Origin of the sequence: Helicobacter sp. 13S00401-1 (genome assembly GCF_002272925.1) — a bacterium.
Classification (GTDB): Bacteria; Campylobacterota; Campylobacteria; order Campylobacterales; family Helicobacteraceae; genus Helicobacter_I.
Genome location: NZ_MLAR01000001.1, coordinates 1 through 57,671, shown reverse-complemented (window position 1 = coordinate 57,671; position 57,671 = coordinate 1). Strand labels below are relative to the sequence as shown.

Annotated in this window: 53 protein-coding genes and 1 tRNA gene (1 of these 54 running past the window's edge); 42 read left to right on the top strand and 12 right to left on the bottom strand. The window is 35.6% G+C overall.

Annotated elements, in window-relative coordinates:
- The 18 genes from BKH43_RS00270 to BKH43_RS00185 all read left to right on the top strand — a co-directional run.
- Positions 1–68, top strand: the 3' end of a protein-coding gene (locus BKH43_RS00270) for a prepilin peptidase (RefSeq protein WP_095227315.1). The gene continues 337 nt to the left of window position 1, outside the view; only the last 68 of its 405 coding nucleotides appear in the window; its start codon lies beyond the left edge, outside the window; its stop codon occupies positions 66–68.
- A gap of 18 nt (positions 69–86) precedes the next feature.
- Positions 87–923, top strand: a complete 837-nt coding sequence (locus BKH43_RS00265; RefSeq protein ID WP_095227313.1) for a hypothetical protein — start codon at positions 87–89, stop codon at positions 921–923.
- On the top strand, positions 923–2,311 hold the full coding sequence (locus BKH43_RS00260; protein ID WP_172402272.1) for a pilus assembly protein N-terminal domain-containing protein: 1,389 nt from the start codon (positions 923–925) through the stop codon (positions 2,309–2,311). Before BKH43_RS00265 ends, BKH43_RS00260 begins: the two co-directional genes overlap by 1 nt.
- A gap of 11 nt (positions 2,312–2,322) precedes the next feature.
- Positions 2,323–3,405, top strand: a complete 1,083-nt coding sequence (locus tag BKH43_RS00255) for a hypothetical protein (RefSeq protein ID WP_095227309.1) — start codon at positions 2,323–2,325, stop codon at positions 3,403–3,405.
- Positions 3,402–4,706 carry a CpaF family protein gene (locus tag BKH43_RS00250; protein WP_095227307.1) on the top strand — a complete coding sequence of 435 codons (1,305 nt, stop codon included), beginning with the start codon at positions 3,402–3,404 and terminating at the stop codon, positions 4,704–4,706. Before BKH43_RS00255 ends, BKH43_RS00250 begins: the two co-directional genes overlap by 4 nt.
- Positions 4,706–5,596 (top strand): type II secretion system F family protein, encoded by an 891-nt coding sequence (locus BKH43_RS00245; RefSeq protein ID WP_095227305.1) that lies wholly within the window; start codon positions 4,706–4,708, stop codon positions 5,594–5,596. The genes BKH43_RS00250 and BKH43_RS00245 overlap by 1 nt, the downstream gene beginning before the upstream one ends.
- Before the next feature lies 1 nt (position 5,597).
- Positions 5,598–6,428 (top strand): type II secretion system F family protein, encoded by an 831-nt coding sequence (locus BKH43_RS00240; protein WP_095227303.1) that lies wholly within the window; start codon positions 5,598–5,600, stop codon positions 6,426–6,428.
- 62 nt (positions 6,429–6,490) lie between these two features.
- Positions 6,491–7,303: a hypothetical protein gene (locus tag BKH43_RS00235; protein ID WP_095227301.1), complete on the top strand. Its 813-nt coding sequence runs from the start codon at positions 6,491–6,493 to the stop codon at positions 7,301–7,303.
- Positions 7,300–7,875, top strand: coding sequence for a TadE/TadG family type IV pilus assembly protein (locus tag BKH43_RS00230; protein WP_095227299.1), 576 nt, complete (start codon positions 7,300–7,302; stop codon positions 7,873–7,875). Before BKH43_RS00235 ends, BKH43_RS00230 begins: the two co-directional genes overlap by 4 nt.
- A gap of 25 nt (positions 7,876–7,900) precedes the next feature.
- Entirely contained in the window at positions 7,901–8,452 is a 552-nt protein-coding gene (tadF, locus tag BKH43_RS00225) for a tight adherence pilus pseudopilin TadF (RefSeq protein ID WP_172402271.1), read from the top strand.
- Positions 8,453–8,491: 39 nt separating this feature from the next.
- Positions 8,492–10,612: a TadE/TadG family type IV pilus assembly protein gene (locus tag BKH43_RS00220; RefSeq protein ID WP_095227295.1), complete on the top strand. Its 2,121-nt coding sequence runs from the start codon at positions 8,492–8,494 to the stop codon at positions 10,610–10,612.
- A gap of 105 nt (positions 10,613–10,717) precedes the next feature.
- Positions 10,718–11,206, top strand: a complete 489-nt coding sequence (locus tag BKH43_RS00215; protein WP_095227293.1) for a hypothetical protein — start codon at positions 10,718–10,720, stop codon at positions 11,204–11,206.
- Positions 11,207–11,264: 58 nt separating this feature from the next.
- On the top strand, positions 11,265–11,510 hold the full coding sequence (locus BKH43_RS00210; RefSeq protein ID WP_095227291.1) for a NifU family protein: 246 nt from the start codon (positions 11,265–11,267) through the stop codon (positions 11,508–11,510).
- Complete coding sequence (locus BKH43_RS00205) at positions 11,511–12,143, top strand: hypothetical protein (RefSeq protein ID WP_095227289.1); 633 nt, start codon at positions 11,511–11,513, stop codon at positions 12,141–12,143. It abuts the gene before it with no gap.
- Positions 12,144–12,170: 27 nt separating this feature from the next.
- A complete protein-coding gene (locus tag BKH43_RS00200; protein ID WP_095227287.1) occupies positions 12,171–13,508 on the top strand; it encodes a UDP-N-acetylmuramoyl-L-alanyl-D-glutamate--2,6-diaminopimelate ligase in 1,338 nt (445 codons plus the stop codon).
- A gap of 62 nt (positions 13,509–13,570) precedes the next feature.
- A complete protein-coding gene (locus BKH43_RS00195; RefSeq protein ID WP_095227285.1) occupies positions 13,571–14,296 on the top strand; it encodes an amino acid ABC transporter permease in 726 nt (241 codons plus the stop codon).
- A 4-nt stretch (positions 14,297–14,300) separates the two neighbouring features.
- Entirely contained in the window at positions 14,301–15,032 is a 732-nt protein-coding gene (locus tag BKH43_RS00190) for an amino acid ABC transporter ATP-binding protein (protein WP_095227726.1), read from the top strand.
- Between the two features lie 13 nt (positions 15,033–15,045).
- On the top strand, positions 15,046–15,807 hold the full coding sequence (locus tag BKH43_RS00185) for a transporter substrate-binding domain-containing protein (RefSeq protein ID WP_095227283.1): 762 nt from the start codon (positions 15,046–15,048) through the stop codon (positions 15,805–15,807).
- A 1,015-nt stretch (positions 15,808–16,822) separates the two neighbouring features.
- On the opposite strand, the gene BKH43_RS00180 is transcribed toward BKH43_RS00185, so the two are convergent.
- The 5 genes from BKH43_RS00180 to BKH43_RS00160 form a co-directional block, all read right to left on the bottom strand.
- Positions 16,823–17,512 (bottom strand): flagellar hook-length control protein FliK, encoded by a 690-nt coding sequence (locus BKH43_RS00180; RefSeq protein ID WP_095227281.1) that lies wholly within the window; start codon positions 17,510–17,512, stop codon positions 16,823–16,825.
- Positions 17,502–18,527 (bottom strand): hypothetical protein, encoded by a 1,026-nt coding sequence (locus tag BKH43_RS00175; RefSeq protein ID WP_095227279.1) that lies wholly within the window; start codon positions 18,525–18,527, stop codon positions 17,502–17,504. The genes BKH43_RS00180 and BKH43_RS00175 overlap by 11 nt, the downstream gene beginning before the upstream one ends.
- 79 nt (positions 18,528–18,606) lie before the next feature.
- Entirely contained in the window at positions 18,607–20,349 is a 1,743-nt protein-coding gene (locus BKH43_RS00170) for a DUF4105 domain-containing protein (protein ID WP_095227277.1), read from the bottom strand.
- Between the two features lie 5 nt (positions 20,350–20,354).
- Positions 20,355–20,822 carry a hypothetical protein gene (locus BKH43_RS00165; RefSeq protein ID WP_095227275.1) on the bottom strand — a complete coding sequence of 156 codons (468 nt, stop codon included), beginning with the start codon at positions 20,820–20,822 and terminating at the stop codon, positions 20,355–20,357.
- Between the two features lie 251 nt (positions 20,823–21,073).
- Positions 21,074–21,158 (bottom strand) — tRNA-Leu (locus BKH43_RS00160).
- 203 nt (positions 21,159–21,361) lie between these two features.
- Between BKH43_RS00160 and BKH43_RS00155 the strand changes: the two genes are divergently transcribed.
- The 4 genes from BKH43_RS00155 to BKH43_RS00140 are packed head-to-tail and all read left to right on the top strand — an operon-like array spanning position 21,362 to position 25,290.
- A complete protein-coding gene (locus tag BKH43_RS00155; protein WP_172402270.1) occupies positions 21,362–21,724 on the top strand; it encodes a chaperone NapD in 363 nt (120 codons plus the stop codon).
- 12 nt (positions 21,725–21,736) lie between these two features.
- Positions 21,737–24,442, top strand: a complete 2,706-nt coding sequence (polA, locus tag BKH43_RS00150; protein ID WP_095227271.1) for a DNA polymerase I — start codon at positions 21,737–21,739, stop codon at positions 24,440–24,442.
- A gap of 13 nt (positions 24,443–24,455) precedes the next feature.
- Positions 24,456–24,854 carry a GtrA family protein gene (locus BKH43_RS00145; protein ID WP_095227269.1) on the top strand — a complete coding sequence of 133 codons (399 nt, stop codon included), beginning with the start codon at positions 24,456–24,458 and terminating at the stop codon, positions 24,852–24,854.
- A gap of 25 nt (positions 24,855–24,879) precedes the next feature.
- Positions 24,880–25,290 (top strand): hypothetical protein, encoded by a 411-nt coding sequence (locus tag BKH43_RS00140; RefSeq protein WP_095227267.1) that lies wholly within the window; start codon positions 24,880–24,882, stop codon positions 25,288–25,290.
- On the opposite strand, the gene BKH43_RS00135 is transcribed toward BKH43_RS00140, so the two are convergent.
- From BKH43_RS00135 to BKH43_RS00115, 5 genes are all read right to left on the bottom strand, one after another.
- Positions 25,287–25,697, bottom strand: a complete 411-nt coding sequence (locus BKH43_RS00135; RefSeq protein ID WP_095227265.1) for a hypothetical protein — start codon at positions 25,695–25,697, stop codon at positions 25,287–25,289. The genes BKH43_RS00140 and BKH43_RS00135 overlap by 4 nt on opposite strands.
- Positions 25,698–26,299: 602 nt before the next feature.
- Positions 26,300–26,677, bottom strand: a complete 378-nt coding sequence (locus BKH43_RS00130; protein WP_095227263.1) for a chemotaxis response regulator CheY — start codon at positions 26,675–26,677, stop codon at positions 26,300–26,302.
- A gap of 51 nt (positions 26,678–26,728) precedes the next feature.
- Positions 26,729–27,445, bottom strand: a complete 717-nt coding sequence (gene hisA, locus BKH43_RS00125) for a 1-(5-phosphoribosyl)-5-[(5-phosphoribosylamino)methylideneamino]imidazole-4-carboxamide isomerase (RefSeq protein ID WP_095227261.1) — start codon at positions 27,443–27,445, stop codon at positions 26,729–26,731.
- Between the two features lie 37 nt (positions 27,446–27,482).
- Positions 27,483–28,532 (bottom strand): alanine racemase, encoded by a 1,050-nt coding sequence (locus tag BKH43_RS00120; RefSeq protein WP_095227259.1) that lies wholly within the window; start codon positions 28,530–28,532, stop codon positions 27,483–27,485.
- A 47-nt stretch (positions 28,533–28,579) separates the two neighbouring features.
- Entirely contained in the window at positions 28,580–28,897 is a 318-nt protein-coding gene (locus BKH43_RS00115) for a c-type cytochrome (protein ID WP_095227257.1), read from the bottom strand.
- A gap of 245 nt (positions 28,898–29,142) precedes the next feature.
- On the opposite strand from BKH43_RS00115, the gene lysA reads away from it, so the two are divergent.
- Genes lysA through BKH43_RS00100 form a run of 3 tightly spaced genes read left to right on the top strand, consistent with a single transcriptional unit; the run spans position 29,143 to position 32,856 of the window.
- Positions 29,143–30,396 (top strand): diaminopimelate decarboxylase, encoded by a 1,254-nt coding sequence (gene lysA, locus BKH43_RS00110; RefSeq protein WP_095227255.1) that lies wholly within the window; start codon positions 29,143–29,145, stop codon positions 30,394–30,396.
- Positions 30,389–31,495: a bifunctional chorismate mutase/prephenate dehydratase gene (locus tag BKH43_RS00105; RefSeq protein WP_095227253.1), complete on the top strand. Its 1,107-nt coding sequence runs from the start codon at positions 30,389–30,391 to the stop codon at positions 31,493–31,495. Before lysA ends, BKH43_RS00105 begins: the two co-directional genes overlap by 8 nt.
- A 17-nt stretch (positions 31,496–31,512) precedes the next feature.
- Positions 31,513–32,856 (top strand): 3-deoxy-7-phosphoheptulonate synthase class II, encoded by a 1,344-nt coding sequence (locus tag BKH43_RS00100; protein WP_095227251.1) that lies wholly within the window; start codon positions 31,513–31,515, stop codon positions 32,854–32,856.
- A gap of 58 nt (positions 32,857–32,914) precedes the next feature.
- On the opposite strand, the gene BKH43_RS00095 is transcribed toward BKH43_RS00100, so the two are convergent.
- Both BKH43_RS00095 and tkt read right to left on the bottom strand, forming a co-directional pair.
- Positions 32,915–34,531 (bottom strand): hypothetical protein, encoded by a 1,617-nt coding sequence (locus tag BKH43_RS00095; protein WP_095227249.1) that lies wholly within the window; start codon positions 34,529–34,531, stop codon positions 32,915–32,917.
- 264 nt (positions 34,532–34,795) lie between these two features.
- On the bottom strand, positions 34,796–36,703 hold the full coding sequence (gene tkt / locus BKH43_RS00090; protein WP_095227247.1) for a transketolase: 1,908 nt from the start codon (positions 36,701–36,703) through the stop codon (positions 34,796–34,798).
- Positions 36,704–37,027: 324 nt separating this feature from the next.
- On the opposite strand from tkt, the gene acs reads away from it, so the two are divergent.
- The 17 genes from acs to BKH43_RS00005 all read left to right on the top strand — a co-directional run.
- On the top strand, positions 37,028–39,019 hold the full coding sequence (acs, locus tag BKH43_RS00085; protein WP_095227245.1) for an acetate--CoA ligase: 1,992 nt from the start codon (positions 37,028–37,030) through the stop codon (positions 39,017–39,019).
- Between the two features lie 339 nt (positions 39,020–39,358).
- Entirely contained in the window at positions 39,359–40,648 is a 1,290-nt protein-coding gene (purD, locus tag BKH43_RS00080; protein WP_095227243.1) for a phosphoribosylamine--glycine ligase, read from the top strand.
- Positions 40,649–40,666: 18 nt separating this feature from the next.
- Complete coding sequence (locus tag BKH43_RS00075; RefSeq protein WP_095227241.1) at positions 40,667–41,251, top strand: RDD family protein; 585 nt, start codon at positions 40,667–40,669, stop codon at positions 41,249–41,251.
- Positions 41,214–43,823, top strand: a complete 2,610-nt coding sequence (gene lptD / locus BKH43_RS00070; protein WP_253248012.1) for an LPS assembly protein LptD — start codon at positions 41,214–41,216, stop codon at positions 43,821–43,823. Before BKH43_RS00075 ends, lptD begins: the two co-directional genes overlap by 38 nt.
- A gap of 59 nt (positions 43,824–43,882) precedes the next feature.
- Entirely contained in the window at positions 43,883–46,504 is a 2,622-nt protein-coding gene (secA, locus tag BKH43_RS00065; protein WP_095227239.1) for a preprotein translocase subunit SecA, read from the top strand.
- A gap of 24 nt (positions 46,505–46,528) precedes the next feature.
- Positions 46,529–47,539, top strand: coding sequence for a nitronate monooxygenase (locus tag BKH43_RS00060; protein WP_095227237.1), 1,011 nt, complete (start codon positions 46,529–46,531; stop codon positions 47,537–47,539).
- 85 nt (positions 47,540–47,624) lie between these two features.
- The gene (gene rplU, locus BKH43_RS00055; protein WP_095227235.1) at positions 47,625–47,936 is read left to right on the top strand and encodes a 50S ribosomal protein L21; all 312 of its coding nucleotides are present in this window, start codon (positions 47,625–47,627) and stop codon (positions 47,934–47,936) included.
- A gap of 9 nt (positions 47,937–47,945) precedes the next feature.
- A complete protein-coding gene (gene rpmA, locus BKH43_RS00050; protein ID WP_095227233.1) occupies positions 47,946–48,212 on the top strand; it encodes a 50S ribosomal protein L27 in 267 nt (88 codons plus the stop codon).
- A gap of 198 nt (positions 48,213–48,410) precedes the next feature.
- On the top strand, positions 48,411–48,776 hold the full coding sequence (locus BKH43_RS00045; protein ID WP_095227722.1) for a winged helix-turn-helix transcriptional regulator: 366 nt from the start codon (positions 48,411–48,413) through the stop codon (positions 48,774–48,776).
- A 215-nt stretch (positions 48,777–48,991) separates the two neighbouring features.
- The gene (locus BKH43_RS00040) at positions 48,992–50,377 is read left to right on the top strand and encodes a phosphomannomutase/phosphoglucomutase (RefSeq protein ID WP_095227231.1); all 1,386 of its coding nucleotides are present in this window, start codon (positions 48,992–48,994) and stop codon (positions 50,375–50,377) included.
- A 9-nt stretch (positions 50,378–50,386) separates the two neighbouring features.
- Positions 50,387–52,210 (top strand): menaquinone biosynthesis decarboxylase, encoded by a 1,824-nt coding sequence (locus BKH43_RS00035; RefSeq protein ID WP_095227229.1) that lies wholly within the window; start codon positions 50,387–50,389, stop codon positions 52,208–52,210.
- Positions 52,207–53,532, top strand: a complete 1,326-nt coding sequence (gene aroA, locus BKH43_RS00030; protein WP_095227227.1) for a 3-phosphoshikimate 1-carboxyvinyltransferase — start codon at positions 52,207–52,209, stop codon at positions 53,530–53,532. Before BKH43_RS00035 ends, aroA begins: the two co-directional genes overlap by 4 nt.
- Before the next feature lie 2 nt (positions 53,533–53,534).
- A complete protein-coding gene (locus BKH43_RS00025) occupies positions 53,535–54,377 on the top strand; it encodes a 4-hydroxy-3-methylbut-2-enyl diphosphate reductase (RefSeq protein ID WP_095227225.1) in 843 nt (280 codons plus the stop codon).
- A 12-nt stretch (positions 54,378–54,389) separates the two neighbouring features.
- A complete protein-coding gene (gene yihA, locus BKH43_RS00020; protein ID WP_095227223.1) occupies positions 54,390–55,034 on the top strand; it encodes a ribosome biogenesis GTP-binding protein YihA/YsxC in 645 nt (214 codons plus the stop codon).
- 9 nt (positions 55,035–55,043) lie between these two features.
- A complete protein-coding gene (locus BKH43_RS00015) occupies positions 55,044–55,517 on the top strand; it encodes a hypothetical protein (RefSeq protein WP_095227221.1) in 474 nt (157 codons plus the stop codon).
- Positions 55,514–57,319, top strand: coding sequence for a penicillin-binding protein 2 (mrdA, locus tag BKH43_RS00010; RefSeq protein WP_095227219.1), 1,806 nt, complete (start codon positions 55,514–55,516; stop codon positions 57,317–57,319). Before BKH43_RS00015 ends, mrdA begins: the two co-directional genes overlap by 4 nt.
- A 172-nt stretch (positions 57,320–57,491) precedes the next feature.
- Positions 57,492–57,671, top strand: a 180-nt coding sequence (locus BKH43_RS00005; protein WP_143429012.1) for a glycosyltransferase, incomplete at its 3' end; no start/stop codon positions are given.

Here is a 57,671-nt window from a genome sequence, read left to right as displayed (position 1 = left end):
AAAAAGATGGAGTACCTTATGGTGTTGCCATAGCGATTAGTTTTTTTACAGTTTTGATATATACATAAAAGATAGAAAGGTTTTAAGTGGGTAATAGGGTATTAATAGGGCTATCTTTCATAATACTTTTAGTTTCCTTGTCTGGATTGCTAGTAAGCACCAACACTCAAGCTAGGTCAGAAAGTGAAGCTTTGGCAAAAGATAAAGTACGCATGGTAAGTGTTTTAGCTCTCACTAGAGATATGAAAGAAGGTGAGCTTATAGAAAGTTCTGATTTGCAAACTAAAAGTATAGAGTATGACTTTTCTACTTTAAAGGATGCGATCTTAGATAGACCAGCAAGCTATGCTGCAAACTCCATCCTTAAAGGCAACTTTGCAAAAGACTATATCTTGCACTACGATGATATCTACAAGCCTAAAGTTGCTAGTACTAACTTGCCAAGTGGAAAGCTTGCTTTTTTGTTCCCTTTGTATGAGAGGGAGTATAGGATGTTAGGGAATATAGATAGTGGCGATAAAGTAGATGTGTACTTTAGGTATGAGACTAAGGCACCAAGAAAAGAAACTGGCATAGTGTCTAAAAAAGAAGAGGGTGTTAACTTTCAAAGTAAAGAAGAGGCTAATAACACTAATCTTGCCTTAATGTTTGCTAACAAAAGTGTGCAGTATATAAAACATAGTGCTACTACTGAACAACTAGCAGTTAGTGGCCAACATATAGTTTTACCAAAAGGTTATATCTCTATAGCCTTAGATCCAAAAGAGATACAAAAAGTTTATGCTGTGGAATCTTTAGGCAACTTTTACTTCTTCCCTGCTTCAAGTAGTAATCCAGGTAAGACTATAAGTGCAAGTGAGAAGTACTACTCAACACAGCAAGTACTCTCAAAAGACTTTATAAAAGAAATTAGGGGCGAATGATGAGGATACTTAGTATATTAGCATTACTAACAGCAGTTTTATTTGCAGAAAGCATAGTGATGAAAAGTGGAGAGTCTAGAATCTATGAAGCTTCAGGTAATGTCACTTCAGTCTCTGCTTCAAATAGCAAGGTTTTAAACTACGCCATCATCTCTAATAATAAAGTAATGATCTATGCCAAAGAACCTGGTTTTGGTGATGTTGAGATCTTTGGTAATGGCGGGAGGATGCTTCAAACTTATAGCGTAACAGTAGATAGTCAAAAAGCACAGACTAAAGAACTTGAAGCTCTTATACAGTCTAAGATTGAAGGAAGCAATATTAAGCTAGAAAAGATGGCCATCCCTGGAAAAGAAGGCTATATCATAAGTGGTAGTGTACCTGATGAAGGAAGTAGGGATCTAGCTTTTAATATGGCAGCAGTTGGTCTTGGACTTACTAAAAGGATAGAGCCAGTAAGACGTCAAACTGGAGATGCAACTTCTACTCAAGGAGCAGGTGGAGGTGGGGCTGCTGCAGGAGCTGGCGGGGTTATAAACCTAGACTTTTTAGCACGCCTTAAAGTTGATGACTTAGTAGATAGGCTAATAATCCCCCCTTCAAGACAGGTTAATATAAAAGTCATAGTCGCAGATGTAGAAAAGATAATTGCAGATAGACTAGGTGTTGATATTAACGGTGGTCAGCTTACTATACCTATACTAGGGCAGCAACAAGGGCAGATAAATATCCAAGCAGTAGTAGATATGCTAAAAGATGAGCAAATAGCTAGAATCCTAGCTCGTCCTAATCTTTCAGTTATAAGTGGAGAAAGTGCTAACTTTCAAGTAACTTCTCAGTTTACTCCTATTACTAACACAGTTACGGTTACAGGTCAGCCAGTAGCAAGCCCGGGCACTCCAGTAGATTATGGTGTTTCTTTAACTATACAGCCTAAGGTTTATAGTAAAGATAGGATAGTAGTTTCTATAGCTCAAGAAGTTAGTAACATCCAAAGTTTGGTTGAAAAAAATGGTGCAAGTGCTGCAAACATTAAAAAGAGAAAGGCCCAAAGTGTTATAGAGCTTCATGATGGAGCTAGTTTTATATTAGGTGGGCTTTTAGATGAGAGGGATGTAGAAAATGTAAAGTCTGTCCCTTTTTTAGGTGACATACCAGTTTTAGGGTCTATCTTTAGAAAGCCTAACCTTCAAAGAACTAAGAATGAACTAATAATAATAGTCACAGTAAGTCTTGTAAATCCTATAACTGATGATTATATCTACATACCTCAAGCTGCGGTTAGGGGGCTTGGAAGTTCGTTTTTAAATATACCTGATTACAACGAAGGAAGCTTAGCTAGAAAAGATATAGATGCTTTTGTTTCTAATGTTGGCTTTATAAAGTAAGGAGGCAAGTTATGGATTTTTCATTTTTTAATAAAGAAAAAGATTCCAAAGAAAGCAAGGTCTTAGTTATAGGAAAAGACACACAAAGACTTGCTTTGATAGTTGAACACCTAAGTTTAAAAGGATCTAGTGCTACAAGTTTAAAAGGCGATATATTTAGTTTGCCTCCAGATTCTATACCTAAAAATATCCAAGCAGTTGTAGTTGACTGCCTTACCATAGATAGGGATGTTGAAGACTATATAGATATGATATGCAAGCTTTTGCCTACTAGTCTTCCTTGTGTGATACTAGGTAATAATGATTCTATAACCATATATCAAGAGTTTTTAAAAAAGAATATTTTTTATCTTCACTTTGATTCCCAGCTTAATCTAGTCTATGATCAGATAGCAAACTATCAAAGTTTAAATGCCTATGCAGGTTTTATAAAAATAAGTGTGCTAGGAACTAAAGGTGGCGCTGGGGCTTCAAGTATATCTTATGGCTTAGCTAATAATATTTATAAGCGCTATAAAAACAAAGTCCTTTGCGTGCAAGGTATAAACTCTAGTTTTAACCTAGATCTTTTATCAGGGCGTAACTTTGAAGTAAGTGATATTAAAGAAGAAGGACTTTCACTTTATAGAGAGCTTAAAGATGAAGCTTATAACTTTGAAGCAGAGCTTTTTAGAAAGTTTAACTTTGTAGTTTTTGATCACTCAGTACAAAGTCTAAATAAAGATGAGATAGAGCATATATTAAATAACTCCCACTCTTGTGTTTTAGTTTTAGATTCCACTCTTAGTTCTATTAGAAAAGCTAAAGAAGTTTTAAGGGCTAATAACTTTTTATCTAGCGTGAATCAAGGTGTAAAAAAGCTACTTATCTGTTTTAATAAAGCCGGGATGCCAAGTGGAGATTCCTTAGATGCTTTAAAGATAGAAGAGCTTTTAGAATCTAAACTTGACTTAAGTCTTCCTTATCAAAGCAAGCTTAATGAGTTTAAGTTTTCTCCTAGTCTAAAAGTACAAACTGCGCTTAATGAGATAACTAACAAGCTAGTAGGTGATATTAAGCCTAAGGGCTTAAAGCTTTTTAGGAGGGTTAAATGAGAAAAGATTCCAAACAACTTTTAGGCGAGATAAGAGTACAAACTTTAGGTGAGATAGACTTAGATAAGATAGAAGCCATCATAGATAATAGAGAGCTTTTAATAAGAGAGATAACTAAAGTTATACAAAAAGTAGCTGCTAATAAAAAGATTTACCTCTCAGTGCAAGACTTAAGCCTCTTTGCAGAAGCCATTAGCGATGAGGTTATGGGACTAGGGCCACTACGGGCTTTGATGGAAGATCCAAATATAAGTGATATCTTAGTTAATGGCCCAGAAAACATCTACATAGAAACAAGAGGAAAACTTACTAAGGCTAAAGAAACTTTTATAGATAACGACCAGCTAACTGATATAGCTAAGCGTCTTGTAGCAAAGATGGGAAGGCGTATAGATGATGGCCAACCCTTAGTTGATGCAAGGATGCCAGATGGCTCAAGGCTTAATGTGGTTATAAAGCCTATAGCAATTGATGGTACATCTATCTCTATAAGGAAGTTTAATAATAGCTCAAAAAGCTTAGAAGAGCTTTCAGAGTTTGGCTCTATGTCGCGTGAGATAGTTCAAACCTTAATGATAGCAGCCTACTCAAGATGCAACATAGTAGTAAGTGGGGGAACAGGAAGTGGAAAAACTACACTTTTAAACGCCCTCTCTCAGCATATAAGTAATGATGAGCGTATAGTTACTCTAGAAGATGCTGCTGAACTTAAGATTAAGCAGCCTCATTTAGTGAGGCTTGAAACACGTATGGCGGGGGTTGAAAAAAGTGGGCAAGTAAGTATGCGTGATTTAGTAATAAATGCCTTGCGTATGCGTCCAGATAGAATCATAGTTGGTGAGTGTAGGGGAGGAGAGGCCTTTGAGATGCTTCAAGCTATGAATACTGGGCATGATGGCTCTATGACTACAGTGCATGCTAACTCACCACGCGATGCTATATCAAGACTAGAAAACCTAGTTATGATGGCAGGCTTTGAGTTGCCACTTAATGCTATACGATATAACATTGCTTCAGCTGTTAATTTAATAGTGCAAATTGCTAGGCTAAATGATGGAAGCCGTAAGGTTATAAAAGTAACTGAAATCATAGGCATGGAAGATAGTGGAGCTATCATCTTAAAAGATATTTTTGAGTTTGTCCCAGATGCAGTAAGAGGCAAAGATAATAAGATAATGGGAAATTATGTATGCCATGGCTTGCCAGAAGATTCTATCTTAGAGAAAAATGCCATTATGTTTGGTGTAAAAGAGCTTTTAGATAAGACTTTAGAATCTGCTAGTGACAAAAAGGCTAGCTAATGAGCTCTCTTTTTTTACTAACTGGGCTTTTTGGTGTGTTTTTGCTAGGTAGTGCTATAGTTAATGCAAGAAATCTTGCCTCTATGAAAAAGTTTGTAAATTTAAACGCAAGCAAGCCTATGGATACTAAAAAGCTAAGGCTTGCTTTGGAGGATTTTTTAAGTGCTTTTTTTAAAGGGGTTTATGAAAGAGGGGTTGGATTTAGAAGTAAGGGAATAATAATATTAGTTATTAGCATCATAGTATTTTTTGTAGCTAATGGAATCTTTTTAAACTTTAATAAAGCCTTAGTCTTGCTAGCAGGAGTAATCTTTGGTGCTTACCTAGCACGCACTTTTTATCTAAAGTCAGTTATAAAAGACTTTGAATCTAACTTTCCAGAAGCCCTAGTTTTAATAAATGGCGCTATTAGCTCAGGGAATAATATAAATCAAGCTTTAAAAGATGCAGAAAACCAGTTACATGGTGTTTTAAAACAGGAGTTTTCCATCATAACTAGGGCTTTAAACGTAGGAGATGATCCAGCGCGCATCTTTGAAGCTAGCTATAAACGCTTGCCTTTTAAAACTTACTACTTTTTTTTAACTGCCCTTTTAGTTTCCCTTCAAAGCGGGGCTAGATTAAAAGAAGTCCTAGGGCGCTTAAGCATGGCTAATCAGAGGGCAAAAGCCATAGAAAAAAAGAAAAATGCCATGACTAGTGAAGCTAGGATGAGCTCTAAGATAACAGCAGCTATTCCATTTATCTTTTTGTTTTTGATGAAGTTTATAAGCCCAGAAAACTTTGACTTTGTTATGCACAATGAAGAAGGCAGATACATACTTTACTACTTTTTAGGGAGTGAGTTTGTAGGTGTTTTAATCATACTGTTTTTAATGAGGAAGATTTAAGATGAGCCCTTTATTGTACGTAGTATTTATCATAGTTTTTGGAAGCCTTTTTTACATCTTGCTAAAAAGACAGTTTTTGCTAAAAAGTCAAAAAGCCTTCATAGACTACGCTTATAAAAAAGATACTAAAGCTAAGATTAATAACGCTCAAGAGATCTTAGAAAAAAGCGATCCTGTGCTTTCTTATCTAAGTAAGATGGATAAAAATGTAGTCTCTAAGATCTTATATGGAATCTTAGTTTTTATCTTTTTTTATGTGATTGATATTCTTTTTAATTTAAAGATTAGTCAAAGCACACTTGGGATAATAGGCATCTTAGCCATTATATTTTTTGTGTTAGCACCTAGTTATATAGCTAAGTACATAGTTCAAAGCAGAGTTACTAAGATAGGTAAAGATATACCCATGTTTGTAGACTTACTAGCAATTTGTGTTCAAAGTGGTATGAGTATAGAACAAGCCATAGTTTTCTTACAAGGCTCAATAGAACAAGTTAATAAGGCCTTTTTACCTTTTTTAAACAAACTTATAGCCAAAACTGAAGTAAGTGGTCTTGAAGTAGCCCTTGATGAACTCCAAAAAGAACTCCCTAGTCAAGAGATATCTATGCTTTGTGCGACCTTAAAACAAAGCTTGAAGTATGGAAGTGGGATATATGATTCTTTAATGAATCTTAGTGCTGAGATAAGAGAGAGTGAGCTTTTAAAAGTAGAAGAAATTATAGGAAAGCTAGCTGCAAAGATGAGTGTGCCTTTGATACTTTTTTTCATGTTCCCAGTCATCATAGTTATAGCAGCCCCAGGAGTTATGCGCGTTATGAATAACTTTTAACATAGCTTTTATTAGTAAGAAATATGCATTTATAAGAAAAATATAAATTTAAGGACATTAGGATGAAGTTTTATAATAAGGTATTTTTAGTATTTGTTGGGATTTTCATGTATGGTTGTAGTAACTTTGCTTCAACTACTGATATCTATAAAGATGAGTTTAGAAAAGAAAAGATTTTGCTTTCAACTAAAAGCTATAGTGAGCTTATAGAGATAAATAAGGCCAAGCTTAGAAAGCAAGATACTAAAGAAGTACGTCTTAAACTTTCACAAAACTACTATGATGCTAAAGATTATGATTCTAGTCTTTATTACTTAAAGCCCTTAGTTCAAGATAATAAAGACTTAGATGCTTTAATACTTAATGCAAAAGCACTTGATGCTTTAAGTAGGTATAAAGAAGCTTTAGATTCTATAAATATAGTCTTAGAAAAAAAGCCTTTGCTTGCAAGGGCTTATAATATAAGAGGTGTTATATATGCCAAGCAGCGTGAGTTTGACTTAGCTGAAAAAGACTTTTTAAGGGCTAAAGAGCTATTACTTGATGATGAGGTTGTTAATACTAATCTAGGCATGCTTTATATACTTAAAAGAGAGTATAAAACTGCTACTAACTACCTTATGCCTCTTTATCTTCGTGGCTCTAAGAATGAAACTCTTTTAGCAGATTTAATCCTTTCGTTGGTAAAAGAAAACAAAGATAAAGAAGCACTTGATATAGCAACTAAGGAGCGTTTAACTAGAGATCAAAGAAAGCTTATAAGGTCTTTAAGAAAAAGCAACATAGAAGCAGTGTCTAAGTTTGAGATAGAAGCCCCAGTGCCAGTTAACACAAAAGTTAAAAAAGTTAAAAAAGTTAAAAAGCAAGAGAAGTGATAAAAGCTATGTCTAAAGTACTACTTAAGAATCTAGCAAAGCTTTTAAGGCATAAAAGCTTTTTGCAAGATAAAAAAGGAGTGGCAGCTATAGAGTTTGCCATGCTACTTTTGCCTTTTTTTATATTAATAGTGATTATCATAGAGACTTCTATCTTGATCTATCAAAACGCCATGATTAGCTATATAGGTTTTAATGCTTCAAGTTATGCTTCAAGTTTTAATTATAAAGAAGGTTATGAGACTAAGTATAAAGAGTATTTAGATTCTAAGAAAAATAGATTCTTATCTTTTGTTAGTCCTGAAAAGCTCACTTTAAATCTAGAATACTGTAAGAATATAACCGAGCTAGCTAATAACTCTTGTACTGGTAGCCCTCAAGAAAATCAAATAGTCATTTATAACTTAAGCTATCACGTAAGCCCACTTTTTCCTTTAGCGTGGGTTGATAAGCGGGCAAGATATATAACTTCAAGCAATATCTTTTTTTCTGAAAGAAGAGACCCACTCATAGATAAAGAAGAAAGAGAAAGACTAGAAAAACTAAAAGCCTTAAAAAATCAGCGCACTTAAAAAGCCTCACTCAAGGATGTCGTTAATGAAAAATTTTTTAAAACAAAAAAGGGGGTCTATAGCCATAGAAGCCTCTTTGCTTTTTGGGCTATTTGTACTGCTTATCATGCTTATAGCTGATGTTGGAAGTGTGCTTTTAATGAAGCAGCGTCTTGATAGGCTAGCTTACTCACTAGCTTCTATAGTGCGTGAAAGAAGCGTGCTTTATAACAATGAGCCCTTAGATGAAAACCAAGCTGATGAGATATTTACTATAACTAAGAATCTAACTAAGGGAGTTTTTAGGGATGCTGATAACCTTTCTATAAAGATAGAAAGCATAGAGTTTGATAAGTCTAATAAAACTACTGCCATCCCTACTGAAACTAAGTCTTTTACTAGGGGTAATATGCTTTGTGCGCAGTCTTTGGATATTAGCGTTTTAAGTGAAGCTGCAGTTTATACACCAGTAGGCAATTGGAGTCCAATGTATAGGGTAAGTGTGTGTGCTAAGCCAGTTAGCAACTTTTATCTAAAAACAAATGTAGCCACTAACTTAGTGAATATGGATTCTCAAGCTGTGGTCTATGCTAGATAATAACTTTTAATAAAAAAGTTTTCTTATATAAGGATAAATATGAAATATATAAAATCTAAAACAAATACAAGCTTTTTACAAGATGAAAAGGGTGTTATAGCAGTTACTACTGCTATCTTGCTACCTTTGCTTTTTGGGATCATGGCAGTTGGATTTGATCTAACCTTAGATCTAAACAAACAACAAAGACTAGGCGATGCCTTAAAAGAAGCAAGTCTTGTAGCTAGTGCTACAAAAGATGAAGCAGTTATAACTAAAGCTGCCCAAGCCCTAGCGTCATTTTATGTAGGTAAGAGTGCAAATCTAGGCGATATAAAAATAGACTATGGTACGCAGTCTTCAGATCCTAATGAACTAAGTGATAAGCAAAGAGCTATGGCGGGTAATAAAAGCTCTAGCGTTGAAGAAACACCTACTCTTTTTACTAGCTATGCAGTAGTTAGTGCGTCTATGACACAAGGGAGCTTTTTAGCTCATATGGTAGATAAGAGTTTTAGTGGGGGCACTAAACTAGCAGCTAGCTCTAAAATAGAAAAGGCTGATAATGGCGCAATAGGCGATTATGTAATCATTATGGACTATAGTAATGCAGGTAATAAAAGCCAAGTAGACTTTGAAGATAAAACTTACAAGGCTTTATGTGAGGCAGATTCTAACCTTATACCTGTAGGGCTTTGTAGTCCTCCTACAGGAGTTGCTAAGTACATTGATGCCCAGCAAACTATAGCTGCTAGTCTTATTAACACAGTTATGGGGGTAGATGAACTTCATAAGTCTCAGTTTGCTGTCATACCTTGGATAGTCCACTCTCAAATCCTAGGTAGAGACTTGCCACATGATGCAGTAGTTGGGCCACAAGAAGATATATATGATGATGGAATCTATCTTTTCTTCCCACAAATCGTACCAGAAGCTAAGCGTGTTAGGCACTGGAACTATTGGTCAAGATTTACAAAAGCTCCTACTGATGATAGTGTTATGAGGGCTACTATAAAAAATGTAGTAGCTGCTAAAAAAAAGCTAGGTGCTCCTGATGTAGCTTTGAGTGAAGAGTTTGTAAAAGAGCCAGGACTTATGAGTCTTTTAGATGTGCCTCCTGTAGAAAAAGTACCACCTCAAGTTGTAGGAGAGTATGGCAAAGCTTTTGCCTTTGTAAACAACATAGCTAGCTTTGGACTAGCACCTACTTTAGGATCTTATGAAAACAGATCTAGCATAGATAGGGAAAAGATAGTAGAGAGTATCTTTGAGTTTAAAGAGTTTCCTTTGGTTAGGATGTATGATCCAAGGTATGATCAAATCTTGCAAATCGAGGGGCTTGAAGAAAGTAAAAAAACAGCGCATAACCCACAATTAGCAAGCATAAGAGAGCAGATTAATAACCTCTCTACTAAGCTAGAAGCACTAAGAAGGATTTATGCAAGGGTTCAAGGCACATCACGTGGAGCAGCAATCTTAGCTCTAATCCAATCAGATGAAGCAAAGATTAAAGTCTTGCAAACTCAGATGCAAGCAGCCCAACCAAATATAACTATAAGATCTAAGGGCAGGCCGATGTGTAACTTTTTTGAGTTTAGGCTTAGAAAGCCTGATAATCCATTATGTGCCCACTTTGTACTAGATCAACTTATACAAGTAGAACAGCCCCTAGTTAGGCTTACTACTCCTAGAGATATATTAAATATTAAGCCCATAGCAACCATACCTTTTAAGATAGAAAATGGTGGCTATAAGTCTGATGCCCTCCAAACTCCAGCAGCTACAGATAGTCCTTATGGCAACACTTTACCTTCAGGTGCTTTAATAAGGGCAGCTCAAATCCTAGCAGATTCTAAAAGTGGGAACACTAAGCAAAGAATCATTATCTTTACAGCCCTTTCAACTGACGTAGATAGATACTTTTTAACTACAGCTAATATGTGTCAGGTTATAAGAAAAGGCTTAAAACAAAGAAGGGGCACTGACGTAGAGATATATCCTGTAAATCTTACTAAAAACTCCCAGCATGTTGGTGCTGATGATGAAAAGAGATTTAAGGAGGTTTGGGAGAACTGTACTCCTAAAGAAAATATCTTTGTAAGTAAGGATATAGATTCCTTTCTTAAAAGGATAAAAGAAGAGATAGTAAAAGATTCTTTTGGCAAGTTTAGTAATAGATAGTCTTTGCTAACAAAGACTAGTATGTTTAGATTCCTAACATTAAACATAACTAAGGGCTTTGTTGTAAAATAGTAGCTATTAGTATCTACTTATAAAGGTTTGTCTTTGAAGTATCTTTTAGTCCTTATGCTAGCACTACTTTTAGCTGGCTGTCAGTCTTACTTTAAGCTTATGCAAGGTAAAGATCTAAATATACAGCGCATCGCTCAAGAAACTAGGACTAATATCTTTTCAAGTGTCTCTAAACCTATAGTGGTAGTTAAGATAACCCATCTTAACGACTTGGGCAATATATTTTTTCAAAATGAAGAGTATTTTTTCTTAAATATCACGACCTTTAATAAAGACATATATGATCCTTACTTTATGTCTTTAAGTTTAAATGGCACTCAGCCTTTGTGGATTAGGGAAGTTAAAAATGGTGAGTTAGATAGTGATTTAGTTTTTGACTCTAGGTATTCAAAAGGCTACTTAGTAGCATTTCCAATAGTATCAAGCAGTGAAAAAAGAAACATAAAAGTAACGCTTGATATAACTGGCTATAAGCCTACTACCTTTGACTTTGGATATCCAATCATAAGAAGCACAATTTAAATTAACTAAAAAGTATTACTATAATCACATAGTCTTATTAGATAGTGAGGAGTAGACAATGTTTCCTTTTAGTGATGAAGAGCTAGTTTCTCCGGTTGAGGCAAGTATAGATAGGGTAAGACCTATGCTTTTAAGAGACAAGGGGAATATAGAGCTTATAAAGATAGAAGATGCTACTGTGTATGTTAGATTCTTAGGGGCTTGTCAAGGCTGTCCAAGTATAAACATAACACTTAAAAACGGAGTGCTTAGAGCACTTCAGACTGATATACATCCTGATATCAAAGTTGTAAGGTTGGACTAAATGATAGAATCTAAAGTTGTAAGTATAAGACCTAATGACGTAGTAAGTAGTGCAAAAAAACGTATCCTTCAAAATAAGGCCAGTAAAGCCTTTTTAGCTTCAAACTTTGAAAAAGCTTTTAAGCTTTATGAAGAGGCTTTTTGGATAGATGAAGATGACTTAGAATCAAAAATCGGCCTTTTCCTTTCAGACATAGGCTTAAGCTTTGAGACTGAGGCTTTAAGTATTTATGATTTATATAAAAATATGATAACGCTTAGTCAAAAAAGATATAAAAGAGAGATACAAAAAGGTATCTTAAAGCTTATAGAAAACTTTGATGAAAACATAGCTAATAATTCAAATGATAACGCCTTAAAAAAGCAAGTACTAGAAGGGGCAGATACAGTTTCTTATGCAGATATAGAATCTTTGTTAGAAAATGGTAGATTTAATGATGGGTTTTTGGGTGTTATGTTTTCAAGTAAGATAGTTTTTTCTACTAAGGAAGAGTTTTATAGCTTTTTAAGGCTGCTAGTTAAAAATGACTATCTTGATATGTCAAATAGATACATAGAAAGTTTGCCTTATGTGGATGAAGAAGTACTTAAAATCTTAGGTGAGATAAGTCTAAAAGAAAAAGAAAATAAATGAGCATTTATAACTATATAGGAGGGAAGGATGATAAAGGAGTTTAAAGGGTTAAAGTTTAGTGATGATACTAGGGATTTAGAAAAAGGCATAGATATCTTTGTGATAACTGCGGGCAATATTTCTTTTTTAGATTCTATAAATCAAAGTGCTTATAAAACTAAGTTTATAGATTCTAGTGAGTTAAAAAACTACTTTAAAACTGATATTAAAATAGTGGGTATCACTGGGACTAATGGCAAAACTACCACTGCAAGTGCTATCTACTCAACCCTTTTAGATCTAGGCTATAAGTGCGCACTTTTAGGCACTAGAGGCCTTTTTATGAATGACTCTAAGATAAAGCCTAAAGGCCTTACAACTCCTAGTCTTTTAGATCTTTATGAAGATATAGACCTAGCTTGTGATAAAGGATGTGAGTACTTTGTGATGGAAGTTAGCTCTCACGCCATAGTGCAAGATAGAATCTCTTCTTTAAACTTTGCGTTAAAAGCTATAACTAACATAACTAGTGACCACTTAGACTTTCATAAGACCTTAGAAAACTACATAGAAGCAAAGCTTAGCTTTTTTCAAGATGATGAGGTTTTAAAGGTTATAAATCTCGATGATGCACGTGTGGCAAGGCTAAGATTTTATAAAAAAACTTACTCTTATGCACTAGATTCTAAGGCCACTTTAAAGGTTAATGCCTACTCTTTAACTAACGGTCTTGATGCCCAGCTAACTTTTTCTCCACCCAAAAGTGCTAGCCAAGATGCCTTTTTAGAATCTAGCCTTTATGGTGTGCATAATCTTTATAATGCTATGTGTGCTCTAACTTGCGTTTTGCTTTTAACTAAAAGACCATTAGAAGAGGTATGCACTGCTTTTAGCAACTTTGGGGGAGTTAGTGGGCGCTCAGAAGTAGTAAGCACTAAGCCTTTAATCATAGTTGATTTTGCTCATACACAAGATGGTATGTTAAAGATGTTTGAAAGCTTTAAAGGGCGTAATATCCATGTAGTCTTTGGTGCAGGGGGCGATAGGGATAAGACTAAAAGGCCTTTAATGGGAAGGGTGGCCAAGGCTTATGCCAGTAAGATTTATGTAACTTCAGATAATCCTAGAAGTGAGGATCCAGATTCCATCATACAAGATATTTTAGGTGGCATGGAAGATGTAAGTAATGTCTATGTGAACGCAGATAGGGAAGCTGCCATCAAACAAGCTATAACAGAACTGGATGAAAACTGTGTACTTTTGATACTTGGGAAAGGTGATGAAGAAGGACAGATCTTTAAAAATAAAGTCTTACCATTTAGCGATAAGGAATGTGTGCAAAAAATACTCACTAATATATCTAGCACTCACCAAAAGTTACAATAAAATAGCAAGCCTTTAAAAATTAGGTACAATCATTACAGGAACGAAGAAAAAAGGGTTTCGTAATGAAGTTGAAGTATGATAATGTAGAGACTTATCTAAAAGTAATAGTTTTTTTCTTAATAGTTGGCTTTGGAGCTTACTTTACCTACCCTTATCAGATAGGCAAAGATGACAGGCTAGCTTATCTTGCAAGTTTTGGTATGACGCTATCTCTTACTATATCAGGGATAGTCATAGGCTTAGTGGTTGGATTTATCCTTGCTTTTGTAAGGCTTTTAAAAAATAGAGTTATAAACTTTATTATTGATGAGTATATAGACATCATAAGAGGCACACCTATAATCTTGCAGCTTATGATTTTTGCCTACATCATCCTAGCAGCCTTTAGAGATAACTACTACGCGGCAATACTTGCTCTTGGACTAAACTCCTCAGCTTATATAGCAGAGATAGTAAGAAGTGGTATAAGTGCTATAGATAAGGGGCAGTTAGAAGCTGCAAGGGCTATGGGACTAGGCTTTAGTGCGTCCATGTTTAAGATAGTTTTTCCACAAGTTATTAAAAACATAATCCCTGCTCTTTCAAATGAAATAATATCTTTGTTTAAAGAGACTTCAATAGTTGGCTATATTAGTATCATGGACTTAACGATGAAAAGTAATAGTCTTCAAAGTGTTATCTATAACCCAACTCCTCTAATCTTTGCGGGCGTGGTTTATTATGCTTGTGTGAAGATATTTAGCGTACTTGTGAAACTATTAGAAAGAAGGCTTAATAGAAATGACTGACGTGATGATAGAAGTTAAGAATCTTTATAAGAACTATGGCAACGTAATAGTTTTAAACAACATAAGTGTAGATATAAACAAAGGTGATGTAGTAGCTATAATCGGTCCTAGTGGTGGAGGGAAAAGCACTTTTTTAAGATGTTTAAACTTGCTAGAAACTCCAACAAGTGGGCATATAAAAATGGGCGGGATAGATATCTTAGATCCAAAAACTAACATTAACAAGGTGCGCCAAAAAGCTAGCATGGTCTTTCAGCACTTTAACCTTTTTGCTAATAAAACTGTGCTTCAAAACTTAACTCTTGCCCCACTTTATTTAAAGCTTTATAGCTCAAAAGATGAGTGTATGGAAAAGGCACATAAACTACTTGAAAAAGTAGGACTAAAAGATAAGGCTGATGTGTTACCTCACAAGCTAAGTGGGGGACAAAAACAGCGCATAGCTATAGCTAGGTCTTTATGTATGAATCCAGACGTGATACTTTTTGATGAGCCAACTTCTGCACTAGACCCAGAGATGGTGGGTGAAGTTTTAGGTATGATAAATGAAGTAGCAACTGAAGGCATAACCATGCTAGTAGTTACTCATGAGATGGGCTTTGCTAAAAATGTTGCAACTAGGGTATTTTTTATGGATCAAGGACACATTGCTCAAGATGAAAGTCCAGAGATCATCTTCACTCAGCCAAAAAGTGATAGACTAAAAGAGTTTTTGAATAAAGTTTTAAATCATTAAAAAAGGAGATTCCATGTTTAAGAGTGCTAAAAAGCTAATCTTTGCTTTTGTTGTAGGTGCTTTTTTGGTTGCTTGTAGTAATACTTCACATAGCGATGAAAACAAGACCTTAGCCATAGGGGTAAATGCTACTTATCCACCTTTTGAGTATATAGAAGATGCTAAATATAAGGGCTATGATATAGATTTAATAGATGAGATAGCAAAAAGGGCAGGCTTTAAATTTCAGTGGGTTAATATGAGCTATGATGGGCTAATCCCAGCTTTAAAAACTGGAAAAGTAGACTTGATAATCTCTTCTATGAACATCACTCCAGATCGTGCAAAGTCAGTTGACTTTTCCCATCCTTACTTTGTAGATAAAAATGTATATTTAAAACGTAAAAGCTCTACTGATATAACTAATTTAGAATCTTTAAAGGGCAAAAAGATAGGCGCTTATCTTGGAACCCAGCAAGAAGAAAGAGCTATGCAAGTAGCTAAAGAGTATGGTGCTAGTGAAGTGAGCTTTAAAGATGTTTTAGGGGCTATCTTAAGCTTAGATACAAACAAAATAGATGCTGTTGTAGCTGATGGCGCTACTGCTGTAAACTATCTAGGACAGTATCCAAAACTAACAGAGTTTTATACTGAAGATAGCGATGGTGAAGGTTTTGGTATAGCTACTGATAAAGGTAAAAACAAAGCGATAATGGAAAAAATAAATAAAGCCATAGATGCTATGAAAGCAGATGGTAGTCTTGAGGCCTTAGCTAAAAAATATAAGTTGAAATAAGCATTTTAAACTTATAAGCTTTATCTTAGTGTGTCTTTTTTAAAGGCACATTAGCTTTTTATAATCATCGTTTTTAACGAGCAGCTATCTATATATAATGAAATTTCCAATAATTATAGTTTTTTAAGGCCTGTGGCATTCTCGCTTTATTTAGTGGTGCAAAAATCACAAAAAAAGTGAGCAGTAGTGCTTGCGCGTGATGTTTCAAGGAAGCTTGCGCTTTGGTTAGAAAAAAACACACAAATAATAAGCAATATCAAAAAGAAAGTGTTGGAATAGGTAGCTAGTAAACCTTGCAAAAAAACCAGTTAAGCACTTAAGTTTTTTATTCCAGAATCTATTTTTTAAAGAATCTTTATCTTTTGGCAAGGGGGATAAGGGGACTTATATTAGCGAAGCAGTCCCCTTATCCCCCTAGTTTTTATTTTATAAAATATTGCCCCCTATCCCCCGCACACTTGTTTTTGTTAGCACAAAAACGAAAGGCAAAAAGGCTTAAGAACTTTGCACTTTTTTAAGTTGTGTGTTGTTTTGGCAAAGCACTACTCGAGCCCGTTTCGTAGTGCAAAAAAGCGGGAACAAGTAAACAGTAGTGCTTACGCCGTTTTTTTCGAGGAAACTTCGTTTTCGAGGAAACTTCGCTTTGCTAGAAACGGAATTGAGCCAAGGCCCTCCCCCTTGGCTCACGCCAAAAAAACTTTTTTCTTAGGCTTTGCGGGAGTGAGGAGAGGGTAAGCCTTTTTGGTTAGAAAAAACACACAAATAATAAATAACGCGAAAAGAAGCTGTTGAAATAAAGATTTAGTTACCTAGCGCAAAGAGATTAGAGTTGCCTATTAAAAACAATCAAAAACAAAGCACTTTACAACTTTTAATAATTTAATATTTAAATAGCTTTTATAGCTAGTAAAAACATAAACTTAGATTCTAACTCTTAAATAAGTAAGAGTTTAAAAAGCTAGCTTTTATGTTAGTAGCTAGGCTAGCTTTAAAAGGCTTATAAAGCCTTAGACTTTTAAGCGTAGTTAGGCAAGATTATCTCAAGGCTTGCTTCTTGAGGCTTAGGAGTAGTATCTTTAGCTTCATCAAGCGGAGTAGGTGGTATAGGAGTGCTACTATCTTGCATATTTTGCTGGTTATTTTGGCCACTTTGATTTTGTGAGCTAAAGTTAAGGTCAAGATTGTTAAAGCCTATCTGCATTAAGTTAGTTCTTAAGTCTTGTTGGTTTTGCATGAAAAGGTTCATAACACTTTGACTTGAAGTGATATTAACACTTAGGTCTTTTCCTTTTTTAGAAATACTCATATGCACGCTTCCTAGACTTGCAGGGTTAAGCTCGAGATTTATCTTAGTTATAGGTGGTTTATAGTTTAAGACTTGCTCTCTAAACTGTGAAGCGAAGTTTTTTACCATCTCTCTAGCTTGGGCGTTTTTAAACTCTACTTCACTCCTTGGTGTATTAGTAACGCCTTGAGTATCTGAAGAGTCTTTTTTCTCAGCCACTTTTTTATCATCCATCTTAGCAAGCTTATCTAGATCACTAGTGCTTAGGGTTTTAAGAAAGGTTTTAAAACTAGCATCTTCTTTACTGATACCTAGTTCTTTTAGCAAGGCAGCAGGAAGCTTTAAGCTCTCATCTCCATCAATCTTTGCTTGTCTATCTTCAAGCCAAGCATTAAACAGTCTTAAGAGCTTAGGGCTCATCCTTTAAAGAGACTGCTGGAGGGACGTCTTTTAGACTATCAAGTGTGTTTTGTATCTGGATGTTTTTCATCTGACCTTTTATAGCGTCTTTATTGTCAGCTAGTTTTTCTATGCCTTCTTCACCTATGATGCCTTTTAACTCTTTTAAAAACTCAGCTTGCATAGCTTCATTTCTAAGCTTAGAATCTGTTATCTCTTTTGGTAGCTTAGCTCCTCTTGGTATCACTGCTACTTCATCTCCACCATCTTTTTTGAAAGTTAAAGCATCAGCTTCATTTGCTTTTTCTCTTTTAGCTATCTCTTCTGGACTATATTTTTGTAAAAGCTCTGCTAAGGCTTTATTTTTCTTAGCTTGTTCTGGAGTAAGTTCTTTTGTAGCTTGAAGAGTGCTTGCTACTTTTGCACCCTTATCTTTTAAGGCTAGATCTAAGGCTTCTTTAGGATCTTTTTCATCCTTCCCTTCCTCAGTGCTTAAAGTAGCCTTGCCTAGATTTAGATTCTTAGAATCTGCTTCTTTTTTGATATCAGCCATAGTTTTATCCATAGCTTCTTTTGCATCTACTTTTTTAGAATCTAGTGCTTTTTCATCTACCTTGCCTAACTTAGCGCCATCTTTAGTATCTATTAGTGCTTTAGTTAGTGGGGGCGTAGTGTCTTCTGGCTTTTTAGCTTGAGTGGTTAGAGGGTTAGCTTCTTTTTGCATAGAATCTGCTTCTTTTTCTTTCTCAGCTTCTTTTGCCTCTTTGTCTTTAGCAGTTTTGTTTTCTTTGTCATCTATGTTTTTGTCAGTTTGAGTTGCTACTTTATGCTCATCTGTAGATTCTGCTTTTTTAGATTCTATAGACTTAGTTTCTTGGCTTTTAGATTCCATCTCAGCAGGTTTGTTTTCTGCCTTGTTCATGTGCTCATTTAAGGCTTTGTTAAATTCGCCTGGTTCTACTTGTGGACCTTGGTTTTGTGGCTGTTGTGAGTTTGTGCTTTGCGCTACTTGCATGTTTGATATATCTGCTACCATAACTAACCTCTAGTGATTATTAATAGATATCTACATGCAATTTCTGTGCCAAACTGTAGCTATCTTCACTTAAAAGCTTTTAAAAGTTTACGCTAAAGCCAACCTTAAAAGTTAGAGTTTTATTAGCATCATAACTAACTCTCATCTTGCTAGCTATAGGGTTAAATAGTGACATATAGTAGCTTGCCTCACCAAAGATATCTAGGCTTTTATAGAGGTTAAAAGCAAAAAAGATATCTGCTTTATTATCATAGCCTCTATTATTGCTTACAAAATCCCCATAGACGTTATAACTTGCTATAAGCCTTGCGTACTTTAGCCTCCATACAAGGGCAGTATTAAGCCTTAAGTAGGCATTATTAATAGTGTCATATCTATAGCCAAGTGTGCCTTGAGTGTAAAAGACTAGATTCCAAAGATAAAAGCCACTCCCAAGTCCAGCCTCCAAAGTAGGGTAGGCCTTAGAGCTAGTATCTAAGCTTTTAGAGTAAGAACTACCTACTTTTTGATATAAGTTTTCTTCAAAGCGTATAGAGATATATTTTGATAGGCTTTTAGTGCTTACTATATCAGGGATGGAGTTTAGGGTTATAAGTTCTATCCTTGAAAGATAGGGCTTATTTAACCTTAGGTTAAATTTACCTTCAAGGCTAACTAACCTAGATTCAGTTAGTTCTTTGTAGGAGTTATCTACATTTCTTATATCGCTATAAACAGGAGAAAAGTAAAAAGCTAGGGTGTTGTTGTTTTCTAAGCTTAGGGCAAACTTTGAGCTTTTACGTAGGCTTAAGATGTCATTTTGCCCATACTTTTTAGTAAAGTTTATTTTATTAGGACTAAGGCTAACTTTATCTAGAGTAAGCTTATCTTTTAAGCCCTGTATATGTTCAAGCGGAGTTATAAAGGGTTTATCTTTTTTAACCCAAAGCTTGGAATCTAAAACTCGCAAAACTGCATTTAGCCCATCTGCACAGTTGTGAGTTATAAAACTATAGTGTATCCAGACGTTTCTTAACTCAAAGAGGTGTAGTTTAAAAAGCTCTAATTGCTCTTTTGAGGCATCTATCTTATAGCTATATACACTTCTTTGTTGGTTATCAAGATAGTCGCTTTTTGCGCTATCAAAGGGCTGTAAGCCAAAAGTTCCTTTCATATTTCCTAAAACTGACCTTGCATAATCAAGTGGATTAAAACTCTCTCCCATTAAAGCAAAGTAACCTAGTGCATATGTCCTTAAAGTTCCTTTTTTAAGATCTAGCCCTTCAAATTTAACATCATTTTTAAGCCTTCCTTCTAGCTTTAAAAAGCTATGGCCCATGCTAGAGCCTGGCATAAGATCACTTTCTGCAGCAAACTCTATATGCACAGAATCTAAAGGCACCATGCTTAAAAAGTCTTGTAAGTCTTTGCAGTTTGACTGATAGCTTAGTACTGTTTTATCTAAGCTTTCATCACCTAAGGCTTTTGTTATAAAGTAAGTTCTTGCTGGATAGCGACATAAGGCCGTATTATTAAAATCTTTTATATTATTAGTTTTAAAGTCTTTTAAGTTTTTAAATATATCTTTTACAAACATATCATATTCTGCTTTTGGGTTTTTAAAACCTTGTTTACTTAGAAAAAAGTTTGATCTTTTGTTTATAGCTGAGTGACCTTCATCGTAGTGAAGGAGGTTTTTCCAAACATCAGTGTTGTAAAGCCTTTTTTCTTTTAAGGTGTTTTGTAAGGACTTGTAGTTGCTAGTATCTGTGCTAGCAGGGCTAGTGCCTGCAGCATAGATAAAAAGACATGAGCTTATAAGCCCTAACGTTATATATCTCAAAGTGGCTATTTAGAATCTTGCTTAGTGCTACTATCTTTTGTCGGTGCCATAGGAGTAGATTCTATCTTACAGCCTTCTATCTTTTGAACTGGCACTGTAAAATTTGGATTAGTATAAGCCCACATGCCTCCACTACTTGCATCAGTTGAGCTTCCAAGAGTAGAGCCGCTAACGCCTATTATATTGCCCCAAAACCAGCCACTCATTTTATTTTTCCCAGCGATATTTAGGCTAGTATCTTTATAGCAGGCATTATCAGCATGAAGTACTTTTATCTCAGCACCTTTTTTACGACTAAGGTCTACTGTAGCTGGAAGCGTTACTTTTTTAGAACCTATAGTTGCTACTACTTGCTCTCCTGTGCTTGTAGTGATTGCAACTTTTTGTTTAGTGCCATTACTTATAGTTGCACATCCGCTTGCTACTAAGGCTACTGTAACTATAACGCCATACTTAAGTGTGCTTTTTATCATGTTTCTCCATTTAATGTTTTTCTTTGTTTGGTAAAAACCAACATTAATTCTAGTTTTTTTTATTAAAAAAAACTTAAATTAGCCCTATAAACCTAAAAATGTCTATATTTATACTAATGTAAGGCAAATACCATGCTTAATTATAAATATTTTTTTACATTTTGTAACATATTTTTATATAGCTATAGTAAAGAACTGTGTTATTAAAGTGTGGGTAAAAAGACTAAAAATTATTAAGGGGAGTTAAAAAGTGGTGCGGAAAAGAGGACTTGAACCTCCATGCCTTGCGGCGCCAGATCCTAAGTCTGGTGCGTCTGCCAGTTTCGCCATTTCCGCAATTTTTAAGCTACTTAAAAAGTAGTAAAAAAAGACCCAAATACTAACAGCTTAAAACTTAAACTTAGCTAAATAAAATGCAAGCCTTACATGCAAGAGTGACATGAGGCTTGCGCTCCTTAAGATTTTGCAAGCCTAGTAATGTTAGAATCAAAGAAAACATACCTAAAAGCATGCTTTTATCCATATATGGAGATATTAAAATGGAAACTATATCAAGTATCATCATCCGCACAAAAAAAGACAAGCTAGAAAAAGTAGCAAGCGAGTTAGAAAAGTTAGAATGCGTAGAAGTTGGCCTAAAAGAAAAAGACACTATTATCGCGCTAATTAGCACTGAAACTACAGAAGAACAACTTTCCATCTTCCAAAATATCCAAGGGCTTAGTGATATTATGGATGTGCAGATGCACTATAGTTATAGTGATGAGCTTAACTTTCAAGATACGCCAGAGTTTGAAGAGGTCCTTAAAGATATAAACACGCAAAAAGATGCAGCCTCTATAACTTATAGTGGTAATATGCATAGGAGTGTGGATAGAACAAAGCGTCTTAAACGCTCTTAAGGTAGGCGGCTTATGAAAAAGATTATCCTAATAGATACTTTTGGCTTTTTTTTCAAAAGCTACTACGCCATCCCTAAGCTAGTTAATAAAGATGGCTTTCCAACTGGTCTTTTAACGGGCTTTGCTAATCTTTTAAGTAGCATCTTTAAAGATGAAGAAAGCTATACGATATTTGCCTTAGAATCTAAAACCAAACTACTAAGAAAAGAGTTTTTTCCTGAATATAAGGCTAATAGAAAAGATGCGCCTGAGGACTTAAAGATGCAGTTAGGCGTGGCATTAGAGTGGGTTACAAAGATGGATTTAAACCTAGCAAGGGTTGAAGGGTATGAAGCAGATGATGTTATAGCAAGTCTTGCAACAAGCTATGCTAAAAGTGGACACAAAGTAGAAATAGTAAGTAGTGATAAAGATTTATATCAGCTAATAGATTCTAATATCTACCTTTATGACCCTACTAAAAAGATAGATATACACGAAAAAGAGTGCTTAGAAAAGTTTAAAGTGCATCCAAGTGAGTTTATAACCTATCAAAGTATAGTAGGTGATAGCAGTGATAATATCCCGGGCATCAAAGGCATAGGGCCAACTGGCGCTTTAAAGATACTAGAAAAGTTTAAAAGCTTAGAAGAGCTTTATGCGTGCACTGACTTAGAATCTATCTTTGGAAAAAGGATGGCTAGCCTTATAACTGAAGGAAAAGAGCTAGCTTTTACAAGCAGAAAGTTAGTCACTTTAGATAAAAACTTAAACCTTACTTTAGATCTTAAACCAACCCATAATCCTTTGTTAAAGATTAAAGATGAGCTTGTAAAGTATGACTTAAAAAAAGTTTTACAAAACATAGATAAGACACAAAACCCAACTAAAGATAGCAGCAAAGCACAAAGCACGTCTTTGTTTGGAGAATCTAGTTTTGAAAAAGAGTTGCCTAGAAGTCAAGTTGCTTCAGATTTTATATTAAAAACTAAGCTTATCTTAGATGAGGACGAACTTTTATCTAAGCTTTCTTCCATCCCAAAAGATACGCCCATAGGCTTTGATATAGAAACAACAGGGCTTAATGTAAGAGAAGATATCTTAGTAGGCTTTAGTTTTGCAACTAGTGATGTAGGCTACTATGTCCCATGTAAACACTCTTATATAAACGCCCCAACTCAGATTAGCAAAGAGACTTTACTAAAAGCGCTTAATATCATCTTTTCTCACCCACTAATAGGACATAATCTTAAGTTTGACTTACAAGTTATAGAATCTAATTTCAACCTTTCTTATAAAGGCGTGATACAAGATTCTATGATACTTGCTTGGCTTATAGACCCTAGCGGCTATGTTGGCTTAGATGCTTGTATGAAGCGCTACTTTAATCATGACATGATTAAGTTTGATTCCCTTTTTAATAAAAAATCTAAATACAAAGACTTTTCTAACATAGAAGTTGAAGACGCAAGTCTTTATGCAGGTGAAGATGCCCTAGCTACCTTAAAGCTTTTTAACAAGCTAAAAGACCTAATAGAAAAGCCACTTTTAGACTTAGCTTATAGCCTAGAGTTTCCTTTTATTAAAACGATAATGAGTATGGAAAAACTTGGAATCCATATCAATAAACCCTACTTTCAAAAGCTTTTAAACGAGCTTAATGAAAAGCTTGCTAGCTTGACTGAAAAGATACACGCTTTAAGTCCAGTGCCTTTTAATATAAACTCTACCAAACAGCTTGGAGAAGTGCTTTATGAAAGACTTGGGCTACAAAGCTCTAAAAAAACTAAAACTGGTTTTAGTACAGATGAGACTAGCTTAAAAGCCTTGCTTGGGAAACACCAAATGATTCCTTACTTATTAGAGTATAGAGAGTTAACCAAGATAACTAGTACTTATCTAGAGCCTTTTTTAAACTCTGAAGGCTCTATCATCCATACTCAGTTTATACAAACTGGAACTTCAACTGGAAGGCTAGCATCTAAAAATCCAAACCTACAAAACATACCTGTAAAAACTGAGCTTGGCTTAAAAGTAAGGGAAGGTTTTGTGGCTTCAAGTAAGGAAAAAGTACTTTTAAGTTTGGACTACTCACAAATAGAGCTTAGATTACTAGCTCACTTTAGCCAAGACCCAAGCTTAGTGCACGCCTTTTTAGAGGGCAAAGATATACACCTTCAAAGTGCTTCTTTAATCTTTGGCGATGAGCAAGCGATGGATAAAAGATATATAGCTAAGACTATAAACTTTGGGCTAATCTATGGCATGGGGGCTAGAAAGCTTGCTGCTAGTTTAGGTATAACGCAAGCTCAGGCAAAAAGCTATATAGAAAGCTACTTTGCAAAGTTTCCAACAGTTAAAAACTATCTAAATAACCTTAAAGAAGAGATCTTAGAAAAAGGTTATACCTATACTTTGCTAGGCAGAAAACGCTACTTTGACTTTCACCATGCTAACGACTTTGAAAGGGCTAACTTTTTACGCGAAGGGGTTAATGCTCTCTTTCAAGGAAGTGCGGCTGACTTAATAAAACTAAGTATGAATAAGATTATGGAATCTAATATCAAAGCAAGTATGCTTTTACAAATCCATGATGAGTTAGTCTTTGAAGTAGATAGGGATGATGCTAAAGAAGTAGCAAAAAGCTTGCAAGATATCATGACTAATATTTATAAGCTAAAAGTGCCTTTGCTTTGTAATACCTCCATAGGAAACACTTTAGCTGAGCTTAAACTTTAAGGGTTAATGGCTAGTGTTAGGTTTAACAGAGAAGCTAAAAAAACTACTAAAGACTAAGGGCCTAGGTTATTTAATACGATATCTAGTAGTAGGCGTGATTAATACCATAGTAGGCTTTGGCCTTATCTTTTTACTAACTTATCTAAAGGTTAATCCCTACATCGCAAATATAGTAGGCTACGTCGTTGGCATAGTAGTATCTTACTTACTAAATAGCTTTTTTACTTTTAAAAAGAAGGCTAACTTTTTTATGTTTGTAATATCCATGGGCGTAGCTTGGCTTGCTAATATCATCATGCTAAAAGTAGCTTTAGAACTAAGTGTTAATGTCTATATAGCCCAAATCTTAGCTGGCATAGTTTATGTTATAGTTGGTTTTGGACTAAGTAAGATAGTAGTTTTTAAAGTGTGAGATTTAAGTTAAAAAAGGAGATGTTTTGTACGGTGCAGGTTTTTATTTTACAAGTTGGTTGATATCTGCTTTTATGCTTATACCAGTGATAATCTTTGGCATAGTCTATTACATCTTTTTAGGCGGTGCGCCTGCCCCTAAGGAACAAACTATAAAAGACTTTTGCTTACTTACTGCATCTATACATAGTAAAGAAGACTTAGAATCTTTACTAAGTGAGTTTAGAAAAAAGTACACTCGTTATGATGAGCATCATATAGATGTGTGGTTAGAAAGTGTGACTAATCTAGCTAAGTCTCATTACTGGGATACAGACGCAGTAGCTCTTTTTGGGCAAGAGTTAGAAAACAAGAATCTTAGCCATAAAAAAGTTATAGCTAATACTATCTCAGCTGCTTTGAAGATGAAAGAGATAGTAAACACCCAAGGGGCTTAAGATATGCAATCTTTATAGAGCCTTGCTATCTCTTCTTTGCTTTCTAAAACTAGCTTGCATATCTTTTCTATCATACTTTTTTGTATGTTGTCTAAGTGGATTCCACAGTTTACTTGCACACTTACTTGCAAGCTTTCACATAAACTAAAAGCAAGTCTTTCTGAAAGTAAGGCTTCTTTGTGTCCTGGGATTTCTATAGTCTTAACTTCTATAGCTTGATAGTTTTTATCTTTTAGGCTTGCTAGGTCTTGTAGCTTTATATAAGCTAGGCTTGAAGCGCCAATATGTGCCTTATCTCCACCGTAGATATTTAAATTTAAATCCTTGCCACAAAGTACTGCTTTAAAGGTTATATCAAAAGTCTTAGTGCCATCTTTGCAAATCTTTACAAGTTCAAAGCTATCCATAAAAGCCCTTTTTATCTTTTTACGCAGGTATCTTAAAGTAAGGTATCATCATTTTATATAGGAAGTTTCAATTTCTTTACGCTATTAATTAGATCTTTATTCTGACAGTTTCTTTTTGATATTGCTTATTATTTGCGTTTTTTTTCTAGCTAAAGCGTAAGCTTCCTTGAAAATGAAGTTTCCTTGAAAAAGGGGTTAACCCCTTCTTGCTCCCGCAAGGCTTGCAAAAGCGCAAGCTTCTTTGAAAAATCACGCTTCCGCACTACTGCTCACTTTTTTTTCGTAATTTTTGCATCACGAAATAAAGCAAGAATGCCTTTGGCTTAAAAGCTTATGGTTATTACTACTTATCCACGCCCAAATAACTGCCCATTAAATACTATCCTTAATAATCTCTAAGACTTAGAAAAAGCATAGCAAAAAGTAAAGATTCTATTAAGGATGATGAATACTAGGGCGCCAAAAGGCAAAATGCTAAAATAAAACAGAATAAAGATTAAAAAAGGCAAAAGTTAGGTAAGGCTTCTTAGTCTTAAAGGCTAAGGTTTTGTATATGCAAGTTTGTGAAGTCTTTGGTAAGACCTAGTGTTATTTTAGAGTTTTTAGCCTTCATGTATACCAAGTACTACTTCAAGTTTTTCTTTTAAAACTTGTGGTGTAAAAGGCTTAACTATGTAGTTGTTAACTCCGGCCTTAAGTGCTGCTATAACCTCAGTTTTTCCACCTTCTGTAGTTACCATGATGATGGGTATATTTTTATATTTTGGCTCAGCTCTAACTTTTTTTACAAGCTCTAGGCCATTCATCTCAGGCATGTTCCAGTCAGTTATTAAAACTTGTATGCCATCCACTGTACAAAGCTGATTCCACGCATCAGCACCGTGCTCTGCTTCTAAAATATCCTCATATCCTAGTCTTTGGAGAGTGTTTTTTATAATTCTTCTCATTGTAGAACTATCATCAACTATTAGCAATTTCAACAGCCACTCCTATATATTATGGTTTTGTTTGAATTGTAACATATTTTATACTCACCTAAATTTAATACTTCTTAGATCTATGTTACCTTCATAAAATGCCCTGCCTATGATAACTCCACCTATATCTTCACATAAGGCTAACTTATCTATATCACTTACATCTTTAAAGCCTCCACTAGCTATGGTAAAAATACCACTATTACTAGCTATGGCTTTAGTGTAGTCTATATTTACCCCACTTAATAGGCCATCTTTACTAACGTCAGTGCAGATTATGGCGCTTACTTTGGAATCTTTAAAACTCCTAGCAAAATCTAGGGCGGTAGTTGTGCTAGTTTCAACCCAACCATGAGTTGCTACCTTACCATCTTTTGCATCTATGCCTATAGCAACTGGATAGTTTTCTGCCATCTTTTTAGCAAAGCTAGGATCTTTTAGTGCCACTGAGCCTAGTATCACTCTTGAAACGCCTATATCTATATAGCGTTTTATAGCATCTTCATCCCTTATGCCACCACCAACTTGAACTTTCAAGCCTGTCTCTTTGACTATAGATTTTATCGTTTCTAGGTTAGTTACAGTCCCACTAAAAGCAGCATCAAGATCTACTATATGAACCCAGTTTGCATTGCAGTCTTTAAAAAACTTTGCAAACTCTAAAGGCTCTCCATAAATCTTAGCACTACTTTTTTCACCCTTACTTAAACGCACAGCCTTAGAATCTAAAATGTCTATGGCGGGAAATATCTCTAAAGGCACTTTTCGCATAGCTATGCTTCCTTACTTTGGTAGTTTTTGTATTATCTTATATTATCTTGCGGGGTATAAAAGAAGAAAGTCTAGTTAGGACTTCATAAGGTATGGTATCAAAGGAGTTTGCCACACTTAAGGCATCATCCATCACACATATGCACTCACTGCTTCCATAAGTAGTAAAGCAGTCCATGGAGCTTATTGGCAAGACTTCATTGCCATTAGGAAGCAGTAAGATTCTATTGCCATTAGTTCTATAAAGTCCATCCCCATAGCCTATATCATAAGTGCTTACTTCACAAGTATCTTTTATCTTAGTAACCCCATCATAGCCTACTTTATCACCCTTATGTAAAAGCTTAGTTGAGATCTTATTAGCATAAAGTTTTAAAACAGGCTTTAGTTTGCTTGAAAGCTTATGCATAGGTGTAGCATAGCCATAAAGGCCCATACCTATCCTTACTAAGTCATCTTCATATCTACTTGCCCTCAAAGTGCAAGCTGTGTTAAAAGAGTGGAATCTTGGTAGTTTAAATCCTATCTTTTTACTTATATAGGCTACTTCATCTTTAACTTCATTAAACCTTTTTATCTCTAGGTTAAACTCTATCTCATCATCTGAATCCCCATAGCCATTATGGCCAAAGACTCCAACTAAGACTACTTTTTTCTTTAAAAGAGAATCTATACACTTTGCTATATCTTTTGGCTCTATGCCATTTCTATTCATACCTATGTTTACTTTAAGTTCAACTTTTAGGCCACTTACATCATGCAGTACAGATTCTATTTTTTCTATATCCTGTAAGCTATGAATGGTAGTGTAGATATTGTCTATCTTTGCTTGGGGAAGTCCATAAAAAAAAGTTACATTTTCAAACTTGTGAGCTATGCCTTTTGCTTCTAGGAAGTTTTTAACAAAGACTTCTTTTATATTAGCCTTAGCAGCTAGCTCACTCATCTCTTCTAAACCGTGCCCATAGGCGTTATCTTTTAAGACCATACAGACTTTGGCTTTGTTGTTTGATATATTATTTACGTGGGTAGTAAAGAGGTCTAGATTATGTCTAAAATTTTCACTATCCAATGTTATTAAAGACATTCTAGAACCTTTGTACGCTTAAATTTAGAATCTTAAGTATTTAAGACTTATTTAGGTAGTTTTGAGATGTAGTCAGCTAGTACTTCTATATCTGCATCGCTTACGTTTCTCATTTGTGCGTACATTATTTTAGAGTTACCGCCATTATGAGCAGTACCAGCTTTATAGCCTTTTAGGTCTCTAAGTAGTTTTTCTTTAGGTAAACCAGCGATTAGAGCTTTAGCGCCTGGTGCCATTTTCTTACCATCTACACCATGGCAGATTTTGCATTTATTAAATACGGCTGGGGCTTCATTAGCCGCTGCAAAAGTTCCCATTACGCCTAGTAAAAGAATGCCTGCTAATACAGTCTTAGTAGCTTTCATGATTCTTCCTTTGAGATTTGAGTTGTGATATTAGGCTTTATGCCTTCTGTCATTCTAATATTTTGAAACTTAGCTAGAGCTAAATTATAGTTAACTAAGCTTGTTTATGAGAATCTAAGCTTGATAAAAGCTTAATTACATCATGTGTAGCCTAAAAATATGCAAATCATCAGCTAAAATAACCAAGAAAAAACCGCAAGTAAAACTTGTAAGATTTAAATTCTCTAGAGAAAGGCAAGATTAAAATGGCTAACTACGCACAACTTGCACAAAAGTACCATACACCGCTTTTTGTTTATAACTTTGATGCTATCACCCAAAGTTATACGACCCTAAAAGAGTGCTTTGAAGGCTATAAAAGTCTAATCTGTTATGCCTTAAAAGCTAACTCTAATCTAAGTCTTATAAGACACCTTGCAAATCTTGGCAGTGGTGCAGACTGTGTTAGTTTTCACGAAGTAAGAAGGGCGCTTTTATCAGGGATACCAAAGTATAAGATTATCTTTAGTGGAGTTGGCAAAACACTACATGAGATAGAATCTGCTTTAAAGGCTGATATTTTATTTCTTAACGTAGAAAGTGAAAGTGAGCTTTTTTTAGTTGAAGCTGTAGCTAAAGACTTAGGAGTTGAAGCAAGAATCTCTTTACGTGTTAATCCAAACGTAGATGCTAAAACCCATCCTTACATCTCAACAGGACTAAGTTCTAATAAGTTTGGGATTAACCATGAAGAAGCTTTTAAACTTTATCTTCACGCACATAAAAGTCCTAACCTTCTTCCAGTTGGAATCCACTTTCACATAGGCTCTCAAATATTAGATTCTGCCCCTCTTATAGAATCTGCCCTAAAGATAAAAGAGCTAGCTAGAGGACTTTTAGCACTAGGCTTGCCTTTGAAGTTTTTTGATATAGGTGGGGGCTATGGTATAACTTATACTGATGAAGTGCCTTTTAACTTACAAGAGTACATAAAAAATATTATTAATATAGTTAAGCCCCTAGATCTATCCATACTAACTGAGCCAGGACGCTTTTTAGTGGGTAATGCTGGCATTTTACTAACTAGTGTTTTATATGAAAAGCTTAATGGCACTAAGCGCTTTGTCATAGTTGATGCTGCTATGAATGACCTAATCCGCCCAAGCATCTACAAAGCCAAACACGAGATAGTAGCACTTAACCCTAAAAGCAAAGAAGTTTCAAAGTGCGATGTAGTAGGAGCAATATGCGAAAGTGGGGACTACTTAGCTAAGGATGTAAACTTGCCAGATTGTGAAAGCGGGGATTTGCTAATAGTTAAAAGTGCTGGGGCTTATGGCTACTCTATGAGTAGTAATTATAACTCTAGGCTTAGACCTGCAGAAGTAGCACTTACTAATGGAAAAGATACGCTTATAAGACATAGAGAGAGTTTTGAAGAGCTTATAGAAGATGAGCTTTTATTGCTAGATGAAAACACAGATAAGGTAGATGATATTAAAGGGAGTAAAGATGTCTAAGTCCTTAGAAGAAACCTTAAGTGAGCTAAGGGATAATATAGATTTTATAGATGGTGAGATTTTAAAGCTAATTAATAAAAGGCTAGGCTATGTTGCAGAAGTAGGAAAAGCAAAGCTTGCTAATAAGGCTAGTATTTATAGACCAGAAAGAGAAAGAGAGATAATCTCTAAACTTCAAGCCTTAAAAGAAAAAGCAGATCTAAAAAATCTTAGCCTTTCTAGTATAGAAGCTATCTTTTATGAAATCTTTGCTATCTCTAGGAATCTAGAAGCGCCTCAAAAAGTAGCCTTTTTAGGACCTATAGGAAGTTATACTCACCAGGCAGCTGAAGATAGATTTGGTCCTTTAAGTACTTACTATGCACTTAATAATATAAGCGCAGTTTTTGATGCTTTAATACAAAAAAATGCAAAATATGGCGTAGTGCCTTTAGAAAATAATATTAATGGCATGGTAGGAGAAACTATAGACTTGCTAGCTCAAAGTGAGTATAAGATAATCTCAGAGCTTACTTTGCCTATACATCACAGCCTTGCTAGTATGTGTGAAAGTTTAGATTCTATAAAACGTATCTACTCTAAAGATATAGCCTTTGGTCAGTGTTCAAAGTTTTTAAAAGACTACTCACTTAGTAATGTAGAACAAATCTATACTAACTCAACTGCAAGTGCCGCTAAGCTTGCTAAGGAAGATAAAAATGGCGCTGCGATTTGCTCTAAGATTGCCGCTAAGCTTTATGAGCTACCTATAATGTTTGAAAACATAGAATCTAATGGTAAAAACAAGACTAGATTCATCATAGTAAGTGACTTTGAAAACAAACCTAGTAGCAACAGCAAAACTTCAGCTTTTGCAACTATAAAAGACTTTTATGAAACAGGCGGACTTTTGCGATTAATGCAAGATTTCGCCTTTGAAGGTATAAATCTAACTAAGATAGATTCTAGGCCTATTAGCGCTAATGGCGATTTTAGCTTTGGTTTTTATATAGACTTCCACGGCCATAGGTATGATGAGAACGTCGATAGGGTTTTTAAGAAAAGAAAAGATGAGTTAAAGTGGTTAGGCAGCTATCCTAATATGGACGAAAAAGCTTAAAATAGAAAGGAATAAAGATGAGTTGGAGTAAAAGTAGTTGGAGAAACTTTCCTATAAAGCAACATCCTACTTACAAGGATAAAGAGCATATAAAAAAAGTAGAAGAGATTTTATGTGGATTCCCCCCACTAGTTTTTGCAAGAGAGGCAGATAAGCTTAGGGAAGGTTTTGCAAAGGCTTCTAAAGGCAAAGCTTTCTTGCTTCAAGGGGGGGACTGTGCTGAAAGCTTTTCTCAGTTTAGTGCAAACAACATAAGAGACATGTTTAAAATCATCCTTCAAATGAGTGTTATCCTAACCTTTGCTTCAAGCTACCCTATCATAAAAGTAGGGCGTTTAGCTGGGCAGTTTGCAAAGCCTAGATCAAGTGATACTGAGACAATTGATGGTGTAACTTATCCAAGTTATAGAGGTGATCTTATAAATGAGCAAGATTTAAACGCAAGAGAGCCAGATCCAGAAAAGCTTTTAAGAGGCTATAACCAAAGTGCAAGCACTCTAAATCTTTTGCGTGCCTTTGCACAAGGTGGTTTTGCTGATCTTGCATCTATTCATAAATGGAATCTAGAGTTTGTGCATAACAACAACTTTGGCAAGCGTTTTTCTTTGTTAGCTGATGATATAACTAAGTCTTTAAAGTTCTTAGAAGCTTGTGGAATCTCTAGTGAAAATAACTCCGCCCTTAGAGAAGTAGACTTTTATACTTCCCATGAAGCCTTAGTTTTAAACTATGAAGAAGCCCTAACTCGCCAAGATAGCCTAAGTGGCAAGTGGTATGACTGCAGTGCTCATATGCTTTGGATAGGTGAAAGGACACGCGATTTAGATCATGCTCATGTTGAGTTTTTACGTGGGGTTCATAACCCTATAGGAGTAAAGATAGGCCCTAATGCAACTAAAGAAGATATCTTAGGACTTTGTGAAAAGCTTAACTCGCGTAATGAAGCCGGTAGACTTAATCTCATAGTGCGTATGGGCAGTGAAAAGATAAAAGAAAAACTTCCAGCCCTTTTAGATTCCATAAAAGGTTATGGACTAGAGATACTTTGGAGTTGTGACCCTATGCATGGTAATACTAAAACTTCAAGCAGTGGCTATAAGACTAGGGATTTTGGAGATGTTGTAAGTGAGATAAAAAACTTCTTTGAGATACATAGGCAAAATGGCAGCATCCCTGGTGGTCTACACTTAGAGTTAACTGGACAAGATGTTACAGAGTGCATAGGTGGATTACAAGAGATAAGTGAAGATATACTGCACACTAGCTATAAAACTCAGTGTGACCCTAGGCTTAATGCAGTCCAAGCCTTAGAGCTTAGCTTTTTAGTTTCAGATATATTAAAAGGAAGCACTAGTTTATAACTTTAAAGCTAGGCTTTTAAAAGCCTAGCTTTAAAGCTTGCTAAAGATGTGACTTTTGCTAGTGGCTTTTTCCAAAGTAGTAAGTATAGTTAAGAGTTATATCACTACTTGCGATCATGTCGTTTTTATTTCTAAAGTAGTACTGATACTCTAAAGAGATACTTTGGTTTTGTCCTATAAAAGCGATGATTCCAGCCTTTAAAGTAGGAAGTATAGTAGCTGCATTAGCAGCTCTTGCTGCTGAGGTTCTAGCAGCTTGGGCTTGCTCTGCACCTGCTATACGAGCATTTCTTATACTATTAAGATAGGCTATAAGTGCTGCTAGGTTATTTAGTGTATCTGCATTTGAAGCAGGCACTATGGTGTTACCAAACCCTCCATTATTAAGACCACCTCCACTAACTGTACCTCCTGTACCTCCACTAGTGTTTCCAGTTCCAGTGTTTGTATTTCCACTATTTGTATTTCCAGTGTTTGTATTTCCTCCACCAGCTAAAGTTCCTGTTGGGGGCGTAGGTCTATTTTGTGCATCTACTACTCTTTGACTAACAGTTGCAAGACTAGCTTGTGCATTTTGCAAGTTAGTTAAGCTTTGATTAAAAGCGTTTGTATCTCCTATCCCTTGACTAACTAAGCTTTGACCTATCTGCTTTGGATTATTAGCGCTATTTACTACTTGCAGCGCTCTAGCCAAACTAGAAGAAGCTAAAGATATATTATTACCATTATTTAAAGCACTATTTGCTTGGTTTACTAGGGTACTTACCTCACCAGCAACGCTATTAATATCTTGTGTAGCTTGACTTACTTGCGCAGTTCTATTTCCATTAAAAGCATTTTGTGCATTACTTAGATTAAAATTTGCTTGATTTAGTGCGCTTTGGGCACTAGCTAGAGAGTTATTAGCAGTAGATAGCTGGCTTTGTGCTTGGGCTATTTGTCTATTTATCCTATTTGTATTTGCACTCAATCTATCAGAAGCCCTATCACTTCCTGGGCCTACACTTGGAGAGGCTAAACGTCCAGCTCTAGCAGAAGCAAGATTATTTTGAAGATTGTTAATATTTGCATTAATAGAATTTACATTGCCTTGTGCACTATTAAAAGCATTTTGCGCACTTTGCTGTCTTTGTCTTGCTTGGTCTAGTTGGATTTGTAAGTTAGGAAGGGCACTTGCAAGTTCTTGCAAGGACGCTGCTCCTACTATAGTGCTTCCATTAGCTATAAAGTTTCCACTACCACTATTAATATTATTATCATTAGTTCTTACAGCCAAACCTGCACCTATGATATACCCTAGTTTTATAAAACCATCCCCAACATCAAAGGCTTGAACAAAGTCAAGATTTACAAAGTACTGAGGCACAAAGGCTTCTTTCATACTATAAGCACCTACACCAACACTTGCTTGGAATCCTAAAGTGCTATTAGGCGTAGTAGTAAAAAGGGCAGTTCCTAGTTTTAGTTTTGCATTAGCCCCAGCGCCGGCAAAGTTTATGCCTTCTGGTACTTTGGAGATATCTAGCCCACCGCCAACTCCTGCTCCTAATGTAAACTTCAAGCCATTTAAGGCATTAGTTTCATGATTTGACCCATTTACATCTGCTGCAATGGCCATGCTGCCTAGGCTTAACGCCAAACTAGTTGCTAATATGATGTTAGTGACTTTTTTCATCTCTAGCCCCTTATAATGATGTAATGTAGAAATGCCATTTGTATGTTTTTTATTAAGTAGGATTCTATGATTTTTGCTTTTGGTCTAGTCTTAAATACCCGCATAAAGACAAAAAAGATACTAAAAAGACCTGTTATTTACAAAGTGGAGGTTTAAGTGTGTTGATTTATAAAAGTTTTTCTTTAACAAACTTTCTTAAATCTTATAGCTTAAGACTTGCTAGTGCGATAACAAGTCTTAGAGTAAGGGTTATTATATAAGTGTTTAAATGAGGCTTTTTGCTTTTTTGACTACATTTTCTACACTAAAGCCAAAGTGTTCAAAGAGTACATCACCTTTTCCACTAGCCCCAAAGCTTTCCATACTTAAAACGCTATCTGCGATAGCATAAAGCTCTAGTCCCCTTAAAGCTTCAACTGCTAAGACTTTAGAGTTTACAAATAACTCTTGTTTATACTCTTTACTAGATTCTAAAAACAAATCAAAACTAGGCATGCTTACAACTTGCGTTGCTATGCCTTCACTTTCTAAAACTTTTTGGGCTTTTAGACAAAGACTTACTTCACTTCCACTAGCTAGCAAACTAAGCACAGGCTTAGTGCTACTTTGAGACTTTAAATAAGCTCCTTTGCTAACTTCAGCCACGCTAGGTAAAGAAAGTACTTCTAGGTTTTGGCGACTTAGGACAAACATATTAGGTGCCTCTAGGCCTAGGGCTACTTGCATGCAAACTACATTTTCATTTGCATCACATGGACGCCACGTAATAAGATTTGGCATGGCTCTAAAGTGGGTAAGTTGCTCAACTGGCTGGTGGGTTTGGCCATCCTCACCTACTCCTATACTGTCATGAGTAAAGACATATAAAACCTTAGCCTTCATGATAGAAGCTATCCTTATGCTTGGGCTTAGATAGTCGCTAAACACAAAAAATGTCGCACAAAAAGGCCTATAGATTCCATAGTTTGCAAAAGCGTTAGAGATAGCACCCATGGCGTGCTCTCTTATACCAAAGTGCATATTATTGCCCTCTGGGAAGTTGCCTGTGTTAAAAAGCTGCGTGTTATTACTTGGTGCAAGGTCTGCACTACCACCTATAAAGCCTAAGTCAAACTCACTTATAGCATTTAATATCTCGCCATTACTTACCCTTGTAGCTAGCGACTTACCAACTTCATAGGTTTTAAAGCTTATGTTTTTAAAGTCTGGGTGCATTAAAGATTCTACAAGGCTTACTTTATTATCAGTTATAAGCTTTTTCTTCCATATAGCATTTGCCCTGCCTCCCCTCATCCTAACGCCATCAAAAAACGCCCTTGAGTTAGAAGTCACATTAAAACTAGCATTTGCTAACTCTAAAGTCTGTTTGCTTTTAGCTATAACTTCCATGCCTAGTGGGGCACCATGTGTTTTATGGCTTCCTTCTAGTCCTACTGCCCCTTTGCCAATAGTTGTTTGAGCTATGATTAAAGTAGGCTTGCTAGCAGTTTTTACCTTTGTAAAGGCCTCATTAATCTCATCATAATCATGTCCATTAATCTTTATAACATCAAAGCCAATTGCAAGGAATCTTTTTTCTACATCTTCACTAAAAGTGATGCCTATATCCCCTTCTATGCTTATGTTGTTACTATCATAGATTAAAACTAGGCTTTCTAGCTTAAAATGGCCAGCTAGTGAAGTAGCCTCATAGCTTATACCCTCTTCTAAGTCGCCGTCCCCACAAAAGCAGTAAACTTTATGATCTATCAAGTCGCCTAGTAGTTTTTGAGCTCTTTTTTGTGCCATAGCAAAGCCTACTGCATTAGCTATGCCTTGACCTAGTGGACCAGTAGTTATCTCAACTCCAGGCGTGTGTTTATACTCAGGATGGCCTGGGGTTAGTGAGCCAAACTTTCTAAACTCTTTTAAATCTTGTAAAGATACTTCAAAGCCCCAAAGATGCAAAAGCGCATAGATTAAAGCACTAGCATGGCCTCCACTAAAAACTAGCCTGTCTCTATTTAGCCAGGTTAGATCACTTGGGTCTATGTTGATGTGCTGACTTAAGATTACTGCTAAGTCTGCTAGGCCTAGTGGGGCGCCTGGGTGACCACTGTTTGCGTTTTGTACCATGTCTGCACATAGCATCCTTAGTTCATTTGCTATTTTTTGTAAGTTTTGATTTTGCATTTAAGTTGCCTTAAGTGTGGGAGTTAAAACAATGATTTTTAATAAAAACTATTATATTAGATTCTTGATGATTTATATATATTGAAGGCTTAGGTCTTTAGTATTGCTAAAAAGTGACAAAGTTAGATTCTAAAACTGTAGATTAGCTTAAGCCTTTAATGAAACACTATTACTTTTTTTCTCATTTTGATATTTTAAGACTCTAAATGTTTAAAAATGTAACTTTTAAAGTTTAAATTTTTACGTTTATTCCTACCTATAACCTTACGTGAAATAAAGTTTGTTTATAGTTAACAAAGATTAAGTGATAAAAGGAGCTAGTTTATGGAAAATATAGATAATGACCTAGAGTTTGCACAGACTATTTTTAAACCAAATAGGGAGTTTGCAAAACAAGCTCGCATTAAAAACATGTGTGAATATGATGACTTATGTTATGAAGCAAATGACGATTATGAGAAATTTTGGGGGGATTTAGCTCAAAAAAAGCTTACATGGAAGGAGCCTTTTAAAAAAGTTTTAGATTCTAGCAATGCTCCTTTTTATAAGTGGTTTGAAGGTGGGAAGATAAATGCAAGTGTGCAGTGCTTGGATAGACACTTAGCAGATAAGAAAAACAAAGTTGCCATTATCTTTGAAGGCGAGATGGGGGATTATAAAGCTATATCTTATAGAAGGCTTTATGATGAAGTAAATAGAGCATCAAATCTACTTAAAAATCAATTTGATATCAAAAAGGGTGATAGGGTAGTTATCTATATGCCTATGATTCCAGAAACTGCCATAATGATGCTAGCTTGCGCTAGGATAGGGGCTATACACTCAGTAGTATTTGGAGGTTTTAGTCCAGAAGCCATAAGAGATAGGGTAAATGACGCACAAGCTAAGCTTGTTATAACTGCTGATGGAGCTTTTAGAAAAGGTAAGCCTTATATGCTTAAACCTAGTGTAGATAAAGCCCTAGAAAATGATGCTTGTCCAAGTGTGCAAAAAGTCTTAATAGTTGAGCGTAATCATCAAGAGATTAGCTACGTTAGGGGACGTGACTTTATCTATAATGAGATGGTAGAAAATGAATCTTGCTACTGCGAGCCAGAAGTTATGGACAGTGAAGACCCACTTTTCTTACTTTATACTAGTGGAAGTACTGGTAAACCAAAAGGTGTTCAGCATAGCACTGCAGGCTATATGTTGCAAGCCCAACTTACTATGGAGTGGGTTTTTGATATAAGGGATAATGATAACTACTGGTGTGCGGCTGATGTTGGTTGGATAACAGGGCACACTTATATAGTCTATGGCCCACTAGCGTGCGGGGCTACTACTTTGATGTATGAAGGAACTCCAGGCTATCCAAACTATGGCAGATGGTGGAAGATGATAGAAGAATATAGAATCGATAAGTTTTATACCTCTCCTACAGCTATAAGGATGCTTCATGCTGAAGGGCCAAATGAACCTCAAAAGTACGATCTAAGCTCTTTAAAAGTACTTGGAACTGTAGGTGAGCCTATAAATCCAACTGCTTGGAAGTGGTTTAGAGAAGTTATAGGTGGTGGAAGATGCTCTATAGTTGATACTTGGTGGCAAACTGAAACTGGTGGGCATATGATAAGTCCACTGCCAGGGGCTACTCCATTAAAACCAGGCTGCGCTACTTTACCACTACCTGGAATCATGGCTGAAGTTATAGATGAAGAAGGCAATAAAAAAGAGCCAGGAGAGCAAGGACTACTTTGTATAACTAAGCCTTGGCCTTCTATGATAAGAACTATATGGGGCGATCCAGATAGATATGTATCAAGTTACTTTTCTCAAGCTAAAAAAGACGGTAAGCCAGTTTATTTCGCAGGGGATGCTGCAATCTATGATGATAGAGACTATATAACTATCATAGGAAGAACAGATGATGTTGTTAATGTTAGTGGCCATAGACTTGGTACTGCTGAAGTTGAAGCAGCTATCGCCAAACATGAAGCTGTAGCAGAAAGTGCTGTAGTAAGTAAGAAAAACCCTATCAAAGGGGAAAGTCTTTTTGCCTTTGTGGTGCTTCAAAATGGAGCAAGTTGTAACTTAGGTGAAAGCATAGAACACTTAAAAGAGATAAATAAGATAATAGCAACAGAGATAGGAAACATAGCTAAGCTTGATGATATTATGTACGTGCCTGGTCTTCCTAAAACTAGAAGTGGGAAGATTATGAGAAGGATTTTGCGTTCCATCGCAAGAGGAGAGGCTATCACTCAAGATATTTCTACACTTGATGATCCAAACGTAGTAAAAGAGATTTTAAGTATAGCTAATCAAGAATCTTAAAGTAGGGAGGAAGTTTTAAAACCTTAAAGTGCTTTAAGTCCTCTTTAGTCTTATTTGCTAAGGAGATTTAAAGTAATTACATTGCTATAATATATCGCCTGGAAGGTTCGTGGTCTTTATAATTTTTGCCAGTCCGTTTATAATACCTTTACTTGGTAGAGACCTGATGGCTATGTGTGTCGCATTTTCGTTAGAGTTTACTCTTGAAGCCCTTAACAGGGTTAGAATCTAGCGCCTAATTAGCCTGTTTTTACCTAAAATGTCGTAGTCTTGTTGGGCTTAGGCATTAGACATGAAGTAACGGCCTTTTGGGTATAAAAATAACTTATAGGTTTATATATGAATATATTAATTATAGGCAATGGTGGTAGAGAGTACTCTTTAGCCCTAGCGTTAAAAAAAGATTCTAGAGTTAGTGATATCTACTTTAGCCCTAAATCTGATGGAGCTAGTCTTATTTTAGGTGCGAAATCTTTTGCCTACACTACATTTGAAGAACTACTAAAAAATATAAAACAACATAATATAGATTACGTAATCATAGGGCCAGAGCTTCCTTGTGTGCTAGGCCTAAGTGACTTTTTAAGAAAAGAAGGCATAAAAGTCTTTGGTATAGATAAAGAAAATGCAAGATTAGAAGGTGATAAATCTTATATGAAAGACTTTGTAAGTAAGGCAGGTGTGCTAACTGCAAAGTACTTTAAAACTACTAACTATGAAGATGGCGCCAATTTTATAGAATCTAACTTTAAAGATAGTGATGTAATAGTGCTAAAAGCTAGTGGGCTTTGTGCGGGCAAGGGCGTTTTGATATTAGATTCTAAGTCTGAGGCAAAAGATAAGTTAAAAGATATGCTTAGTGGAGCACTTTTTGGTGAGGCTGGAAAGTGCGTAGTTATAGAAGAGTTTTTAAAAGGCTATGAGCTTTCAGTTTTTGCACTTAGTGATGGTGAAAGCTTTATAACTTTGCCTCCTTGTCAAGACCATAAAAGACTGCTTGATAATGACTTAGGACCTAATACTGGAGGCATGGGCGCTTACTCCCCACTGCCTTCTTTTTTATGCGATGAAGCTTTAATGCAAAAAATAGAATCTAAAATCTTAAAACCTACTTTTGATGCTTTAAAAAAAGAAGGTAAACCCTATGTTGGAGTTATCTTTGCTGGCATTATGGTAGTTAATAGCGAGCCTTATTTATTAGAGTACAATGTGCGCTTTGGAGACCCTGAGTGTGAGATATTACTACCTTCTTTTAAAACTTCTTTGCTTGATGTCCTTTTGGGTGTGGAATCTAAAAGTTTGCCAAAGATAGAGTTTACTGGAGACTACCAAGTTTGCGTAGTTTGTGCGTCTAAAAGCTATCCTTATAAAACAGATTCTAAAACTCCTATGAAGATAGATGAGTTTGATAAAAGTTTAGGGCATATAGTCTATGCAAGCACTTTTGTAGAAGACGGAAAACTTTATGCAGGGAGTGGGCGTGTATGTTTAGCTATAGGCAGTGCAAGCACTTTAGAAAGGGCACGACTTAATGCTTATACTATAGCTTCAAAGATAGAATATGACGGTAAGCATATAAGAACAGATATTGCTTCTCAAGGCGTAGCCAAAAAATCCAAAACAACTTAAAACTTTAAAGAAAATACAGTGACAAAAAAAGATGAAATCCTAGAAAAAGCCCTTTTTAGAGAGCACCTAACACTTGCTTCTTTCCCAAAAAGGATACTAGCACTAATAGTAGATGTGATAATAGTTTCAATCATAGCTTCATTGATGCTAAGTGCTAATCAAAAAGAGAGTGTAAACACAGCCCTCACAAGTATCTCTAGTATAAGTGCAGACTTAAAAGTGCAAGCTGAGATCCAAGAAAAAAATGGTGCTACTGATACTAAGAGTGATCTTTCTAAGACTCAGATGCAGCTTGCAAGCCAGCTAGGAGATGCACTACATGTTGTGCTTTGGTATATAGTTTTGCTTTTTGTAATAGATGTGATTTATAACAGTTTGTTTTTATATCTTTATGGCGCATCTTTAGGCCTACTGTTAGTAAAGGCTAAGGTTGTTGATTCCACCTATTTTGATAAGCCTAGGCTTACTCAAGCTATAACTAGATCAGCTATAAGTTACATCTTAGGTAAGACGTTTTATATCTCTTTTATATTTGCCCCATTTGATAAGTTTAAACGTACTTTACATGACAGATGGAGTTCTTGTATTGTCATTAATAGCTAAAAAGATTTTCCACTTTGGCCTATGCCTAGGTCTTTTTAGTTTCATAAGTATAGCTATAGCTAAAGATGCAACACACGTAAATAAAGAGCTTACTTTAGGGGAGTTAAACGCACTAAGCAAAACTTCTAATAATATAAATACGCCAAATGCTACTAGTTTTAGCTCACTAGATTCTAATACGTGCAATGTAGATGATAGCACTTCTAGCCCCTTACTCCCACATATAAATAGCCCCCTCCTTCAAAGTCAAGCAACTACCCCTTTAGTGCCTGCTCCAAAAGATATAAGCAAGGCTCAAAAAGAACAAAGAAGTAAGAATCTAAAAGTAGGAGAGCTTGAGTTAAGCAAGAAACAACAAAAGACTTTTGAACTTTTAGGAGAAGCTATAGCAAGGGAAGGTGATAATGTCATAGCTACAGGTGATGCCTCTGTTATGAATACTGAGCTTTATGCCTTAGCTGATAAGATAACTTATAACACACAAACTAAGTTTGTAAGACTTCAAGGTAATGTAAAGATTTATAAAAACGACCAGCTCTATTTGCAGGCTAATCAAGCCACCTTTTACCTAAACTCTGACTTTGTGATAATAGAGCCTTTTTATGTTCAAGAAAGTTCAACTGGTATATGGATGAGTGCTAAAGCAGCTGCTAGTAATAAGAATATATTTCGCTTTAACTCTTCTATAGTCTCTAGCTGCTCAGTTGTAAGTCCAGCTTGGAGGATAGATACAAGTAGTGGAAGTTTTAATAAAGATAAGTCCATAGTCCAGCTATGGAATGCCAGAATCTACATAGGTGATGTGCCTATAATGTATCTTCCTTATCTAAGATTATCCACTGAAAACAAAAGAACTTCAGGTTTTTTATATCCAACTACAGGAAGCTCAAGCACTGAAGGTTTTGTCTATTTGCAGCCTTACTATCTAGCCTTACAAGACTTTTGGGATATGACTTTTACTCCACAAGTTAGGACTAATAGAGGAGGGGGATTAAACTATGAGTTTAGGGCTACTTCTCCTTACCATGACAACCTTATCTTAAATGCAAGATATTTTTATAACATACCAGAATATGTAAAGAATCTAAATCTAGTAAACTCTCAAATCTATGGTTTTGATATAAAAACTAGCTCAAGAAACTTTATGCAAAAATACCTTGGCCTAAAAAGTGGTATAGATAATGGTCTTTATGTAGACTTTGCTTATATGAACGATCTTGACTATATGCGCCTTGATAGATTTAACTACTTTTTAAATACCTCTTCTTACACTTCAAGGGTTAACTTTTACACTCAAGTGGGCAATAACTACTTTGGCACTAACTTTAAGTACTTCTTAAACTTTAATGTCGCAGATAACCGTACCACCTTGCAAAACTTGCCTAATCTTCAATATCACAGATACCTTTCAACGCTATTTTTTAAAGAGCTTTTATACTCCATAGACTATCAGTTAAAAAATACTTATAGGCCTATAGGCTATAGCTATGTTTCTAATGAGCTCTCCATCCCACTAGGCATGAACTTTTCTATATTTAACAAGTTTCTTTCTTTGGGGATATGGACTAATATTTATGCAGGAAATATCTACGCGGGTAATATTTATGGGAATAATAAAACGCCACTTTATACCTTTGATACTATGGGGTCTGACTTTGTTTTAAACCCAGTTACTAATAGATATGGAAACTACCTAGCAGCAAACTATAGAATCTCACTTAATCTAGATGTGGGCAAAGACTATAATAAATTCTTCCATGCCTTGCAGGCCTCTTTTAGTTTAAGCGCACCTTTTGCAAACTCAGTTTTTACTAATGGCCTTTTAGGAAAAAACGTAGTACAAACTTATAGCCTTTTAGGGACTAGCGAACTTCAAGCTATACAAAATCGCTTTGATATATGGGATCCTTCAAGTTTTACTTCAGTTTTTGCGGGTAATACTAGGATAGATTTAAATCTCTCTAACTACTTTTATAACTTAAATGGCAAGGAGCTTTTTTACTGGAGGGCAACGCAGATTCTAAATCTTGATGATACAGTTTCTCCAGTTAGAACTCCTATGGAAAACAAACTTGGCACAACACCAATAGATGGCCTTAATCTCTCAACTAGCTTTTTTTACTCCTTCTTTTATAACGTTTTTACAGAGTTAGCGCTAAATGCTAGCTATAGCAGTAAAAGAGTAAGTGCAGGCGTATCTTACTATTTAAAAAGAGATACAGCCTTTGCAGTAGATAATCTAACCCTAACTAGAACTATCACTGATGCTTCTAACTTTTTAAGACTTAACTTTAGTGGGGATCTTGGTTACTTTGGACTAGATGGCTTTATAAGTTATGACTTTAGGACTAATACTATCTTAAACCTAGGTATAGGAATCCACAAAGATATAAAATGCTTTGGAGTGGCCATAAAAGCAGGCAGTGATAGAACTCCCATCCTTACTAATGTGACAAATGATGGAAACTCTCAGATCTCAGTTATACAAAACAATTACGTAAAGTTTGAAGTTAAGTTTGTGCCACTAACTAGTGTAGGATATGTTTATAGACTTCGCCCAAGGATAAACTAATCTCTTTACTTTCGATAAAATAAAAAGTTGAAATTCACTCTAGGTATAAAAGGTTAGGCATGTTACAAGCTATGTTCGGTAAGGTTCTTGGAACCAGAAACGATAAGTTACTTAAAAAATACGTCTCTAGGATAAAAGGTGTTAACAGCTATGCTGAAGCCCTAAAAGCCCTAGATGATGTAGCTTTGCAGCAAAGATTTTTTGATATTAAAACTCATGTTAAAGCTGAGCTAGAAGATGTTGAAGATATAAAGATAGTTAACTCAGTACTTGATTCTAGGCTAGAAGAAGTGTTTGCCATCACTAGAGAAGCAAGTAGCAGAATCTTAGGGCTTAGGCACTTTGATGTGCAGTTAATTGGTGGTATGGTCTTACATGAAGGAAAGATAGCTGAGATGAGAACAGGGGAGGGAAAAACTTTAGTTGCTACCTTGCCAGTTGTGCTTAATGCTTTAAGTGGAAAAAGTGTTCACGTAGTAACAGTTAATGACTACCTAGCCGCACGTGATGCTGAAACTATGACTCCACTTTATAACTTTTTAGGCTATAGCGTAGGAGTTATAACTAATGACTTAGAAGATGATGAAGCACGTATAAAAGCCTACTCCTCTGACATAATCTATGGAACTAATAATGAGTTTGGCTTTGATTATCTAAGAGATAACATGAAGTTTAGCCTAGATCAAAAAGTGCAAAAACACCACTTTTTTGCGATAGTTGATGAAGTGGATTCCATCCTTATAGATGAGGCTAGAACTCCTCTTATCATCTCAGGCCCGCTTAATAAAAAGATGGAAAACTATATAACTGCTGACTTAGTGGCTAAAAAGATGAAAGAAAAAGATGACTTTACTATAGATGAAAAAAATAGAGTTATATTAACCACAGAAGAGGGTATCAAAAAAGCTGAAAGTCTTTTTAAGGTAGATAATCTTTACGCTGTAGAAAACGCTAGCCTTTCTCACCACCTAGATCAAGCACTAAAGGCTAACTTTTTATTCATAAAAGATAAAGACTATGTAGTGCAAGAAGGAGAAGTTGTAATAGTAGATGAGTTCACAGGACGACTTTCTCAAGGGCGTAGATTTAGCGAAGGCCTCCATCAAGCCTTAGAAGCAAAAGAGGGCGTTAATATTAAAGAAGAAAGCCAAACCCTAGCTGATATAACCTTCCAAAACTACTTTAGGATGTATGAAAAACTAAGTGGTATGACAGGTACGGCACAAACTGAAGCTACTGAGTTTATAGAGATATATAAGCTAGAAGTAGTAAGCATACCTACTAACTTACCTATTAAAAGAAAGGATTTAAACGATCTTGTTTATAGGAGTGAGCTAGAAAAGTTTCAAGCAGTTATCTCAAAGATAAAAGAGCTTTATGCTAAAGGGCAGCCAGTTTTAGTAGGAACTGCAAGTGTTGAAAGAAGTGAGATGTTTCATGAGATGCTTAAAAAAGAGCGCATCCCTCACACAGTACTAAATGCTAAACAACACCAAAGAGAAGCTGAGATCATAAAAGATGCCGGACTTAAAGGAGCTGTAACCATAGCTACTAATATGGCAGGACGTGGGGTTGATATAAAACTAAGTGAAGAGATAAAAGAGCTAGGTGGGCTTTATATCATAGGTACTGAAAGGCATGAAAGTAGAAGGATAGATAATCAGCTACGTGGTAGATCAGGTCGTCAAGGAGACCCTGGAGTTAGCCAGTTTTATCTAAGTTTAGAAGATTCCTTACTTAGAATCTTTGGAAGCGATAAGTTAAAAGGTGTTATGGGGCGTCTTGGACTAAAAGATGGCGAACATATAGAATCAGGTCTTATAACTAGATCAGTAGAAAAGGCACAAAAAAAGGTAGAAAACCTACACTTTGAAAGTAGAAAACACATCCTAGAGTACGATGATGTAAGCAATGAACAGCGAAAAGTTATCTATAAGTTTAGAAACGATCTTTTAAAAGAAGACTACGATATGGCAGAGCGCATTAAAGATAATGCACTTTTATCTTTGCAGATGCTGCTTGAAAAAGCAAAGATTTATCCTAATGACATCATGGAAAACTATGACTTAGAAGCCTTAAGTGCTATGTTTAAAGAAGAGTACAACATAGCTTTAGAAGCTAGCTCGCTAGTTGGACTTGACTACACTAAGATAAATGATAATCTACTTAAGCTTTTAGAAGATTCTTATGAAGATAAGTTTGCTGGTATGGATAAAAAGACAAGAAATGATATAGAAAGGATGATCTACTTACAAGTGGTTGATAGGGCTTGGAGGGAGCATCTTTATAGTATAGATAATCTTAAAACAGGTATCGGTCTTAGAGGATATAACCAAAAAGATCCACTAGTAGAGTATAAAAAAGAAAGTTATAACCTCTTTGTTGAGTTAGTTGAAAACATTAAGCTTGAAGCTTATAAGACCTTACAAGTAGTGCAGTTTAGGATGCAAGATGAAGAAGAGATAGAAGCTGAGGCTAGAAGTGAAGAAGAAAAACTAAGAGAGGCTATGGAAGCAGAATCTAAACAGGGCTTTTTAAATACTGAGGCAGATAGTGTATTTAAAAAGACTTTAAGAAATGACCCCTGCCCTTGCGGTAGCGGTAAAAAGTATAAAAACTGCCACGGGAAAAGCGGGCCTAAAAAAGGACTTTTAAGTCACAATGAAGGTCAAACCATATAGATATATATTTAAAGGGTTGGTAACATGAGTGCTTTAAATAAAGTTTTAGGCATAAGATATCCTTTCATCCAAGCTCCTATGGCAGGAGGCTTGCTAGATGCTAGTTTTGTTGCAGAAGTAAGCAACTTTGGCTTTTTAGGTTCCATCCCTACTGGCTATTTAAGTCTTAGTCAGATAAAAACTTTCATTAAAGATGTGCAAGCTAGGACTTCTAGGCCTTTTGCGCTTAATATTTTTGTAGATTATATGACTTATGGCAAGACTAAGCTTTTAAAACCTAAAAATATACTTGAGTATGAAAGACTTTTTAAAGATGAGGTTGAAGAGTGCTTTGTAGTTGGTGAGATTCCTTTGATGGATGAGATATTAGAGTGCGTGCTTGAGCTTAAAGTTCCTATAGTTAGTACTACTTTTGGACTTTTAAGTAAAGATCATGTAGATGCACTTAAAAGATCTAAGGTTAAGATCTTAAGCACTATTAACTCAGTATATGAGCTAGAGTTAGTTTTAAGTACTCAAAGCCCAGATGCTATAGTTTTTCAAAGCGCCTTAGCTGGCGGGCATAAAGGAGGTTTTACTTCTCTTCCTTATAGTGAGAATCTAGAAGTACTTAAAGTCTTAAAAGACTTAGAGTGTAATATCCCTTGCATACTAGCTGGTGCTATAGCAACTAAAGAAGATGCAAATCTAGCCTTAGAGCAAGGTTTTGATGGAGTACAAGTTGGAAGCAGCTTTTTATGCACTAAAGAAAGCAAGGCTAGCTTGGAGTATAAAAATGCCATCATTAATGGAGATAAGACAGGGTTTACAACTGCTATAACAGGCAAAAAAGCAAGAGCTATCCAAAATAAACTTTCTACTATGAGTATTGATGATAACCTAGGATTCCCCTTTATGCACTATGCTACAGCTACTTTAAGAAAACTAGCTAAAGAGCAAGGTAATCCAGACTATCAAGCCCTTTGGTGTGGAGAGGGTATAAGCAAGATAGATAAAGAGCAAGACTTAGTTAAGTATATGGAATCTTTAATCTAGATTCTAAAAAGGGTTTAGAGCTTTTATAAAATCTTAATGTTTTTACGCTAGAATTCAAGCTTATCATTTTCAAGAAAGGACAGCTATGCAAGCAGTTTTTAAGAACGGAGGCAAGCAATACAGGGCACAAGTTGGCGACATACTACTACTTGATAAATTAAGCCTTGAGCCAAAGTCAAAGGTAGAGTTAGCTGAAGTTTTAGCCATCATAGATGGTGAAGACATAACAGTTGGTCAGCCTTTTGTAAGCGGTGCTAAAGTAGAGTTAGAAGTTATCAATGAAGGGCGTGGAAAGAAAGTTATCACTTTTAAAAAAAGACGCCGTAAAGATAGCAAGACTAAACGTGGTTTTAGACGTGACTTCACACGTGTAAAAGTTGTAAATATTATTAAGTAAGGATAGGCAATGGCACACAAGAAGGGTCAGGGTAGTACTCAGAATAACCGCGATTCAGCGGGTCGTCGTTTAGGTATCAAAAAGTTTGGTTCAGAGTTCGTAAGAGCTGGAAACATCATAGTTAGACAACGCGGCACTAAAATGCACGTTGGTAAAAACGTGGGCATTGGTAAAGATCACACTATCTATGCACTAATTGATGGGATAGTATTTTTCCAACAAAAAGATAAGACTAGAAAGAAAGTTTCAGTCATCCCACTAGAACAAGCAAAATAGCCTTTAGCTTTTGCTTATCCTAAAGACTTGGAATCTCTTAAGATTCTAAGTCTTTTTTAAGTTTTATACTTTACAAAATTTTCCTAATTTTTGTATTTTTTTGTCTATTATCTTCTTTTGTTTTCATTCTACCTCATATGTATTTTAATTTCCCCCCTAATTCATGCATTTATTAATATATGTGCTACTATGATAGTTATGAAAAAAGAGCAAATTACTAATTCCCATTGTCCCATAGGTATATTTTCCAGAATCTTTAATGACAGGTGGAAACTATATATAGTTTTTAATATCATGGATAGCAAGAAGCGCTTCAAAGTGCTTTGTGATATATTCAATCCACATATGACTCAAAAAACTCTTAGTGTCAAGCTTAAAGAGCTAGAAGAAGAGGGCATCATAGCAAGAGAAGTTTACGCAGAAGTACCGCCACGCGTAGAGTATGGACTAACTCCAAGAGGCCAAACTCTAATCCCCATCATCAAGCAAATCCATGCTTGGGGAACTGCCCAGTACAAAGACTTTGAAGGAAATCTTAGCCATTGTTTTGTAAAAAAAGACTGACTAAAACTAGGTTTTAAGCCTTTTAGGTGCTTTTCATTACTAAAAAAGTAGTTTTTTTATAATCCTGCCTGGCTGCGTCCCTTTTAAAACCTTCCTTTTAGGATTCTCTTTAAAACCTTTTGCCTTTAAATCTTGCTTTATCCATCTTAGATAGGCGGTATTTGATTTTAGATAAAATGGTATTTAAGTTTTAGATAAAAAGAGGCCTAAAGAAGATGATATTTAGAGAGTACGACATAAGAGGCATAGTGGATCTTGAGTTAAATGCTGAGATAGTTTTTAAGATAGGCTACTTGCTAGCAGAGCGCATAAAAACTACGAGAGCTGGAGATAGCGTTTATATAGGCTATGACGCTAGGACGCACTCCTCTAAGCTTTTTGGCTTTCTTACAAGCGGCTTTAATGCAAATGGGATAAAAGTCTATGACTTAGGGATGATTCCAACTCCAGTTGCCTACTTTGCAACCTTTCAAAGTGAGATAAAAAATAGCGTCATGATAACTGGCTCTCACAACCCACCAGAATATAATGGCTTTAAGATAACTATAGATCAAAAACCTTTTTATGGGAAAGAGATACAAGACTTAAAGCAAAAGATGCCCACTTTAAAACACCTTGATATAAAAAAAGAGCTTGCTACTAAAGTACAAACCTTCAAATCTAACATGCTAGAAAGCTATATAAAATATCTAACGCACGAGTTTAGCGATCTTAAAAACTTTAAGTCTAAAGTTGCCATTGACTGCGGTAATGGAGTAGCAAGCATAGCTTTAAAGCCTATCTTAGAAGCACTAAATATAAAAGCTAGTGAGCTTTACTTTACTCCAGATGGCACCTTTCCTAACCACCACCCAGACCCAAGCGTGGAATCTAACTTGCAAAACTTAAAAGACCTAATGCATAAGCATGATATAAGTATAGGCATAGCCTTTGATGGAGATGCTGATAGGATAGCTTTGATAAGTAAGGACTATGTTTTTAAAGGCGATGAGCTAGCTATACTTTTTGGGCGCGACATCGCTAAAAGCGTTAAAAATCCTATCATCATAGGTGAGGTAAAGTGTTCTTCAAACATGTATAAAGAGCTAGATAAGATAGGCACATCTTATATGTATAAAACAGGGCACAGTAACCTAAAAGTTAAACTAAAAGAGCTAAATGCAGCCCTAGCTTGCGAGATGAGTGGGCATATCTTTTTTAATGATAGATACTTTGGCTTTGATGATGCAATCTATGCGTGTTTTAGAATCTTAGAGCTTATAAAAAAAGATTCTATTGAAGGTTTGCAAAAAGACATAGAAAGCTTGCCAAAACTTTTTAGCACAGATGAAGAAAAGATAGCTGTAGATGAAGAAGAAAAGTTTGTCTTAATAGATACCCTTAAAAAAAGGCTAAGTGCTAACTTGCCAGCTAATTTTCCATACATTGAAAAAGTCATAGATATAGATGGAGTTAGAGTAGTTTTTGAACATGGCTTTGGACTAGTTCGCGCTAGTAACACAACGCCAGTTTTAGTTACTCGCTTTGAAGCTACAAGCGAAGCGCTTTTAAAAGAGTATAAAACCTCACTTTTAAATCTAGTAAGTGAACTAAGAAGCTAGGACTAATTAATGCAAGAACTTATAAATCTACTAGTTTCTAAAGACTTATTAAAAGTTATAGATACGCCACTAGATGTAGACTTAGAGATAGCCCACCTTGCTTATATAGAAGTTAAAAAGCAAGATTCTAAGGCCTTACTTTTTACTAGTCCTATGCGTGAAGGCAAAAAGCTCATGCCTGTTTTAATGAATGTCTTTGGGAGTTTTAGCCTTTTAGATTTGATAGCTAGCAAAGATAGCGAAGCTATAGCCTCTCACATAAAGTCGCTTTTAAATATGAGCCCACCTAAGACTTTAAAAGAAAAGCTTAGCAAGCTAAAAGAGTTTTATGCCCTGCGTCATGCCTTTCCTAAAAAGTATAAGGGCAAAGCCCCAGCTCAAGAAGTAGTACTTAAGGATATAGATCTTTTTTTGCTTCCTGTGCTTAAAACGTGGGAAGAAGATGCAGGCTACTTTATAACTATGGGGCAAGTTTATACTAGAAGCTTAGATGGCAAGGCTAACAACTTAGGGCTTTATCGCTTGCAAGTTAAAAGCAAAGATGAGCTTTTAATGCACTTTCAGATCCATAAAGATGCAAGCCACTTTTACCATGAGTACAAAAAGGCTAATAAAAATATGCCTGTAAGTGTAGCCATAGGAGGAGACCCACTTTATACGTGGTGTGCACAAGCCCCTTTGCCACCGCGCATATTTGAACTCTTTTTATACGGACTTATAAAAGAGAAAAATCCACTCTTAGTAAAGTGCTTAACTAATGAGCTAAGTGTGCCACATGATAGCGATATAGTCATAGAAGGTGAGATAGATATAAATACTCTTGCTGATGAGGGCGAGTTTGGAGATCATACTGGTTTTTATACACCAGTTGAAAAATATCCTGTGCTTAAAGTTGCAGCTATCACTCACAAAAAAAACCCTACTTTTTTAGCTACAGTTGTAGGTAAGCCTCCTTTAGAAGATAAGTACATGGGCTATATGACAGAACGTGTATTTTTACCACTTTTACAAACTACAACGCATGGCTTACTAGACTATCACATGCCAGAAAATGGTGTTTTTCATAATCTAATACTAGCTAAACTTGATGTAAGCTACCCAGCCCAAGCCCTCCAAGCCATGCATGCTTTTTTTGGTATAGGTCAGCTTAGCTTTGTAAAGCACGCTATCTTTTTAGATTCTAAAGCGCCTAGTTTACAAGGCGACTTTGAAAATCTAACTAAATACATACTTGAAAGAGTTGATGCTAGTAAGTTACTAATTACTAAAGGAATCTGTGACATATTAGATCACGCAAGTAGTGAGTATGGAGTAAGTGGAAAGCTAGGCGTTGATGCAACAGGTGAGGCCTTAAACTTTAAGTTTGAAGATATAGATGATATTAGCCTTTTAGAAGAGCTAAAAAAAGAACTACCAGAGCTTAACTCCTTGCATATTTTCAAAGCTAAAAATCCAGTTGTGCTAATAAGCATAGATAAAAAAGATAGGCGTGTAAAAAGCTTTATATTAGCCCTAGAAGCTTTTAAAAAGTACGCAAGTATATTTATCTTTGTAGATAGTGCAAATAATGACTTAAAAAACTACTACATGCTTATATGGCGTATAGTTAATAATATAGATGTACTCCGCGACCTTTATATAAAAGAGGGTTTAATAGTGCTTGATGCCACTGCTAAAGGAGACTTAGAAGGCTATACTAAAAAGTGGCCAAAAGAAGTCTTTTGTAATAAAGCTGTTATAAAAAGCCTAGTAGATAAGGGTTTGATAAAAGAAGATTCTAGCTTTTTTGATAGATTTGGAATCTTAAATACTAGTCATAAAGGAGATGCATGAAAAATATAGAACTTCAACCAGTAAAAAACTTCTCTTTAGAGTTAGATATAAAAGCAAGTGATAAGTCCTTATCTCATAGAAGTGCTATGCTTGCCCTCTTTACTGATGGAACTTCAAGGGTAAAAAACTTTTTAGAAGCTGAAGATACACTTTGTAGTTTAGAGATAGCAAAAGAGTTAGGTTTGATAGTTAGTAAAGATAAAAAAGACTTATTACTAAAAGCTCCAAGTGAAGTTTTATCTAAGGGACTAAAAACTCCTAGCAAGACTTTAGATTGTGGTAACTCTGGCACATCTATTAGACTTTATACTGGGCTTATAGCTGGAGCTAATATTAATGCTACTTTAGATGGCGATAAATATCTTCGCGCACGCCCTATGAAAAGAGTGATAGAGCCTTTAACTGAAATAGGCGCTAAGATAGAATCTAGTGACTTTAAAGCCCCACTTAAACTCATCCCACAAGGCAAACTTGAAGGCTTCCACTATAAGTCTAAAATCTCTTCTGCTCAAGTTAAATCAGCCCTTATACTAGCAGGCTTACAAGCAGATAAAGATTCCACTTTTAAAGAGCCTTACTTAAGTAGAGATCACACTGAAAATATGCTTTTAGCCTTTCAAAAAGAAAAAAACATAGAACTTAAGCATGATAAGATTTATATAAATCCACTTACTAAACCACTAGATGCCTTTGATATAGAGATAGCAAATGACCCCTCATCTGCTTTTTTCTTTGCAGTTGCTGCCTTACTTATACCAGATAGCAAAGTAGTCTTAAAAAATGTACTTTTAAATAAAACTAGGATAGAAGCCTATAAAGTCTTAGAATCTATGGGCGCAGATATAAAGTATGAAAACATAAAAGAAGGCTATGAAAAAAGTGGGGATATAGTAGTAACCTACAGCCCTCTAAAAGCAGTAAGTGTAACTGAAAACATCTCTTGGCTTATAGATGAGATCCCTGCTTTAAGCCTTGCTATGGCAGTTGCAAATGGAACCTCAGAGATAAGAAATGCTAAAGAGTTACGCGTTAAAGAAAGCGATAGGATAAAAGCAACTATCGCAGGCCTTCATGCCTTTGGCATAGAAACAGTTGAATATGAAAGCGGCTTTGATATCATAGGAAGCGCGCTAAAAAAAGGAGAGGCTAATAGCTTTGGGGATCACAGGATAGCTATGAGTTTTATCATAGCCTCTCTAGCAAGTGGTGGCAAAGTCACAGATTGTGAGTGTATAAATACATCTTTTCCTAACTTTTTTGATAACTTAGAATTAATCTTAAGAAGTGAGCATGCTTTAGAGCATGAGGCTAAGAGGAGATAAGTGTGAAAGTAAAGCTAGCAGATAAGTTTGGATTTTGCTTTGGAGTTAGAAGGGCTATAAAGATAACTGAAGATATAGCTTTAAAAAATCCTCACACTATAACCTTTGGCCCCTTGATACATAATCCTAAAGAGACTGAGAGGCTTCAGGCTGGATTTAACGTTAAGATAAAAGAAGATATAACTAAAGTAGATTCCAAAGAAAGCGTGATAATAAGAACTCATGGCATCACTAAGCAAGACTTAAGTACTTTAAAACATATGGGTGTAGAAGTTACTGATGCTACTTGTCCTTATGTAACTAAGCCTCAACAAATCGTAGAAAAGATGAGTGAAGAGGGCTACTTTATAGTTATCTTTGGAGATGCAAGTCATCCAGAAGTAAGAGGCGTTATGAGTTATAGTGTGAAAGATCCACTAGTTGTAGGCTCCTTAGAAGAGCTTGAAAACATAGATAGAAAGCTAGGTAAAAAAGTAGCTTTAGTTTCTCAAACTACTAAGCAAGTAGCTAAGTTTGTAGAAGTTGCAAACTATCTTATAACCCACTGTCAAGAAGTTAGAATCTATAATACGATCTGCAATGCCACTTTTGAAAACCAAGATGCCATAGAAAAGCTAAGTAAAGAAGTAGACATCATGATAGTAGTAGGTGGTCTTACATCTTCAAACACTAAGCAACTTTTACATATCGCCAAACTTAATTGTAAAGATAGCTTTTTAGTTGAAGATGAAAAAGGGCTTAATATCGAGTGGTTTAAAGGCAAGAAACTTTGTGGCATAAGCGCAGGAGCAAGCACTCCTATGTGGTTAGTAAGCAAGGTCAAAGATGCTATAGAAAATATTTAAAGGCTGTAATTTTTGTATATACAAGATTCTAAGTTTCTGCGATCTTCAACTGGACTAAGTAACGCCCTTGAAGTAACTCACACTGAGATAGCCCTCCTAGGCAGAAGTAATGTCGGCAAATCTAGTCTTATAAACTCCCTCCTTGCTAGTAACCTTGCTAAAAAGTCTAATACTCCAGGCAAAACTAGACATATAAACTTTTACTCTACAAGATGGAGTTTTAAGGATACAAAAGAAGAAGAGGCTAACTCTAGAGTAAGTTTTGATCTTAACCTTTTAGATCTCCCTGGCTTTGGTTATGCAAAAGTTAGTAAGAGTGAAAAGGACACATGGGATAAAAGCTTAGATAATTTTTTACGCAAAAGAAGCTCTATTAAGCTTTTTTGTCATCTTGTAGATTCTAGACACACTAACTTAAAGCAAGATGAGACTATAAAAGCCTACTTAGAATCTTTACTAAGAGGAGATCAAAAGCTACTTACTATCTATACTAAGGTAGATAAGCTTACTAAGTCAGAGTTTTTAAAACTAAAACATAGCATGGATATAAACTCTACTTTTATATCTAATGTCAAAAAAGATCCTTTAGTTTTACAATCTCTTTGCCAAAAAATGATACATATGGCTTTAAATATCTCTTTTGAAAGCAACAAGTAGGATGATAGAGTGAGGACTAGACATAAAGCACTAAGTGATTTAAGCTATGCTGTAGCACTACTTGTAGTTGCTTTTATATACATAAGTGCAAGTGATATCTACCCTGTACTTCCCCCTTTGCTTGGAGTGCTTTTTATGATCTTTCATATCTCTTTTAAGAGGCGTGGGTACTATAAAGTCATAGCAGTTTTTCTTATACTAGGTTTTTATGAGTTAGATAAAGACTTGGTTTTTGGAATCTTGCCCTTAGTATTTTTTGTAGTGAGATATTTTATAGCCTTAAGGCTAGAAGCTATGGCTAATGAGAATCTTTTCTTTGTGTGTCTTTATGTGGTTGGAATCTATGTCTTTTATATAGCCGGTATGCTTTTAAGTAATATCCTCTTTGGCACACCTAATCTTGGCTTTAAACCCATACTTATCTACTACTTTATAATAGATCTTTTAGTAACCTTAGCCTATGTAAAGATAAGAAAACTATGAAAGCTTTAAAACTGCGCTTTAAGATTCTTTACTCTGTCTTTGGAGTTATCTGTCTTATATTAATAGCTAGGCTTTATGTTTTAAGCATAGCCCGCCATGACTACTATGAAAAGATAGCAAGGGATAATGCTTTTAAGACTGAAGTTTTAGTCCCAGTTAGAGGGCAGATTCTAGATAGGAACAATGAGCCCTTAGCTATAAATGAGCTAGGCTTTGAGTTAGCTTTAAAAACTAAACTTAAAAAAGACCAACTAGATAGTGCTTTAAATCTTATAGCCTCAGTTATAACTAATGCAAACATAGAGGCCTTAAAACAAAAGTATCTTAGTCTTAATAGCGTCTATAGGAGAAAGCCTATAGTCTTAATAGACTTTATACCTTACTCACAAGGACAGATAGTTTACTCCTCTCTTATACAAGATCCAAACATAAGTTTAGTTACAGTTAATAAAAGGCTTTATCCTAATAACTCCATGGCTTCTCACGTCATAGGCTATGTTGGAGCAAGTGATGAAAAAGATGTGCTAAAAGATCCCATATCTAAGTACACTAAAATCATAGGCAAGCTAGGCTTAGAAAAAGAGTACAACACCTTTTTGCAAGGAAAGCTTGGCCATAAAGAGATACAAGTTAATAACCTTAACCAGCAGCTAAAAGTTTTAAGTGAGACCCCAGCTACTAGTAATAATCACATAACAACTAGTCTTGATGTGAGATTACAAAGTGAGATGGATAATCAGTTTAAGGGAAAAAATGGCGCTGCTATAGTGATGGATGCTAGAAATGGAGAAATCCTAGCTAGTGGGAGTTATCCAGAGTATAACATTAATGACTTTGTAGGCGGCATCTCTCATAAGAAATATAATGCCTTAAAAGATAACATCTATGACCCACTTATAAACAGGCTAGTAGGTGGACTTTATCCACCTGGAAGTGTAGTAAAGATGGGCATGGGTCTAGCTATATTAGAGTATGCAGGTGTTAATGAACACACGCTAATTGACACACCTTACTATATAGAAGTAGGAGGACACAAATTTAGAGACTGGAAGATAGGGGGGCACGGAAAGACTGATCTTGTAAAGGCACTAAAAGAAAGTGTAGATGTCTACTTTTATAAGCTTTCACAAATCGCAGGGATTAACAATATAGCCCATGTTATGAGAACCTTAGGTTTTGGTGAAAAAACTGGCGTAGACTTGCCCTATGAAAACAAAGGTGTATTTCCAGATCCAGAGTGGAAGATGAAGTCTTATCATCAAGTATGGTATGCAGGAGATACTATCATAACCTCTATAGGACAAGGAAGCACTTTAGTAACTCCTATGCAGATAGCAAGGTATACAGCTTTGATGGCAACAGGACTTTTGCCAACTCCCCACTATGCAAAAGACCTAGGCAGCACTCCAGTTATAAAGCCTCCTAAAGATGTGCTAAATGCTTTTGAAAAATCTAAACTACCCTATATAAGAAAGGGGATGTATGAAGTTTGTAGTGTGCCAGGAGGGACTGCTTATAGGCATACTAGGGGCACTAAAGTACCTCTTGCTTGTAAGACTGGAACTGCACAAGTAGTAAGTATCCCCCAAGATGTCATAAAGCGTAGAAAAGAAAGTGAGATGAACTACTTTCAACGCTCTCAAGGGTGGGTGACTGCCTTTTTACCTTACAATAATCCAAAGTATGTAGTAACTATCTTAGTAGAACACGCCGGAACTCCTGCTGCAGCACTTCCTATTTTAGTAGATTTAGCTAATAAGCTTGATGATTTAGGCTATATAAAAGATAAAAATACTAAATAAAGTTTTAAGCTACAAAGTAGGCACTACTTAAGTTGCTAAGCATACTTTAACTATATAGCTTTTAGTTTGTTAGCATAGACTTGTGAGTACTTTTTTCTATCTTTTTTTTTTTTTTTAATTTTAAGTAGTTTTATTTGTTAGAATATTTTTTAAATAGAAATAAAGGTTAGTGATGGATGAAGCTTTAAAAGATTTGCATAGTTTTAAGGAGCTAGCAGATTTAAAAGGAGAAGAAGGCTTAGTCTCAGTTATCATCCCTATTTATAATGTAGAAAAGTATCTTGAAGCTGCACTAGATTCTATACTTAATCAAACTTATAAAAACCTAGATATCATCTTAGTTATAGATGGT

Bases quoted from the DNA above. Each gene is read 5' to 3' on its own strand.
- BKH43_RS00260 (WP_172402272.1), top strand. From the start codon at position 923: ATGAGGATACTTAGTATATTAGCATTACTAACAGCAGTTTTATTTGCA.
- BKH43_RS00255 (WP_095227309.1), top strand. From the start codon at position 2,323: ATGGATTTTTCATTTTTTAATAAAGAAAAAGATTCCAAAGAAAGCAAG.
- BKH43_RS00250 (WP_095227307.1), top strand. From the start codon at position 3,402: ATGAGAAAAGATTCCAAACAACTTTTAGGCGAGATAAGAGTACAAACT.
- BKH43_RS00245 (WP_095227305.1), top strand. From the start codon at position 4,706: ATGAGCTCTCTTTTTTTACTAACTGGGCTTTTTGGTGTGTTTTTGCTA.
- BKH43_RS00240 (WP_095227303.1), top strand. From the start codon at position 5,598: ATGAGCCCTTTATTGTACGTAGTATTTATCATAGTTTTTGGAAGCCTT.
- BKH43_RS00235 (WP_095227301.1), top strand. From the start codon at position 6,491: ATGAAGTTTTATAATAAGGTATTTTTAGTATTTGTTGGGATTTTCATG.
- tadF (WP_172402271.1), top strand. From the start codon at position 7,901: ATGAAAAATTTTTTAAAACAAAAAAGGGGGTCTATAGCCATAGAAGCC.
- BKH43_RS00220 (WP_095227295.1), top strand. From the start codon at position 8,492: ATGAAATATATAAAATCTAAAACAAATACAAGCTTTTTACAAGATGAA.
- BKH43_RS00210 (WP_095227291.1), top strand. From the start codon at position 11,265: ATGTTTCCTTTTAGTGATGAAGAGCTAGTTTCTCCGGTTGAGGCAAGT.
- BKH43_RS00205 (WP_095227289.1), top strand. From the start codon at position 11,511: ATGATAGAATCTAAAGTTGTAAGTATAAGACCTAATGACGTAGTAAGT.
- BKH43_RS00200 (WP_095227287.1), top strand. From the start codon at position 12,171: ATGATAAAGGAGTTTAAAGGGTTAAAGTTTAGTGATGATACTAGGGAT.
- BKH43_RS00195 (WP_095227285.1), top strand. From the start codon at position 13,571: ATGAAGTTGAAGTATGATAATGTAGAGACTTATCTAAAAGTAATAGTT.
- BKH43_RS00190 (WP_095227726.1), top strand. From the start codon at position 14,301: ATGATAGAAGTTAAGAATCTTTATAAGAACTATGGCAACGTAATAGTT.
- BKH43_RS00185 (WP_095227283.1), top strand. From the start codon at position 15,046: ATGTTTAAGAGTGCTAAAAAGCTAATCTTTGCTTTTGTTGTAGGTGCT.
- BKH43_RS00180 (WP_095227281.1), bottom strand. From the start codon at position 17,512: ATGAGCCCTAAGCTCTTAAGACTGTTTAATGCTTGGCTTGAAGATAGA.
- BKH43_RS00175 (WP_095227279.1), bottom strand. From the start codon at position 18,527: ATGGTAGCAGATATATCAAACATGCAAGTAGCGCAAAGCACAAACTCA.
- BKH43_RS00165 (WP_095227275.1), bottom strand. From the start codon at position 20,822: ATGATAAAAAGCACACTTAAGTATGGCGTTATAGTTACAGTAGCCTTA.
- BKH43_RS00155 (WP_172402270.1), top strand. From the start codon at position 21,362: ATGGAAACTATATCAAGTATCATCATCCGCACAAAAAAAGACAAGCTA.
- polA (WP_095227271.1), top strand. From the start codon at position 21,737: ATGAAAAAGATTATCCTAATAGATACTTTTGGCTTTTTTTTCAAAAGC.
- BKH43_RS00135 (WP_095227265.1), bottom strand. From the start codon at position 25,697: ATGGATAGCTTTGAACTTGTAAAGATTTGCAAAGATGGCACTAAGACT.
- hisA (WP_095227261.1), bottom strand. From the start codon at position 27,445: ATGCGAAAAGTGCCTTTAGAGATATTTCCCGCCATAGACATTTTAGAT.
- BKH43_RS00120 (WP_095227259.1), bottom strand. From the start codon at position 28,532: ATGTCTTTAATAACATTGGATAGTGAAAATTTTAGACATAATCTAGAC.
- BKH43_RS00115 (WP_095227257.1), bottom strand. From the start codon at position 28,897: ATGAAAGCTACTAAGACTGTATTAGCAGGCATTCTTTTACTAGGCGTA.
- lysA (WP_095227255.1), top strand. From the start codon at position 29,143: ATGGCTAACTACGCACAACTTGCACAAAAGTACCATACACCGCTTTTT.
- BKH43_RS00105 (WP_095227253.1), top strand. From the start codon at position 30,389: ATGTCTAAGTCCTTAGAAGAAACCTTAAGTGAGCTAAGGGATAATATA.
- BKH43_RS00100 (WP_095227251.1), top strand. From the start codon at position 31,513: ATGAGTTGGAGTAAAAGTAGTTGGAGAAACTTTCCTATAAAGCAACAT.
- BKH43_RS00095 (WP_095227249.1), bottom strand. From the start codon at position 34,531: ATGAAAAAAGTCACTAACATCATATTAGCAACTAGTTTGGCGTTAAGC.
- tkt (WP_095227247.1), bottom strand. From the start codon at position 36,703: ATGCAAAATCAAAACTTACAAAAAATAGCAAATGAACTAAGGATGCTA.
- acs (WP_095227245.1), top strand. From the start codon at position 37,028: ATGGAAAATATAGATAATGACCTAGAGTTTGCACAGACTATTTTTAAA.
- purD (WP_095227243.1), top strand. From the start codon at position 39,359: ATGAATATATTAATTATAGGCAATGGTGGTAGAGAGTACTCTTTAGCC.
- lptD (WP_253248012.1), top strand. From the start codon at position 41,214: ATGACAGATGGAGTTCTTGTATTGTCATTAATAGCTAAAAAGATTTTC.
- secA (WP_095227239.1), top strand. From the start codon at position 43,883: ATGTTACAAGCTATGTTCGGTAAGGTTCTTGGAACCAGAAACGATAAG.
- BKH43_RS00060 (WP_095227237.1), top strand. From the start codon at position 46,529: ATGAGTGCTTTAAATAAAGTTTTAGGCATAAGATATCCTTTCATCCAA.
- rplU (WP_095227235.1), top strand. From the start codon at position 47,625: ATGCAAGCAGTTTTTAAGAACGGAGGCAAGCAATACAGGGCACAAGTT.
- rpmA (WP_095227233.1), top strand. From the start codon at position 47,946: ATGGCACACAAGAAGGGTCAGGGTAGTACTCAGAATAACCGCGATTCA.
- BKH43_RS00045 (WP_095227722.1), top strand. From the start codon at position 48,411: ATGAAAAAAGAGCAAATTACTAATTCCCATTGTCCCATAGGTATATTT.
- BKH43_RS00040 (WP_095227231.1), top strand. From the start codon at position 48,992: ATGATATTTAGAGAGTACGACATAAGAGGCATAGTGGATCTTGAGTTA.
- BKH43_RS00035 (WP_095227229.1), top strand. From the start codon at position 50,387: ATGCAAGAACTTATAAATCTACTAGTTTCTAAAGACTTATTAAAAGTT.
- aroA (WP_095227227.1), top strand. From the start codon at position 52,207: ATGAAAAATATAGAACTTCAACCAGTAAAAAACTTCTCTTTAGAGTTA.
- mrdA (WP_095227219.1), top strand. From the start codon at position 55,514: ATGAAAGCTTTAAAACTGCGCTTTAAGATTCTTTACTCTGTCTTTGGA.